The following is a 57,671-nucleotide window of genomic DNA, read 5'->3' as shown; positions in this document are numbered from 1 at the left end:
GAATCCCGAATCACACATCCCCGCTCCAGTTCTTGAACGGATGCGAGGCCAGCGCCAGGTTGTAGTAACGCACGTCGTCGGTGACTTCCGCGCCGACCCACGCAGGCCTGGCGAAGGCCTGGTCGGCATGTTCCAGTTCGATCTCGGCCACCACCAGCCCGGCATTGTCGCCAAGGAATTCGTCCACTTCCCACACCTGCCCCTGGTACTGGACCAGATGCCGGCGCTTGTCGATCAAACCGCCGACGCACAGCGCCAGCAGCGCGCGTGCCTCGACCACCGGAATCGGATACTCGAACTCCTGCCGCGTGTGCCCCACCTCGCGCGATTTCAGATTGAGAAACGCGCTCTCGCCCTGGATACGCACCCGCACCGACGCGTTTTGCGCACCACTGCGCAAGGCGGCCTGGTCGTTGATATAGCCCTGTGCCATCGGGATCACCGCATGCGCGGCAGCGCGCCAGCCATCGCCGGTCACCAGGAATTTGCGTTCGATTTCGATGGGCATGGGAATCGGGAATCGGGAATCGCAACAGCATACGGCGAACCGCACCTACGATTCCCGATTCACTATTCCCGATTCACCGCCGTTCAAACACCGCAATGCTCTCCACATGCGCGGTATGCGGAAACATGTCCATCGCGCCGGCGGCCTTAAGCGTGAAGCCCTGCTCGTTGACCAGGTAGCCGGCGTCGCGCGCCAGCGAGCCGGGGTGACAGCTTACATAGACGATGCGCTCGAACGTTTTCAGCGGCAACTGCTGCAGCACTTCCAGCGCGCCCGAGCGCGGCGGGTCCAGCAGCAGCTTGTCGAAGCCCTGCCGCATCCACGCAGCATTGCGCTGGTCCTGGGTCAGATCGGCCGCATGGAACTGCGCATTGGCCAGCCCATTGCGCTGCGCGTTGTCCCGGGCGCGCGCCACCAGCCCGGCATCGCCCTCCACGCCGACCACTTCGCGCACGCCGCGCGCCAGCGGCAGGGTGAAATTGCCCAGCCCGCAGAACAGGTCCAGCACGCGGTCGTCGGGCCTGGCATCGAGCAGCGCCAGTGCGTGCGCGATCATCTTCTGGTTGAGCGAGGCGTTGACCTGGATGAAATCCAGCGGCCGGAACGCCAGCTCCACATCCCACTGCGGCAAGCGGAACGACAGCGGCACCTGCTGCGGCCACAGCGGATGCACGCTATCCACGCCGCCCGGCTGCAGGAAGATCGCAAAGCCCTGCGCCTGCGCGAACGCCGTCAGCGCCTGCAGATCGCGCTCGCTGAGCGGCTGCATGTGGCGGATGGTCAATGCCACCGCCTCGTCGCCGGCAATGAATTCGATCTGCGGGATGTCGCGCTTGCCGTCCAGGCCTTCGACCAGCGCCGCCAGCTGCGGGATCTTCTCGCCGATCTGCGGGATCACCGTGTAACAGACCGACAGATCGGCCACGAAACGCGGATCCAGCTCGCGAAACCCCACCAGGGTCTTGTCCTTCTTCTCGACGCGACGGACCGAAAAGCGGCCCTTGCGCCGGTAGCCCCAGTTATCGCCGACCAGGGCCGGCAACACCGCCTGCGGCGTGACGTGGCCGATGCGCTCCAGGTTGTCCAGCAACACGCGCTGCTTGGCCACGATCTGCTGCGACTCTTCCAGATGCTGCAGGACGCAGCCGGCGCAGACGCCGAAATGCGGGCAGCGCGGGGTCACCCGCTGCGGCGATGCCTCCAGCACCTCCACCGTCCTGGCCTCGTCGAAATGCCGGCTGCGCGCGGTGGGTTCGGCACGCACCAGCTCACCCGGCAAGGCGCCACTGATGAAGGTGACTTTGCCGCCCTCGCCGTCGCGGCGGGCCACACCGCGCCCGTCGTGGCTGAGGTCGGTGATCGCGGTCTGGAACGGCGTACGGTCGAAGCGGTTTCGGGTTCTGGCCACGTGGCGACGAGCTGCGGGCAAAAAGGGTGCGTATTGTCGCAGATGCGATCGATCGCGGCCGCCTCGCGCCGCAGAACAATTGTCGCGCCCCGCAAACACAGGCACACTTCCGCTGCACGCGGCTGCTAGGACGCGGCATCGCTGACAAGGAGGCAGCATGAACATGGCAACACGCCAGGAACCCCAACCACGACTCTTGCTGGTAGAGGACGACCCGATCAGCCGTGGCTTTCTGCAGGCGGTGCTGGACGGTCTTCCCGCCCATGTGGACTGCGCAGACTCCTTGTCGTCGGCACTGGACCGCGCGCGCGCACGTCGCCACGACCTGTGGCTGATCGACGTCAATCTTCCCGATGGCACCGGCAGCGGCCTGTTGCGGGCACTGCGCCTGCTGCACCCTGACGTGCCCGCACTGGCCCACACCGCGGACACCAATCTGGCGATGCAACGCAGCCTGCAGTCCGATGGGTTCCTGGAAATGCTGGTCAAGCCGCTGACCTCCGAGCGCCTGCTGCAGGCGGTCCGTCGCGGACTGGCGCGCGGCCGCTACAGCATGGCACCGGTGGGTGTGGTCGACATCGCTGCCAGCGATTGGGACGAAGCGGCCGCGCTCAGCGCGCTCAACGGCCAGCAACACCATCTCAACGCGCTGCGCGAGTTGTTCCTGGCCGAGTTGCCAGGCACCCGCGATGCGGTGGATTCGGCCCTGCAGGTCAGCGACGATCAGGCGCTGCGCAGCCATCTGCATCGGCTGCAGGCCAGCTGCGGATTTGTCGGCGCGGCGCGGCTTGCCGGCGCAGTGCGCCTGCTGCGCGGCGACCCGCATTCCAGCACGGCACAGACGCAGTTCCACGCGGCGGTGGCTGCGCTGCTGCACTGAAGGATGACGGCGCCGATGCTCTTGGACGCGGCGCAGCGTCGGCAGTCGGGACGCGCGACACCGAGCATCATGCGTGCGCGGCGGGTCCACCTGGACCCTGCCGCGCGTCCGCGCACTGCTCGCCAGGCCTGGTCGAGCAGCCTTGCGCCCCTCAACGCCGCCGCGCCAGATCCTCGAGCATTTCCCAGGATTTCAGCCCGCGTCCGCTCAGATGATGCAGCAGCACGCCACGCATGCTGCGACGCAGGCCCGGCATGTCGTCGGCCGCGGGCATGACGTCCTGGCCCAAGGCCAGCAGCGCCGCGCCGGTCACGGTGTCGCGCCGATCCTGCGCCATCGCCTCGCTCAATACGCGCAAGGCGCCTTCCTGTGGATCGAGCCGGTAACGCGCCGCCGGGTCGATCGCCTGGCCGTCGCGGTCGTGCTGCAGATCGAACGCAAAGCCCAGGCCATCGAGCACATCGCGCTCGAACTGGCGCAGGCCCCAGGCCAGCGGCAGGCCAGAGGCCAGGTGCGCCCGCGCTTGCGCATAGCAATCGAACAATTCCGGCACCGGATCGTTGCGCGGCGCCAGGCGCAGCAGCAGCTCGCTGATATAGAAACCGGCCAACATGGATTCGCCCGCCAGGCGGGGGGCGGTATCCAGCGCCTCGGCCTGACGCAACTGCGCCAGTTCGCCGCGTTGCACCGCGGTGAACTGGATCAGCTGCAATGGCTGCAGCGCGGCCCGCAGGGCCTGCTTGCGCGGGCCTTGCACCCCGCGCGCCAACAGCCCGACCCGCCCATGCTGCTCGCTCAGCACTTCCACCAGCAGGCTGGTCTCGCGCCAGGCACGCACATGCAGGACGAACCCGCGTTCGTGTTCGATCAGCATGCGCTGCAGAGCCCTGAGCGACGTCCGGAGAACCGGGGCCCGGGAAATGCCAGGGCAGGCATTCGATCCACATGCCGCCGAAGGAGCGCGTCATCGCATTCGCCAGCCTCGCGTGCGGCGTGACCAGCACATGGCTGGCTGCGCAGCACCGGCCCACCCCGCCTTGCGACGGCCGATCCGGCGCTGCTCTCGGGTCCCGGGTCCTTGGTCCCAGGTCCCGGCTTCATTCGTATCCGAACGCCTTCAATGCCGCTTCGTCGTCCGACCAGCCTTCGCGCACGCGCACCCAGGTTTCCAGAAACACTTTTGCACCGAATAGCCGCTCCATCTGCAGCCGCGCCTTGCCGCCGATGTCCTTCAGGCGGGTACCGCCCTTGCCGATCACGATCGCCTTCTGGCCTTCGCGCTCGACCCAGATCACCGCGCCGATGCGCAGCAGCGCGCCATCTTCGGCAAAGCGTTCGATCTCCACGGTGGTGGCATACGGCAGTTCTTCGCCGAGCTGACGCATCAATTGCTCGCGCACCAGCTCCCCGGCCAGGAAGCGCTGACTGCGGTCGGTGATCTCGTCCTCGCCGAACATCGCGTCGGCTTCCGGCACCAGCTTGAGCAGGTCGCCGACCAGCGCCTCCAGGCCCTTGCGCTTGAGCGCCGACACCGGATGCACCGCCGCGAACGTCCGCCCCTCGCTGACCTGGGCCAGGAACGGGAACAGCGCGGTCTTGTCCTTGAGCCGGTCGACCTTGTTGACCACCAGCACCACCGGTACCTCGGCGTCGCTCAGGACCTTGAAGGCCAGGGTGTCCTCGTCGTCCCAGCGACCGGCTTCGATCACCAGCACCGCCGCGTCCACGCCTTCCAGCGAGCCGCGCGCGGCGCGGTTCATCACCCGGTTCATCGCGCGCTTCTGCTCGCGATGCAGCCCGGGCGTGTCGACCAGCACCAGTTGCCCTTCGGGGAAGGTGGCAATGCCCAGCAACCGATGGCGCGTGGTCTGCGGCCGGTTGGACACGATGCTGACCTTCGCGCCGACCAGGGCGTTGGTCAGGGTGGACTTGCCGACGTTGGGCCGGCCGATCACCGCAACGCTGCCGCTACGGTGGGGGGAAGAGGTTGCGCTCACGTGTTCGAATCCAGTTGTGCGATGACGAGGGTGGCCGCCTGTTGCTCGGCGAGGCGACGCGAGGTGCCCTGGCCTTCGGCGCGGGCGACGGGCTGCTCCAGGATGCAGGCGACATGGAACTGCTTGGCATGTTCGTCGCCGCTTTCGCTGATCAGCGCGTAATTGGGCAGCGGCAGCTGCCGCGCCTGCAGCCATTCCTGCAGCCGGGTCTTGGGGTCTTTTTCCGCCTTGCCCACCGGCAGCGCCGCCAGCGAGGGCTCGAACCAGGGCAGCACCACCGCGCGGCAGCGTTCGAAGCCGCAGTCCAGATAGATCGCCGCCACGATCGCCTCGACCGCATCGGCCAGGATCGAATCGCGTCGATGGCCGCCGGACTTCAGCTCGCCCGGGCCCAGCGTCAGCCGCTCGCCCAGGTTGAGGGCGCGGCCGATCACCGCCAGCGCCCCTTCGCGCACGAGTTCAGCGCGCGCGCGGGTCAATGCGCCTTCGTCGGCCTTGGGCCAGCGCTGATACAGCGCCTCGGCGATCAGCAGATTGACGATGCCGTCGCCAAGGAATTCCAGTCGTTCGTTATGCGGAGTACCGGCGCTGCGATGCCGCAGCGCCTGGGCGAGCAGACCCGGATCGGCGAACGCATGCCCGATCGGATCGCAACGCTGGAATGTCCTATTCGCCACCACGTCCCGTCATGTCCTGGGACGTCTCGAACTTGCCGACGACATCAAGATTGCCGATCAATTCGCGGCGGACTTCATAGTTGACCTTCATGCGCCAGCCGCCATCAACGCGCTCGAACTTGACGTCTTCCTTCTTGACGTTTTCCGAGTAGTTGATGTACAGCCGACGAAAGAACAGGTCCTGCAACTTGGACGGGTCCATGTTGGCGCTATCGGGCTCCTTGGCCAGGCTCTTCATGGCCGTGCGCACGGAATAGTATTCCTGGTACATCGGAAACAGCTTCATCCCGATGTACAGGGCAAAGCCCACCACCGCCAGCACCACCACGAACGACGTCAACGTCATACCGCTTTGCTTGCGCTTCATTGTGCTTCCCCGGCACGCCGTGCGTGCATTACTGGATTCCGGTCCCGATCCGCGACGGATCGAAACTCCCCTTGCAGAACCATCCTTCGCAATTGAGCCAGATCAGGAACGCCTTGCCGCGCAGGTTGGCCTCCGGCAGGAAGTGCGTCTGGGTCCAGAACCGGCTGTCTTCGCTGTTGTCGCGATTATCCCCCATCACGAAATAGCTGTCCGCCGGCACGGTCCAGTCGCCCTGCCCGGCCGGCATGTTGCGGTCGACCCACTCCAGCACGGTGTGCGTCCGGCCCGGCAAGTCCTCGACCAGCAAGGTGGTGCCGGTCATCTCGGCGCCCTTGCCCTTGCCGATGTACTCGCCCTTGACCGTGTAACGCATCGGCTTGTCGTTGATGTACAGCGTATCGCCGTGGAAGCCGATCTTGTCGCCCGGCAGACCCACCACGCGCTTGATCCAGTTCTGGTCGGGCGCATGCGGCGGCTTGAACACCACCACGTCGCCGCGCTTGGGCTCGCCGGTCGGAATGAACTTGGTATTGGTGATCGGCAGACGGAAGCCGTAGGCGAACTTGTTGACCAGGATGAAGTCGCCGATCAGCAGGTTGGGCATCATCGAACTGGACGGAATCTTGTACGGCTCGGCCACGAAACTGCGCAGGATCAACACCACCGCCAGCACCGGAAAGAAGGCGCGCGAGTAATCGATGATCGCCGGCTCGCTGTCCAGCAGACCGGCACGTGCAGCGCGGCGCTTGGCCAGGAACAGCTTGTCCAGCAGCCAGATGAAGCCGGTGCCCAGCGTCAGCACAACCAGGGCGATTTCAAACCATTTCATTGATGTTCCTTTCGGAAAGGGAATCGAGAATCGAGAATGGGGAATGGGAACAGCAGGAGCACTCGCGCCCTTACGATTCCCGATTCCCGATTTACCATTCCCAGCTACTTATCCATCTGCAAGACAGCCAGGAAGGCTTCCTGCGGAATCTCCACGCGGCCGACCTGCTTCATGCGCTTCTTGCCTTCCTTCTGCTTTTCGAGCAGCTTTTTCTTGCGCGAAACGTCGCCACCATAGCACTTGGCCAGCACGTTCTTGCGCATCGCCTTGACCGTGGAGCGCGAGATGATTTGCGAGCCCACGGCGGCCTGGATCGCCACGTCGAACATCTGCCGCGGGATCAGGTCCTTCATCTTTTCGCACAGTTCGCGGCCGCGCCGGTCGGCATAGCTGCGGTGCACGATGATCGACAGCGCATCGACCTTGTCGCCATTGATCAGCGTATCCACGCGCACGAACGGGCCGGCATCGAAACGCAGGAAGTGGTAATCCAGCGAGGCGTAGCCGCGCGAGACCGACTTGAGCTTGTCGAAGAAATCCAGCACCACTTCGGCCATCGGCAGCTCGTAGCTGATCTGCACCTGGCTGCCCAGGTAGTTGATGCCGATCTGGGTGCCGCGCTTTTCTTCGCACAAGGTGATGATGTTGCCGACGTAATCGGGCGGGGTGAGGATGTTGGCGCGGATGATCGGCTCGCGGATCTCTTCGACGTTGTTGAGCGGCGGCAGCTTGGATGGATTGTCCATCGGGACGATGCTGCCGTCGGTCTTGAGCACTTCGTAGACCACGGTCGGCGCGGTCGAGATCAGGTTGAGGTTGTACTCGCGCTCCAGCCGCTCCTGCACGATCTCCATATGCAGCATGCCGAGGAAGCCGCAACGGAAGCCGAAGCCCATCGCTTCGGAGCTTTCCGGCTCGAAGCGCAGCGCCGCATCGTTCAGGCGCAGCTTGTCCAGCGCCTCGCGCAGATCCGGGTAGTCCTCGGCATCGACCGGAAACAGGCCGGCGAACACGCGCGGCTGCATTTCCTGGAAACCGGGCAATGCATGCGGCGCCGGGTCGGCCGCCAGGGTCAGGGTGTCGCCGACCGGCGCGCCGTGCACATCCTTGATCGAGGCGTTGATCCAGCCCACTTCGCCGGCGCCCAGCGCGGCAAGCTCCTTGCGCTTGGGCGTGAACACGCCGACCTTGTCGACCAGATGGGTGCGGCCGGTGGACATCACCAGGATCTTGCTGCCCGGCTTGATCTCGCCCTGCATCACGCGCACCAGCGAGACCACGCCCAGGTAGTTGTCGAACCACGAGTCGATGATCAGCGCCTGCAGCTTGTCGGTGTCGCGGGGGGTGGGCGGCGGAATCCGCTGCACGATCGCTTCCAGCACCAGATCGATGTTCAGACCGGTCTTGGCGCTGACCGCCACCGCGTCCTCGGCATCGATGCCGATCACCGCCTCGATCTCGGCCTTGGCACGCTCGATGTCGGCGGTGGGCAGGTCGATCTTGTTGAGCACCGGCACCACTTCCAGGCCCTGCTCCACCGCGGTGTAGCAGTTGGCCACCGACTGCGCTTCCACGCCCTGGGCCGCATCCACCACCAGCAGCGCGCCTTCGCACGCGGCCAGCGAGCGGCTGACCTCGTAGGAGAAGTCCACATGCCCGGGGGTGTCGATGAAGTTCAGGTGGTAGACCTGCCCGTCCTTGGCCGTATACGGCAGGGACACCGACTGCGCCTTGATGGTGATGCCGCGTTCGCGCTCGATCGGGTTGGAGTCGAGCACCTGGGCCTCCATCTCGCGCGCCTGCAGGCCGCCGCACAGCTGGATGATCCGGTCGGCCAGGGTGGATTTGCCGTGGTCGACGTGGGCGATGATGGAGAAGTTGCGGATATTCCGCATTGAATCAGAGGACATTGAGGTGGGCGCCGGCGGTGCCGTCGTCAGGGTAACGCAGCATTATCGCACGCCACGGCCCCGCGGGGCCGAGAATTGGGAATCGGGAGTGGGGAATCGGAAAAGCCAGGCGAGCTCTCACCTCGAAGAGCCGCTCTTGCCATTCCCGATTCCCGATTCTCCACTCCTCCCTCAGCCGCCGGCCTTCAAGGCCACATAACTGGTCGCCTTGCCATCGGTGACCAGCAGCATGACCACGTCGCCCTTCTTGTAGCTGGACAGGGCGCGGTTGAGGTCGGCGACGCTGCCGACCTTGGTGCGGCCGACGCGGGCGATGACCAGACCCGGCGACAACGGCGGCTGGGTGCTGCGTGCTGCCGCGCCGGTCACCGAGGCGATGCGCACGCCCTCGCCTGCTTCCAGGCCCAGGCGGCTGCGCTCGACGGCGGTCAGATCGGCCACCTGCAGGCCGAGCAGCTCCACGCTGGCCGGTGCGCCGGGCTTGGCGTCGTCGGCAGCGGTGCGCGGTGCGGCGTTGCCGGCCGGGTTGTCCAGCGTCGTCAGGGTGACCGCCACCTTGCGCGGCTTGCCATCGCGCAGCACGTCCAGGTTGACCTTGGTACCCGGCGCCATCAACCCGATCATCGGCGGCAGGTCGCTGGCGACATCGATCGGCTTGCCGTTGACCGCGCGGATCACATCGCCCACCTCGATCCCGGCCTTGGCGGCGGGGCTACCGGGCGGGATGTCGTTGACCAGCGCGCCGCGCGTATCCGGCAGGCCCAGGCCCTGCGCCTTGAGCGAGTCGATCGGGCCGACCGCCACGCCCAGCATGCCGCGGCTCACGTGGCCGGTGGCCTTGATCTGCTCGGCAGCGCTGAAGGCCAGGTCGATCGGGATCGCGAAGCTGATCCCCATGTAGCCGCCCGAGGCGGAGAAGATCTGCGAATTGATGCCGACCACCTCGCCTCGCGTGTTGAGCAAGGGGCCACCGGAGTTGCCCTGGTTGATCGCCACGTCGGTCTGGATGAAGGGCACGTAGCGCTGATCCGCATACGGATTGCTGCGCCCGGTCGCACTGACGATGCCGGCAGTGACCGAGTGGTCCAGGCCGAACGGCGAGCCGATCGCCACCACCCACTGGCCCGGCTTGAGCGTGTTGGAATCGCCCAGGCGCACCGTCGGCAGGCCCTTGGCGTCGATCTTGAGCAACGCCACGTCGAACTGCTCGTCGCTGCCGACCACCTTGGCCTTGAACTCGCGGCGGTCGGTCAGCTTGACGGTGACCTCGCTGGCGCCATCGACCACGTGGTGATTGGTCAGCACATAGCCGTCGGCCGAAATGATGAAGCCCGAACCCATCGACTTGCCGGCGATGCCGCCATCGTCATCGCCGCCCTGGCCCGGCCCCTGGCGCGGCCCGCCCGGCATCTGGAAATCCGGCCCGAAGAAGCGACGGAAGAATTCCGGCATCTGCTCGTCGCCGGGCATCGCGCCGCCGTCCTGCCCACCCGGACCACCGCGCCGCTGGCGCGCCATGGCGTCCTTGCGGGTGATGGTGGTTTCGATATTGACCACGCCCGGGCCGACCTGCTCGACCAGATTGGTGAAGTCCGGCAACCCGGCCACCAGCTGCGGCGCCGGCGTGGCGCTGCGGTTGGCGGCAATCGGGGCAACGTCCTTGGCAGCGGGCGCGGACTGCTGCGCGCAGGCGGCCAGCGGCAAGGTCATGGCGATCAGGCCGAACATCTGGGTGCGAATGCGGTGGTTCATCAGGTTGCCTCCGATGGCAGGGCGACAGGGGCCAAAGCCCCTGCCGTTGCAGGGGTCCGGCACGATAACGGAAGGGGAAGCGCCGAACGGATGAAGAGCGGCGGCGGTATCAATCCTGCGGCGGCTGCACCGGCAGCGGCCGGCTTGGCGCAGGGCTGGCAACACCCTGCGGCGCGGGCTCGAACGGATAGAACGCGGTGCCTTGGCCGCCTTGGCGGAAGCTGGCATTGAGCGGACTGTCGCCGGAACCGGACAGCGCCGCACGCGGCCACGGGCGCGCCTGCAGGGTGGTATCCGGATGCGTGAACGGATTCGATGGCGCCGCAACGGCCGTGGCGGCCGCCGGGGCGGGAGCAGCGGATGCCAGCGCGCGGGCTGGCGCCTGCTGCTGCCGCGCCGCGACGCTGCGGGCGACCTGTTGGTTGCGCGTGGCCGCGCCACGGCGAGCCGATGCCAGCGCGGCAGCCGGCACCGCTGCGGCCAGCGCGGCGACCTCGTCGGGGGCGGCCGGGCCAGGCTCGGCCGGCCCCTTCGGCGCCACGGGCGTGGTGGGAGCCTGCGCGGTGGCAGGCAGCTGTGCCACGGTGGCGAACACCGGGACCTGCGTGGCAGGCGCTGCCGTCTCCGGCAAGCGCTCGCGCGCCATGAACAAGGCGATCGCCGCGACCGATGCCGCAATCGCCGCGCCACCACCCCAGCGCCAGCGCGCCGCCGGACGCGTGGATGGCTGCGCCTGCGGCACCGGCTCATCGGCGATGGCACTGCGCACGCGCGCGGCAAAATCCAGCGGTGCCGGCGCGCTCGCCGCACCACGCAGCACATCGCCGCACAGCTGCCAGCGTTCGTGGCAGCCGGCCAGTTCTTCGTCGTGGGCCAGGCGGCGCAGCAAAAAGCGCGACTCGTCGGCGCTCAATTCGCCATCCACCAGCGCAGACAGCTGCTGGCGGTAGTGACGCTCGAACTTGTCGGTAGTGGACATGGCAGGGTTATGGCTCATACACGGTGTCGCTCACGGGTAGCGCTTTCGGTCTCCAGCAGAGGCCGCAGCTCGATGTCGATGGCCTCGCGCGCCCGGAAGATGCGCGAGCGCACCGTTCCGATCGGGCAATCCATCTTTCGCGCGATTTCGTCGTAGCTCAGCCCATCCACCTCGCGCAGGGTGATGGCCGACCGGAGCTCTTCCGGCAGGGCTTGGACCGCGCGCATCACCGTTTGTTCCAGCTCCTGTCGCATCAGTTCACGCTCCGGGGTGTCGGTGTCGCGCAAGCGGGTGGCACCATCGAACTGTTCGGCATCGCTGATCTCGATATCGTCGGTGGGCGGACGGCGGTTGTGCGCAACCAGATGGTTCTTGGCAGTGTTGACGGCAATGCGGTGTAGCCAGGTATAGAACTGCGAGTCGCCGCGGAAACTGTTGATCGCCCGGTAGGCGCGCACAAACGTGTCCTGGGCCACGTCCTGGCATTCGCTCCAATCGGCGATGTAGCGCCCGATCAACGCAACGATGCGGTGCTGGTATTTGCGCACCAGCACATCGAACGCTGCGCTCTCGCCGCGCTGCACACGCCGGACCAGTTCCAGGTCAAGCTCCTGAGGTGTATCGACTTCGGCCATGTCGGGCCGCACTCCTGTCAGCCCACCGAAGTCGGGCAATGAGACAACCATTGAAGGGAAAAGTTCATACCGATCCGTACGATCGTCACGCAACAGGCTAGCTGCACCGATGCGCCACTGGCGACGCCTCGCACCAGGCGCGCGTCGCCCTGCCGACAGGTATGGGTATTTGACGTGAAGGAAACAACCTCTGGATGATAACGACCTTTCCTTATATCTCCGGACGGCCAGACGCATGCTTCCAGGTTTCGACGGGCTCCGATTCAGCCATTGGCAGGCCGAGCTGCGCGAGGACGGCGTGGTCGTGCTCAGCCTTGATCGCCAGGGCGCACCGGTCAACGCATTTTCGCAGGAGGTGCTGCTCGAACTGGGCGCGCTGGTCGAACGCCTGGCGCTGGACCCGCCCAAGGGCGTGGTGCTGCGCTCGGGCAAGCCCAACGGCTTCATCGCCGGCGCCGACCTGAAGGAATTCCAGGAGTTCGACCGCAAGGGCACCGTCAACGATGCGATCCATCGTGGCCAGAACGTCTTTCAGAAGCTGGCCGAGCTGCCCTGCCCCACGGTCGCGGCGATCCACGGATTCTGCATGGGTGGCGGCACCGAGATCGCGCTGGCGTGCCGGTATCGCGTGGCCTCCGACGATGCCGGCACCCGCATCGGCCTGCCGGAAACCAAGCTCGGCATCTTTCCCGGCTGGGGCGGCAGCGCCCGTTTGCCGCGCCTGATCGGTGCGCCGGCAGCGATGGATTTGATGCTGACCGGCCGCACCGTCGCGGCCAAGGCCGCACGCGCCATGGGCCTGGTCGACAAGGTCGCCGCGCCGGCGGTGCTGGTCGATGTCGCCGCCGCGCTGGCGCTCACCGGCAGCAAACGTCCGTTCAAGCAGCGCGCCACCGCATGGGCCACCAATACCCTGCTCGCGCGCAAGTTGCTGGCGCCGCAGATGCGCAAGCAGGTCGCACGCAAGGCGCGCAAGGAGCATTACCCGGCGCCCTACGCCTTGATCAACGTGTGGGAACGTGCCGGCGGCAGCGGCATCCAGGCGCGCCTGGCGGCCGAGCGCAAGGCGGTGGTCAAGCTTGCCAGTACGCCGACCGCACGCAACCTGATCCGCATCTTCTTTCTCACCGAGCGCCTGAAGGCGCTGGGCGGCAAGGACGCCGGCGCTGCGGCCTTGCCCCCGATTCGCCATGTGCATGTGGTCGGTGCCGGCGTGATGGGCGGCGATATCGCGGCCTGGGCGGCCTACAAGGGCTTCGAGGTGACGCTGCAGGATCGCGAGCAGCGCTTCATCGACACCGCACTGGGCCGTGGCGGCGAGTTGTTCGCCAAGCGTGTCAAGGACGAGGCCAAGCGGCCGGCAGTGGCCGCACGCCTGCGCGGCGACCTGGCCGGTGCGGGCGTGGCCCAGGCGGACCTGGTGATCGAAGCGATCATCGAGAACCCGCAGGCCAAGCGCGAGCTGTACCAGTCCGTCGAGCCACAGCTCAAGCCAGATGCATTGCTGACCACCAATACCTCGTCGATTCCGCTGACCGAGTTGCGCGGCCATCTCCAGCGCCCGGCGCAATTTGCCGGCCTGCACTACTTCAATCCGGTGTCCATGATGCCGCTGGTGGAAATCGTGCAGCACGACGGGCTGGATCCGGCCAACGTGGCGCGCCTGGCGGCATTCTGCAAGGCGCTGGACAAGTTCCCGGTACCGGTGGCCGGCACACCGGGCTTCCTGGTCAATCGCGTGCTGTTCCCGTACCTGCTCGAAGCGGCCACCGCGTATGCCGAGGGCGTGCCGGGCCCGGTGCTGGACAAGACGGCGGTCAAGTTCGGCATGCCGATGGGGCCGATCGAACTGATCGATACGGTGGGGCTGGATGTCGCCGCCGGTGTGGGCGCAGAGCTCGCGCCCTTCCTGCACCTGCCGATTCCCGCGGCACTGGCCACCGTGGAGCCGGGCAAGCGCGGCAAGAAGGACGGCCAGGGTTTGTACAAGTGGGAGAACGGGCGCGCGGTCAAGCCCGAGGTCGCCAGCGGCTACGCGGTGCCGGCAGACTTGGAAGATCGCCTGATCCTGCCGTTGCTCAACGAAGCGGTCGCCTGCCTGCACGACGGCGTGGTGGCCGATGCGGACCTGCTCGATGCGGGTGTGATCTTCGGCACCGGCTTTGCGCCGTTCCGAGGCGGCCCGATCCAGCACATCCGCAGTGTCGGCGCCAACGCGTTGCTGGAACGCCTGCTGGCTCTGCAGGCGCGCCATGGCGAGCGTTTCGCACCGCGCCCGGGCTGGCAGTCGCCGTTGTTGCGTGAGCCGGTGGCGTGACTTTTTCGCAGCCCCGATAACAAGAAGGCCGCCATTGGCGGCCTTCTTGTTTGGAGCACCAGACTCACCCATCAGTGATGATGATGCGCGCCATGCGCATGCGGGTGTTCTTGAGGGTTATCGTCCGCAGAGCCTTGCGTGGCCAGGAGCGTGCCACACGGCTCGGTGCCGCAGTCGCCGCTCTCCACCTGCAAGGTGACGTGGGAGATCTCGAAGCGCGCGTGCAGCAGCTCGGCGAGGGCGTCGCGCAGGCGGTCGCGGTCGATGGTTTCGCCGACCACCACGTGTGCGGTGAGCGCAGGCGTGCTGGAGGCCAGTGCCCAGACGTGCAGGTCGTGCACGTCCTCGACGCCGGGGTAGCTGGCCAGCGCCTGCTGCACCTGCGGCAGATCAATGCCTTTGGGAACACCTTCCAGCAGCACATTGATCGCCTCGCGCAGCAGCACCCAGGTGCGCGGCAGCACCCACAGGCCGATCAGCACGGCCAGCACCGGGTCGATCCATTGCCAGCCGGTCCAGCGGATCAGCAGCGCGCCGATGATCACCGCCACCGAGCCGAGCATGTCGCTCCAGACTTCCAGGTAGGCGCCCTTGACGTTCAGGCTCTCGCCGCTGCCGGCGTGCAGCAGCTTCATGGCAATCAGATTGATCACCAGGCCGAAGCCGGCGATCAACAGCATGCCGCTGGAGGAAATATCCTGCGGCGCGCGAAAGCGCTGCGCGGCCTCCCACAGGATGTAAGCGCCGACCGCGAACAGCAGCGCACCGTTCGCCAGCGCGCCGAGCGCTTCCAGCCGCACATAGCCATAGGTGCGGCGCGCATCGGCAGGGCGACGGCTCAGGCGCACGGCAAGCAGGGCGATCATCAGGCCCACGGTGTCGGTGGCCATATGTGCGGCGTCAGACAACAGCGCCAGGCTGTTGGTGATGAACGCACCAATGACTTCCGCCAACAGGAACGTGGCGGTGAGCCCCAGCGCCCACCATAGCGGTGTCTCGTGGCGGATTTCGCTGGGTGCGTGGTTGTGGTCGTGTCCCATGGATGCGGTAGCCTCGTGCGATGCGCGCACCTTAGGCGCACGCGATGGCGGAGACTATTACACCCAGGCGTGATGACATCACATCACGCGAATGTGGGACTGCACGTTATTGCCCAGGACGGGTAGCCACCTGGAGTGTTTAACAAAACCCCTCCAACGCTGCAGCGATGGCGGCAAGGTATCGGCCACCCTCGCTTTCGTTAGCGTGTGAAGTGATGTCGTATTGGCAGTGAGATTGCTCGGATAGAAAGAGGCTGATCAGACCGCACCTCATCGGACAGCTGCGCTGCATGCACTGCCTGCCCCTACTTGCAACCATGCGTACCGACCATCGTGACTGGTCCTTGCCCGCCCACCGTCGCGGGACCCTGAGCGGCATGGATGCCGCGCCGGAGCCTACATGGACGTACTTGCGGCGTGTCCCGCGAGGGGGGCGGGCAAGGGCCGTGCAGCCAGCTCGCAGCGTCGAGTGCGCGGTGCCCTTACCGCTCGCGGGACACGCCGTAAACCCATCCCTGGGGCTCGGTGGCGGCATCCATGCCGCCACACGGTCCCGCAACCGGCAAGGACACCGCACCAGACAGTCGGTCGATGCTCATCTGAAAAGCTGTCTCTCGTGCGGCGTGCATCAGACCTGGAGCCGATGCTTCATGATCGAGCAAAAGGCGCCTCCAGCACGGCTCTTGCCATGCACACCGACCCTCTCCACTGGCCCTTGCCCGCTCATCGTCGCGGGACCCTGAGCGGCATGGATGCCGCGCCGGAGCCTACAGGGACGTACTTGCGGCGTGTCCCGCGATGGTGGGCGGGCAAGGGCCCTGCAGCAAAGCCGCAGAGCACCCACTCTGCACCCGACGCATTCCCCCGATCGATCACCCATCAAGACAGAGGCGCGTTACAACGCCGTCTACGCCCACTCGGCGGTGGGCATAGACGCTTTGTTAGCCGCTCTCAAACCTTGGCCACCAGCTTGATCACGCTGGAAAAATCCAGCGCGCCGTTGCCGGCCTGGCGGTTCATCGCATACAGATTGCGCGCCAGCTCGCCGAGCGGAATCGACACGCCCGCCTGCACTGCGGATTCGGCGACCAGCCCCAGGTCCTTGAGCATCAGATCGTTGCCGAATCCGCCGCTGTAACCGCGCGATGCCGGCGCGTTGGGCAGCACGCCCGGCCACGGATTGCAGACTTCGGTGGCCCAGCTGCGCCCGGTGCTGACCGCCATCATCTGCGACAGCACCGCCGGGTCCAGGCCCTGTGCAACGCCGAGCGCCAGTGCCTCGCCGGTGGCGGCCATGATCACGCCCAGTGCCATGTTGTTGCACAGTTTGGCGACCTGGCCGGCGCCGTTGTCGCCGACGTGGAAGATGTTCTTGCCCATCGCCTGCAACACCGGCCGCGCACGCTCCAGCACCTCTGCAGCGCCACCGACGATAAACGTCAGGCTGCCGGCCGCCGCGCCAGCGGTACCGCCGGACACCGGCGCATCCAGCATCGCCAGGCCACGCGCCTGCGCCTCGGCGGCCAGTTTGCGTGCGCTGGCCGGTGCGATGGTGCTGCACTCGATCACCAGGGCAGCGGCAGGAATCTGCGCCAGGATGCCGGCCTCGCCCAGGTACAGCGCTTCGACATGGCGGCTGGCCGGCAGCATCGAGATCACGATCTCGGCGTCGGCCAGGGTGTCGTGCGCGGAGCTGGCGGCATGCGCGCCGGCGGCGACCGCGGCATCCAGCGCGGCGGGCACCAGATCGAACACCCGCAGCTGGTGCCCGGCCTTGCTCAGGTTGGCGGCCATCGGCCCGCCCATGTTGCCCAGGCCGATAAAAGCGATCTTGCTCATGGTGTGGTTTCCAGGGTTGGGTGGCCATCACCGATTGGCGCGGCCGTTGAATGGTGTGCCCGGCCGCAGCGCAGCGCGGCAAACGGGTGCAATGGCATCCCTTGGTCCTGCAGTGCGGATGCGGCTCATTGTCCGCATCCGCCAAAGACCGTTCGCAGCGGCGTGTCAGCGACTCAACCTGCACCAAGATCGGCAAGCGGATGCCGAGCAGCCGGCCAGGGCGATTGCAGGAATGCAGCCGCCCATTGCGCATCGGCCTGTTCCAGTTCGGCAGGCTGCCACTGTGGCGTGCGGTCCTTGTCGATCAACAGCGCGCGAATGCCTTCGGCAAAATCGCCGTGGGCGGCCGCATGCAGCGCCACCACGTACTCGGTGCGAAAGGTCTCCGCCAACGCGCCGGTTTCCGGATGATGGTGCAGCTCCCAGGCCAGGCGCGCCGAGCCGGGGGCACCGGCTGCCAGCGTTGCGCGCGCGGCCTGCAGCCAGGCGTCCTCGCTTTGCAGTGCCAGGATTGCAGCGACCACCTCCTGTAGCGTCCGGCCTGCCACCAATTGCGCGATCAAGGCCGCATGCACCTGCAGTGGGCCCGGCTCCAGCGGTTGCGCAATCCCGTGCAGGAACGCGCCGAGCTGGGCGCGATCCTCATCTGCATCGCCTGTCCAGGCATGCGCGCTCAAGGCTTCCAGCACTGGCCCGTATTGCGCATGCTCCAGGCGGACATCCGCAAGCCCGGCATAGATCGCATCGCTGGCATCCAGCGGCGCACCGGTCAGTGCCAGAAACAACCCGGCAGCGTGCGGCACCCGGCGCAGCAACCAGCTGCCGCCGACATCGGGAAATAGGCCGACACTGATCTCCGGCATCGCCAGCCGCGAGCGCTCGGTGACCACGCGATGGCTGGCACCGGACATCAAGCCGATGCCGCCGCCCATCACGATGCCGTGGCCCCAGCACAGCAGGGGCTTGGGATAGGTGTGGATGCGATGGTCGAGCCGATATTCCTCTTCGAAGAACGCAGCGGCATGCGTATTGGCTTGCGGCTGCGCGCGACGCTGCTGCGCATCCGGCACCGCCTCGCGATGCGCACGCATGCTCTGGTACAGCCCATGCAGGTCGCCGCCCGCGCAGAACGCTTTCTCGCCTGCGCCGCGCAACACCACGCAGGCAATTTGCGCATCGTCGGCCCAGGCGCGCAGCTGTATATCCAGCAGGCGCGTCATCTGCAACGACAGGCCGTTGAGCGTCCTGGGCGCATTCAAGGTGGCGATGCCGATGCGGTGCCCGTCGGCGCAATGACGTTGCTCGAACAGCACCGGCGCGTCTTCGGTTGGGCGCACATCCAGCATCAGCCATTGCTCCACTGCGGTACGCGCTTTTCCAGAAAGGCTGCCACTCCCTCGGCCTGATCGGGCTGCTCGAACAGGTCGACGAAGGCCTCGCGCTCTGCCACCAGCGCGGCGGCATGGGTGCCATGGCGGGTGGACTGCACCAGGCGCTTGCACGCTGCGACACTGGCCGGGCTCTGCTTGCCGGCGCGCTGTGCCCAGGCGATGGCATGCGCACGTGACTCGCCCTTGCCGACCACCTCTTCCACCAGGCCGATCCGCTGTGCAGTGGCGGCATCCAGACGTTCACCGAGCAGGATCATGCGCTTGGCCCAGCCCTCGCCAACCAGGCGCGGCAGGTTCTGGGTACCGCCGGCGCACGGCAGCAACCCGACGCTGGCTTCCGGCAAGGCCAGTTGCGCGTGTTGCTCGGCAATGCGCAGATCGCAGGCCAGTGCGCACTCCAGGCCACCGCCCATCGCATAGCCGTTGATGGCCGCGATCGACACGCCGCGAAACGCGCTCAGCGCTTCGAAGGCTTCGCCGAACCGCCGCGCCGCGGCGCGCGCATTGGCCTTGTCGCCATCGGCAAACTGCTTGAGATCAGCGCCGGCGCTGAAGAACTTCTCGCCGTCGCCGGTGATCACCAGCGCGTAGATGCTGCGGTCCGCATCCAGCGCGTGCACCAGATCGCGCAAGGCTGCAAGGCTGTGCACGGTCCAGGTATTGGCCGGCGGATTACACAAGGTGACGATGGCGACATGACCATCGCGTTCGACCTGCAAGCCGGTATGCGCGCGTGTTTCCCAATCGCTCATCGCAGTTCCTCCTCGCCGTTGAGCAGGTGGCGCGCAATGATCATGCGCATCACCTCGTTGGTGCCTTCCAGGATACGGTGCACGCGGCTGTCGCGCAGCAGGCGCTCGATCGGATACTCGCGGATATAGCCGTAGCCGCCGTGGATCTGCAGGGCGTCGTCGCAGATCGCGAAACCGGCATCGGTGGCGAAGCGCTTGGCCATCGCGCACCACACGGTGGCATCGTGGCTGCCGGCATCGAGCTTGCGCGCAGCGGTGTGCACCATCTGCCGGGCGGCAACCAACTGCGTGGCCATGTCGGCCAGCTTGAACTGCAGGGCCTGGAAATCGGCCAGCTTCTTGCCGAACTGACGGCGCTCGCCCATGTAGCGACGCGCGGCATCCAGCGCGCCTTGCGCCGCGCCCAACGAACAGGCCGCGATATTGATGCGGCCACCGTCCAGCGCCTTCATCGCCATCTTGAAGCCCTCGCCTTCCTTGCCGAGCAGATTGCCGGCCGGAATGCGCACGTTCTCGAAGCTCACCCCGCGCGTGGGCTGGCTGTTCCAGCCCATCTTCTCTTCCTTGCGGCCGTAGCTGATGCCGGGCGCATCGGCAGGCACCACGAAGGCGCTGATGCCACGGGCGCCGTCGTCGCCGGTGCGGGCCATCACCACCAGCACATCGGTGGCGCCCGCGCCGGAAATGAAGGCTTTGCTGCCGTTGAGCACGTAGCTGTCGCCATCGCGCTGTGCGCGGGTCTTGAGTGAGGCCGCGTCCGAGCCGGCGCCCGGCTCGGTCAGACAGTACGAGCCCAGCTTGACGCCGCTGGTCATCGCCTCGCCCCATTGCGCGCGCACCGCGTCATTACCGTAGCTGGCGATCAACCAGGTGGCCATGTTGTGGATGCTGATGAACGCCGACGTGGACGGATCGACCGTGGCCAGTTCCTCGAACACCACCGCAGCATCGAGACGGCGCATGCCCAGGCCGCCCACGCCTTCATCGGTATACAGCCCGCAAAAGCCCAGCTCGGCCGCCTTGGCGATGGCCTCGCGCGGGAAGTGGCTTTCCGCATCCCAGCGCGCGGCGTGCGGGGCGAGTTCCTTGTCGGCGAAGTCGCGCGCAGCGGCGCGGAACGCTTCCTGCTCGTCATTCAAATCGGCCGTATTGGCGTGTAGCTGGATGGCTGCATTCATGGCGATCAGGTCACTTGAGGGAGATGGTGGTGTTGACGCCGTGGCCCAGCGTCTCGTCGTCGAACCAGCGCGCGGTCACGGTCTTGGTCTGGGTGTAGAACATCACCACCTGCTTGCCGTACGGGCCCAGGTCGCCGAGCTTGGAGGCACGCGAGCCGGTGAAGGAAAACAGCGGCACCGGCACCGGAATCGGCACGTTGATGCCGACCTGGCCCACATCGATGTCCTCCTGGAAACGCCGCGCCGCCGCGCCGGACTGGGTGAACAACGCGGTGCCATTGCCGTTGGGATTGGCATTGACCAGGGCGATGGCGTCATCCAGCGTGGCGGCCTCCAGGATCACCAGCACCGGGCCGAAGATTTCCTCGTCGTAGATGCGCATGCCGGGCTTGACCCCGGAAAAGATCGTCGGGCCGACGAAGTTGCCTTGCTCGAACCCCGGCACGCTGGGCGCGCGACCATCCAGCTCCAGCGTGGCGCCCTGCTCCACGCCGGAGGCGATCAGGCCTTCCACGCGTGCGCGCGCCGCGCAGGAGATCAACGGCCCGACCTCGGTGCCCGGCGCATTGCCCGCGCCCAGCTTCAGGCCCCTGGCCTTGGCCACCAGCGCCGGAATCCATTGCCGCGCCTCGCCCACCAGCACCAGCGTGGACGCCGCCATGCAGCGTTGGCCGGCCGCACCGAAGGCGGCGCCGACCATCGCATTGAGCGTCTGTTCCTGATTGGCGTCCGGCAGCACCACGGCATGATTTTTCGCACCCATCATGCATTGCACGCGCTTGCCGGCCAGCGAGGCGCGCCGATAGACGTGCGTGCCGACCCTGGTCGAGCCCACGAACGACAGCGCCTTGATGTCCGGGTGGTCGCACAGCGCGTTGACCACGTCCTCGCCGCCATGCACGACATTGAGCACGCCCTTGGGAATGCCCGCCTCCAGCGCCAGTTCCACCAGCCGCATCGTCACCATCGGGTCCTGCTCGGATGGCTTGAGGACGAAGGTGTTGCCGGTGGCAATGGCCATCGGAAACATCCACAACGGAATCATCGCCGGGAAGTTGAACGGGGTGATGCCCGCGCACACGCCCAGCGGCTGCAGCAGGCTATAGGTGTCCACGCCGTTGGCGACGTTGTTGGCCAGCTCGCCCAGCTGCAGGTTGCCGATCGCCGCGGCGTGTTCGACCACCTCCAGCCCACGGAACACATCGCCCTCGGCATCGGCCAGGGTCTTGCCCTGCTCGGCACTCAGCAACGCGGCCAGCTCGGGCAGGTGCTCGCGGATCAACTGCTGGTACTTCAGAAAGATGCGCGCGCGCGTGCCGATCGGGGTCTTGCGCCAGCTCACGAACGCCTGGCTGGCCGCAGCCACCGCCGCGTCCACTTCGCCGGTGGTGGCGAACGGCACCTGCGCCAGCACGGATTGATCGGCCGGGTTGACCACCTCCTGCCACTGGGTGCTGGCGGAGGTGACGAACTGGCCGTCGATCAACAGGGACACGCGCGGGACGGAATCACTCATTGCAGGTTCGCTCGCAGAAGATCAATGCAGATACTTCGCATTGTTCGCAGCGCAAGCTGGCTTTCCCAGCCCGAGACTGCTTAATCGCGCTAAGCTGCCGCCACTCTTTTGCGAATCTTGCGAATGCCCCAGTCGCAGCTCCCGCTCCGTCACCAGCTCGGCCTGCGCCTGCAACGGCTGCGCCAGCGCCACGGCCTGACCCAGGCCGAGCTGGCGCGCCGGCTCGGCCTGTCGCCGAGCTACCTCAACCAGATCGAGCGCAACCAGCGCCCCTTGACCCTGGCGATCCAGCAACGGCTCAAGGCCACCCTGGGCGATCTCGACGGCCTGCTCGACCTGGACGACCCGGCCGCGCTGGTCGAGCCGCTGGACGAATCGCTGCGCAGCCTGGGCCACAGCCTGTCGGCCGCCGAGCTGCGTGTGCTCACCGGCAATCTGCCGCAGGTGGCCCAGGCCCTGCTGGACCTGCACCGCGCCCACCAGCACCTGCTCGAGCGCAACGCCGCGCTGGAAATACAGATCGGCGCCGACCACGCCGCGCTGCCCTCGCTGTCGCCGGGCGAGCAGGTGCGCGACTACTTCAATCGCGCGCACAACTATCTGCCGGAACTGGATGAGCGCGCCGAGGCGCTATATGCCGAACTCGGCCTGACCTCCGACAACCTGCCGCTGCGGCTGCGCCAACGCCTGGCCGACCGCCACGGCCTGCTGGTGCAGGACGCGCCCGATCTGCACAGCGACAAGCGCAGCGTGGATACGCAGGCGCGCGTGCTGTGGCTGCCGGCGCATCTGCGCCCCGGCCAGCAGGCCTTCCAGATGGCCGCGCAACTGGCCTTGCTGGAATGCGCACCGCTGCTGGACGCACGCATCGCCGATGCCGGCTTCGAGGATGCCGAGCGCATTGCACTCTCGCGCATTGGCTTGTCGAACTATTTCGCCGGCGCCCTGGTGATGCCGTACGGCGAATTCCTGCGCAGCGCCCAGCGCTCGCGCTACGACATCGAATGGCTGGCCGATCGCTTCGGCGTCGGCTTCGAGGCGGTCTGCCACCGGCTCAGCACCTTGCAGCGGCGCGGCGCGGCCGGGCTGCCGATCTTCTTCATGCGGGTCGATCGTGCCGGCAATGTGTCCAAGCGCCATTCGGCCACCGACTTCCATTTCTCGCATGTCGGCGGCGCCTGCCCGCTGTGGATCGTCTACGAGGCCTTCAACCAGCCCGACCGCATCCTCACCCAGATCGCGCGCATGCCCGATGGCCGGCGCTATTTCTGGCTGGCGCGCCAGGTCAGCAGCGGCGCGCCGGGCTATGGCCGCCCGCGCAAGACCTTTGCGCTGGCGATGGGGTGCGACCTGCGCCATGCCGATCAGCTGGTGTATGCGCGCGGCTGGGACCTGGATGCGGTGGACGATGCGGTACCGATCGGCCCCGGCTGCCTGACCTGCGAACGCAACGACTGCGTGCAGCGCGCATTTCCGGCATTGCCGCGGTTGTCTGCCAGCACGCGCTGACCCGGGACCAGAGCCCGTCGCATCGACCAGGCACGTCACTGCCCGGCGCCTGCAACTCACGCCGCAACGGTGACGAACCAGACGCTACCGCTGCAGTGCAGCATTCCAACGCGAGATAGCTCACGCAAAATGCTTCATTGGAATGGAATGACTTGCGCTTCTACCCTGAAGCGGACACATGCAGGACAGGGGGACGCCAGGGCGATCGACGATCGTCACAGCGTCACGCAAACGACCAATCGGCTTCACACCGCAATACCGCAGCAACCGCCATGCCCGCGCCGGACGCAGCACCCGCGCGCAGCCGCGCCAGAGCGCCGCACCAGCGGCCACTATTTCATTCGGTAACTTTGTCCTGGGAGGGATCAAACGATGCCCGTTCACCACACCGGCCACCCGGCCAGCCGGCGCCTGCGCCGCACACCCGTGCGCGACGTCCTCTGCACCACCATCGCCTGCGTGCTGGCCACCGCCTTCAGTGCACACGCGCAGGACAGCGCGCCTGCCGCAGCGCCGGCCACCGACACCAGCACCGCGGCTGCGCCGCCGGTCACGCTCGACAACGTCACCGTGATCGGCCAGCGCGCCAGCCTGAATCAGGCGGTGCAGGCCAAGCAGATGTCCGATCACGTCATGGAAGTGATCTCCGCAGACAACATGGGGCAGATGCCCAACGTCACCGTGGCCGAAGCGCTGGTGCGCCTGCCCGGCGTCAACGGCACCCGCGACCGCGGCAACGAGAGCCTGGCCACCGTGCGCGGCCTTGGCCCGCGCATGACCATGGGGACCGTCAACGGACGCGAGATCGCCTCCTCCGAGCCCAATCGCGCGGTGCGCTGGGAAGTGTTTCCCACCGAGATCGTCTCCACCGTCAAGGTCTACAAGACCCAGTCGGCGGACCTGGTCGCCGGCGGTCTCGCGGCAACGGTGGACATCTCCACCATCAGCCCGCTGGACTACACCGGCCCGGGCTTTGTCGGCACCGCCGGCCCGGTGTTCTACGACCACGCCAAGGACGTGGATGGCTACACCCCGTGGGGCAGCCGCTTCGGCGCCAGCTGGGTGCACCAGATCAACGACAATCTGGCCGTTGCGCTGGGCGCCACCTACCAGAAGCAGAAGAATTCCAACTCCTCGATCGGCAGCTGGGGCTATACCGATGCCACCACCTCGCGCGATGTGGATGGCGACGGGACCGTGGACCCGACTCCGTTCGGCGCGGCCGACCAGCTGAAGCTGACCGACCAGACCCGCACCGGTGCGATGGGCACCGTGCAATGGCGCTCGGGCAACTTCGAATTGAAGTTCGACGGCCTGTACTCGCGTATCGAGATCGACGAAGACCAGTTGCAGAACTGGTTCAACGGCCTGGCCTACAGCACCTTCTCGACCGGCGCCAATCCGTACACCACGCCGGGCTCGTCCTACACCATCGTCGATGGCGATGTGGTGGCCGGCACGCTGGCCAATTCGAACCTGCAGGTCGACCATGTGGTCAGCCACTACAACGAGGTCAAGACGCTCACCGCCGGCGGCCTGAACGCCAAGTGGAGCGGCGATGTGTGGACGCTGGGCAGCGACCTGTCGTTCTCGCAGGCCAAGCGCGACAACACCTGGCAGGCGGTGCGCTTCGGCAGCAATCCGGACACCGTCTCGTTCGATTTCCGCCGCAGCGTCACCCCCACCATCCGCACCAGCTCGGATACGCCCGAATGGGGCATCGCCGGCCAGACCGAGCCGCAGGGGCTGCGCGACAAGATCGCCGCGCTGGCGCTCAACGCCAGCCGCTCGATCGATGCAGCCGCCTTCACTTCGCTGGAGTTCGGCGCACGTGCCGCGCGCCGTGAGAAGCAGAACCGCCGCTTCATCAGCAACCAGTCCGGCTATGACCAGCCGATCTCGGCCTATCAGGGCCTGATCTACCCGGTCACCATGCCGGACTTGAACGTGCCCACGCTGACCGGCGGCAACATGGATGCCATCGCCGAGATCGGCTTCGGCGGTTTCGACCCGGCCACGCTCAACGAGCAGTTGCTGGACCACTGGAACGTCAAGGAAGACGTGCGCGAAGCCTTCGCCAAGGCGGTCTTCAGCTCGCAACTGTTCGGCACTGATGTCACCGGCAACATCGGCGTGCGCCTGGTCAACACCAAGACCACCAGCGATGGCTTCGATTCGGTCGGCACCACCGTGCAGGCAAGCAGCGACCGCAAGGAATACACCGACGTGTTGCCCAGTGCCACCGTCAACTTCCTGATCGACGATCAACGCATCCTGCGCTTTGCGGTGGCCAAGGTCATCGCGCGTCCGCCGCTGGACGAGTTGCGCACCGGCCGGCGCCTGGACGACCCCAACGTCACCATCGGCCAGCTCACCGGCAGCGGCGGCAATCCGCAGCTGGATCCGTTCAAGGCCACCCAGGTCGACCTGTCCTACGAGTGGTACTTCCACAAGGAAGCGCTCGCCGCACTGGCCGTGTACCGCAAGGAAGTGGATTCCAGCATCGGCTACCGCACCGACCGTGAGGTGATCAACGGCCTGGATTACCTGGTCAGCGCCCCGTTCAACGGCGGTGGCGGGCATATCAACGGCTTAGAACTCACCTTCCAGACGCCGTTCTACTTCATCCCGCACATGGAAAACTTCGGCGTCTATTCCAACTTCTCGCTGGTCGATTCCAACCTCAAGGAATTCTCGCCGGAGAACAACCCGCTGCCGTTGAGCGGGCTGGCACGCAAGACCGGCACCTTCGACCTGTGGTACAGCAACGGCAGCTTCGAAGCGCGCGTGGGTTACAAGTACCACAGCCCCTACACCGTGGTGTATGGCTGGAATGCGGCGCGCCTGGCACGGCTGCAGAGCGAAGGCACGGTGGATCTGAGCCTGAACTGGCAGTACAGCAAGCAGCTTGGCTTCCGCTTCCAGGCCGGCAACCTCACCAACGAACCGCTGCGCGCCTATACCGACAACAAGCCCAACCGCCTGGCCAACCAGGACGACGGCGGCTACCAGGTGTTTGGCCGTCGCTACTCGCTGGAAGCGACCTACAAGTTCTAAGCGTCGCTGACTTCCGCTGCACGACTGCTCCACAGCTGCGGGCGGTGCGCAATCGTCTCCGTCAGCAGCGGTGCGATTGCGCACCGACCGCACGACGGCACCGCCGCCTGCGGCAGGCTGTCACCGCTCCGCGCTCTATCTGTCGAGGAATTGCATGCGCTCCACACGTCGCCTCTGGACACCCGCGCTGCTCGCGCTGGCCATCTCCACCTTCGCACACGCCGCCCCGGCCCCCGCCACGCTGTATCTGGGCGCAGACCTGTCCTACGTCAACGAGATGGAGGAATGCGGCGTGCAATACCGCGAGAACGGCGTGGTCAAGGACCCATTCGAACTGTTCCATGCGCACGGCGCCAACCTGGTGCGCGTGCGGTTGTGGAACGATGCCCGCTGGACCCGCTACAGCGACCTGTCCGACGTCAAGAAGACCATCGCGCGCGCACGTGCGCAGGGTATGCAGGTGCTGCTGGACCTGCACTATTCCGACGACTGGGCCGATGGCGAAAAACAGCTGATTCCCAAGGCCTGGGCCAGCATCACCGATACCGATGAACTGGCGCGCACGCTGTACGGTTTCACCTATGACACGCTCAGCGCGCTCGACCGTGCTGGCCTGATGCCGGAGCTGGTGCAGGTCGGCAACGAAAGCAATTCCGATCTGATGGACAGCCAGCCATGGGACAAAAAGCGCCCCATCGACTGGCAGCGCAACGCCAAGCTGTTCAACGCCGGCATCAAGGCGGTACGCGACATCGGCGCACGCTCCACGATCAAGCCGCGGGTGATGCTGCATATCGCCCAGCCGGAGAATGTGGAGCCGTGGTTTGCCGCAGCCACCAAGGCCGGCGTCACCGACTACGACCTGATCGGCATCAGCTACTACCGCAAATGGTCGACCCAGTCGATGGCCGAGCTGGGCAAGACCATCAAGCGCCTGCGCGGCCGATACGACACCGATGTGGTGGTGGTGGAAACCGCCTATCCGTGGACGCTGGAGCCCGGCGACACCTCGCACAACCTGCTCGGCGAGGATTCGCTGATTGCCGGCTACCCGGCCACCCCGCAGGGCCAGTTCCGCTACATGGTCGACCTCACCCAACTGGTGATCGACACCGGCGGCGCCGGCGTCGTGTACTGGGAGCCGGCATGGACCAGCAGCAGCTGCAAGACGCGCTGGGGCACCGGCTCGTCGTGGGAAAACGCCAGCTTCTTCGACTTCAAGCACGCCAATGACGTGCTGCCGGCGATCGACTTCATGCGTCACCCGTATACCGGCGTGCCGGCGTCCGGTCAGCCTGCAGCAGCCAAGCCTGCGTCGATCACCCCAGGCAAGCCCACCGACGCCCGCAGGAGGACCCAGCCATGACCGGCATCAATCGCCGCGAACTGCTGCGCGGCATGCTCGCCAGCGGCGTGGGCGCCGCACTTCCGGTCGGTACGGCCGGTGCGTTGCTGCCCGCCATCGCCGCTGCAGCGCCAGCTGCAGCCGACAACGCCACGCCGCTTGCCGCACTCGGCGATGCAGCCCTGGCGCCGCGCGAACGGCTGCTGTTCGACTTCGGTTGGCGCTTCCATCTTGGTCACGCCAGCGACCCGTCGCGCGACTTCGAGTTCGGCACCTTCCAGCGCAGCTTCGCCAAGGCCGGCAAGGACACCGCCACCGCCGCGCAGCTCGCCTTCGACGACAGTGGCTGGGAACTGCTGGATCTGCCGCACGACTGGGCGGTCACCCTGCCCTTCCGGCAGGAACCGATCTCGGCCACCATCACCGAAGAGGACCCGGCCGCTGCGCACGGCTACAAGCCGCTGGGCACCAGCTTTCCGGAAACCAGCGTGGGCTGGTATCGGCGCACGCTGCAGATTCCCGCAAGCGATCTGGGCAAGCGCATCAGCCTGGTGTTCGACGGTGTGTTCCGCGACTGCATCGTGTTCTGCAACGGCCACATCGTCGGGCGCAATGCCAGCGGCTATTGCGGTTTCGAGGTCGATCTCAGCGAAGTGCTCGACTACGGCAAGCCCAACCTCATCGCCGTGCGCGTGGATGCCACGCTGGGCGAAGGCTGGTTCTACGAAGGCGCCGGCATCTACCGCCATCTGTGGCTGCACAAGACCGACCCGCTGCATCTGCCGCAGGACGGCGTGTTCGTGCGCAGCACCGTGCACGGCGACAACGCCACCGCGCAGCTGTCCACCGAAGTGCGCAACGATGGCGGCGGCGCGCGCCAATGCACGGTGCAGGTGCGCGTGACCGCGCCGGATGGCCGCGTCGTTGCACAGGCAGCCAGCGCCACGGTCACCGTTGCACCCGGCCAGGTACAGCGCGTCGAGCAGACCCTGCCGCTTGGCCAGGCTGCGTTGTGGTCGATCGACACCCCGCAGCTCTACCACCTGACCACCAGCGTGCACAGCGATGGCAAGGCGGTCGATGCGGTGGTCACGCCGTTCGGCGTGCGCACGGCTGTCTTCGACGCACAACGCGGCTTCCTGTTGAACGGCGCACCACTCAAGCTGCATGGCACCAACAACCACCAGGATCACGCCGGCGTCGGCACCGCCATCCCGGACAGCCTGCACGAATGGCGCCTGCGCCAGCTCAAGTCGATGGGCTGCAACGCCTACCGCAGCTCGCACAATCCGGCCACGCCCGAACTGCTCGCACTCTGCGATCGGCTCGGCATGTTGGTGATCGAAGAGACCCGCCGCATGTCCACCGACCCCGAAGCGATGGGCGAGTTGGAGACGATGGTGCGGCGCGGGCGCAATCATCCCAGCGTGATCCTGTGGTCGCTCGGCAACGAAGAGCCGCAGCAGGTCACCGAGCGTGGCGCGCGCATCGTCAGCCGCATGCAGCAACGCGTGCGTCAGCTCGATCCCACCCGCCCCACCACCTTCGCCATGGACAAGGGCTTTGGCGATGGCGTCGGCCAGGTCGTGGATGTGGTCGGCTTCAACTACCGCACCAGCCAGATGGACGGCTTCCATGCGCAGTACCCCCACATTCCAATCTATGGCAGCGAAACCGGAAGCACCGTGTCGGTGCGCGGCAACTACCAGCGCGACGACACGCGCGGCTACACCCGCGCCTACGACACCGACCACCCCTGGTGGGCCAGTACCGCCGAAGCCTGGTGGAGCTATGTCGCCCAGCGCCCGTTTATCGCAGGTGGCTTCATCTGGACCGGCTTCGATTACCGCGGCGAACCAACGCCCTACAACCGCTGGCCGAATGTCGCCTCGCAGTTCGGCGTGCTCGACAGCTGCGGCTTCCCCAAGGACAACTACTGGTACTACCGCGCGCAATGGACCGGCGAACCGGTGCTGCATCTGTTCCCGCACTGGAACTGGGACGGCCTGCTGCAGCCCGACGACAAGGGCCGCGTCGCGGTCTGGTGCCACAGCAATCTCGAAGCGGTGGAACTGCTGGTCAACGGCGTCAGCCAGGGCCTGCAGCAGGTCCCTGCGTACGGCCATGTCGAATGGCGCGTGGTCTACGCACCCGGCGTGATCGAGGCCCGGGGCTATCGCGGCGGCAAACTGGTGCGCAGCGAACGCCGCGAGACGGCCGGCACGCCGGCAGCGATCCGCCTGAGCTGCGACCGCAATGCAGTGCGCGCCGATGCCGAAGACGTGGCGGTGGTCAAGGTGGAAATCGTCGATGCACAGGGCCGCGTCGTTCCCACCGCCGATACGCTGGTGCAGTTCGCATTGCGCGGCCCGGCGCGGTTGATCGGCGTAGGCAACGGCGACCCTGCCAGCCACGAGGACGACAAGGCGCCGCAACGCAAGGCCTTCAATGGACTCTGTGCGGCCCTGCTGCAGAGCACGCGCAGTGCCGGCAGCATCGTGCTGCAGGCCACCGCGCCCGGCCTCGCCGCTGCCACCCTGCGCCTGGATGCCGACAAGGCCAGGCTGCGCGCATCGGTGGCCTGACGCTAGCCGGAGCAGTGGCTGCGTTGATCACCAAAAATCACGTCAGCACCAACTGACCGCAGGCCCGGGAGCCATGACCGGCTCCCGGCACTGGCGCCCGCCTGCGCAAGCGTCATGCAGTGGCCACGCCCGCCCGGCCCACCGCGGCTACGTCGCGCGAATGGAAAGTTGGCCGACGGGTTTACGCATCCGCGCTCCCCGCATCCGGCGCACGCGGAAAGTAGCGGCTGAGTTTTTCTTCCCACGCCTGGAACTGCTCAAGCGTGTAGGCATCCATCGGCCGTGGATCGGCGGCCACCGCTTTTTTCTGCGCGACATATGCGATGCGCTGGGACGCCAACTCGTCCCATGCCTTGCGCAGCATCACCGGGTCGGGATGCGAGACCATCATCGCTTCCAGCAGCGTGGCCTGGGCCACGCGTGCGGCCAGCAGGTCGCTGAGCGCCTCGGTCACGGCCTGCATCCACTCATGTTGTTTCTGTTCCATACCCGACCGGACCGCCTGCGTGATGTGCCCCACACGGTAGCGCCTCCGCTGGCACGGCCATGTGCAGCCATCATCGACCCGGTGCCGGCGAACACGTCTCCCCGGTGTCGCGGCGCGCGCGGGCCCGCCTCACGCAGGTCTTGCATATCGCGACGCGCAAGCAGGACCCAACGCGACAACGTCACGCTCACTTCCGCCAGCAGCGACGATAAACGCAATCCCTCGGTCTCCAGGCAGCGCCCGACGTCCGCATCACAGGTGCGGCCATTGTCGGAGGCGATGCCGCTCGACATCCCGCGCTCATTGCCCGGACCATGGGGGGCGCTGCGCGCACGCCGTCATTGCCGACCATGATCGAAGATCCGGCGGATAACGGCCTCGGCCATGACATGCAGCAGCGCACCGGTGATGCCCCCGAGAAGAACCTCGGTGCCGCGATAGACACCGACCAGAAGATAGGAGCTTTCCGGGTCTCCAGTCAGAAACACGAATTGTCGGTGCGCGGCTTTTTCGTCGCCGGTCACGCGGCGTGGAGCTCACGGCTGCGGGGCGCAGTCTGCAACTGTCGGCAACCGAAATCTTTGCGCGGCTGGACGCTGCCCTGGCCGACGCGCGGCGTCATGGCGAGGGGCAAGCCGGGCAGTTGCGTGTCGGCTTTGCTGGCGCAACCTATTTCAACCCCGCCATTCCTGCAGCGATCCAGGCCTTTCGCACCCGGCACCCCGATGTCGTGCTGTCGCCCGAACAGAGCAATACGCCCGCGCTGCTGGCGGGCTTGCGTGACAACAGACTGGATGTGGCATTCATCCGCCCGCCGGTTGACCAGGATGATCGCGTGACGGTGCGCCCCTTTGTGGACGAGGAGATGGTCATCGCCGTTCCAAGCGGCCATCCGCTCGACGGTGAAACGCCGCTCCCCCTGTCTGCCACAGCGGGCGAAACCTTGATCCTGTTTCCTCGCACCATCGGCACGGGGCTTTACGACACCGTGATGGCCGCCTGCCGCGATGCGGGGTTTACCCCTCGCCTGGGACAGGCGGCGTCCCAGATCGCGTCCATCATTCCCATGGTGGCGGCGGGGTTCGGCGTGTCGGTCATTCCGCAATCGGTCAGCCGCATTCAAAACGAAGGCGTCACCTACCGAAGGATCGCTGGCCAGACCCTACACGCGCCTATCGCACTGGCCACCCGTGCAGACGACCTTTCTCCGCTGGTGTCCGGTTTTGTGGCCGCAGTGCAATTGATCCAGCAGGCCGGAAGCCGGACGACAGCGTGAGGCCAGCCTGGACGCTGCGCTGGTTTGTCAGATCGCATGGCACGATTTGCGATTGCATCGCACACGTGTGCCCATCACTCATCGCTGCAGGGCAGCGCGTAGGAAACGAATGACAGCCGCGCCGCTTTCCCGGTCGGCTCTTGCATACCCCTGAGGGCTGCCTCCGACCTGAAGATGAGGACCCAACTCATGCCGGTAGGTTGTTGGCTGCCACAGCGGCGAGATCAGATGCCCCGCATCGCTGAAATAGAGGATCTGATCGGGCTGCTTGCGCGCGTGCTGGGCCAGGTAACGCTTTGCCACCGCCGCCATCTGGCCGGAAAGACCCAGTTGGTCGTCCCCTGCCGCGACAAGCATCAGCGGGCCGTTGATCCTTTCAAGGGGCAACATTGCGGCCTTCAATGCCGCCTGGGCCTGCAAATCCGTGTCGTCCAGCCAGGAGGCGCCCGCACGGTAGGGCAGGAATGGCAGGTCCTTCCCTGCAAGGGTCAAGCCGGGCTTGTCGACGGCATGGAAGTCAGCCGGCTCGACGTCTCGCTGGATGCCCCGAAAGGGCGCCGGGCTTCCCACCAGCGAAACCACGGCGTGGAGTCGCTGATCATGCGATGCCGCCGCCATCGCAATGGTGCCGCCCCATGAGCCGCCCAGCACTCCAATCCCGGATGGGTCGACGTAGCGTTGCTTCTGTAGCCAATCCACGGCCACCGAGACAGGATCGATCGGCACCCGCACGAGGTCCTTGGGCAATCCAGGCAAGCGATAGTAGCCGACGGACATCGCCACAAACCCATGCGATGCCAGCCAGGCGGCATACATGTCTGCACTGTCGATACCCCCCTCGGAACCACCCAGGGTAATGACGGCGGGATGGCGGCGTCCGTCCACCAACGCACTTCTGGGCGCGTAAACGTGGGCAACGAGTCCGGGGGAATGCACCGCGAATGCCGAGACGCCTTCACCATCGATCCATCGTCGCATCTCGACGGTATCAACTACCCGCCCGGCCAGCACCATCTCCACCGTGAACTGAGCCGGTGCAAACCTGAGATCCGCGTCCCTCCTCCTGATGGGAAAGGGCGAAGGCCTGGCGGGCCCCTCCGGCCGCATCGACCAAAACAATCCCGCCTCATCGACTCCGACGTAGGTTCCCGCTTCCGACGCCGTGCTCGATGGATCCACCCTGCCGTCCAGATCCGCACGGTACAGCGCGCTCGAGCGCCAGAGGTTGCCCTTGGCATCCCTCATGGAGAGCCTGAGTTCCACAAGCTCGGTGGGCTGCATGCCTGAGACGTGCACACCCAGGGGCGCATCTGCGCCGCTGTCCAATGACCAGACGCGAAGATCTGCCGCAGAGGCGGTGTTGCAGCCCAGCAGTGCAACAAGGGCGATGGCGAGTCGGCGCATGACGGAAAAATCGGGAAAGGACACCGGGACGATGCGCCCCCCGCACTCGGCTTTGGCTGCGTGTGGCGCGACTCGTGCGTCCGACGACCTCAGTCGTGCAACAGCGGCTGAGACAAGGTGGGCAGGCGCGCCTGGAGTTGTCCTCGAAACTGTCGGCTCACCCGCAGTGTTGCGCCGCCTAGAAGCTCCAGTTGAGCATCCTGGTTCCGCGCCGGACGGAGCGCCACGACACGCGTCACATTCACCAGGGACGATCGATGGATACGGACAAATCCATGTGGCTCAAGGCAATCGGCCAGGTTTGCCAGGCTATCGCGGCGCAGATACGTGTCCTTTCCGGCGTGGATACAGACGTAATGGCCCGCCACCTCGACATAGTCAATCTGCGCCGGTGCCAGGTAGACGGTGCGATCCCCCACGTCAACGGCCAGGCGGGCTGTCTGCGCACCCTTGCCGTCGATGCGCTGCCGCACGCGGCGTATCGCAAGCTGCAGGCGTTTGGGATCCACCGGCTTGAGAAGGTAATCCAGTGCCCCGGCGTCGAACGCGCGCACCGCGTGCACGCTGTAGGCGGTGACGAAGACGACATGTGGCACAAGCGTTTCCAGGTGACGCACCAGGTCCAGGCCACTGCCATCGGGCAGACCGATGTCCAGCAGGACCAGGTCGACATCTCCAAGCCTGGCCCGCGCAAGCGCGGCTTCGAGGATGGCCGCTTCACCGACCACGAGGACATCGGGCTCGGACGCAAGAAAACGCACAAGCCGGTCGCGCGCAAGCGCCACGTCATCGACGACCAGGGTACGAATCACGCTGCCTCCGTCCCTACCGGGAGACGGAGCGTTGCGACAAAGCAGGTCGCCTGCCGCTCGGTGGACAACGATGCCGCTGCGCCATGGGTGAGGGCCAATCGCCTCCTCAGGTGATCCAACCCTATGCCCAGCCCCCTGGGCTGATCGCCACCGATCGGGTTCACCACAGTGATCATGAGCTCGGCGTCTTCGACAATGGCTTTGACTTCGATACGAACAAAGCCACCCACCCGTGCTCCATGCTGGATGGCGTTTTCGAGCAACGGCTGCAATGCCATCGAGGACACCGGGGCATTCCATGCCCGCGGCTCTATGTCGATATTGAACGTGATGTCACCAGACAGCACCTGGTGCAACTCGATGAACTCCGCGCTTGCGCCTATCTCTTCCCTTAGCGATAGCACGGGCGCGCTTTCCAGCATCGCGCGAAGAAGATTCGCTACATGGCCAAGCGCAAGGTCCGCCCGAGCAGCGTCACGATAGCCAAGCTCTCCGATCGCATTGAGCGCATTGAAGATGAAGTGCTGATGCAACCTGGATCGCAGCGCCTGTTCGTTCACTCGGGCCAGCAGCAGCTCTCGCTCACTTCTCAAGACCAGGTGGCCCCAGAGCTGCCCTGCCCCCATGACGACCAAATAAAGGGGAATAGCGAACAGGGTCGTCGCAGTGAGGGCGCCCTGGCCGCCTTGGAGATCACGCCACCCCATGCCCTCGAACCCTGCCAGGTGCAAGAGACCATGGCCAAGCAGCCAACCCAGCACCGTCAACACCGGTATGGCCACCAGGCCGGTCAAGGCGATCAATGCCAGATGACGCGCGCTTCGCCCTGTTCCAATGATCCATCGTCTGGACAGCCAGAGAAGCGTCGGCGTGAGCGCTGCCCAAGGCACGTAGCTTCCCACCAGAAACAGGAAGGCACCGAGCAGGCCCAGAGCACCGCGCGGCTTGTCGGCCAGCGATGTCAGGGCCACAGCGGGAGCGTAGGCCAGGGCGAGCACGAGCCATGGCACGGCGATGCCCGCCCAGTGGAGGCCTACCGGAACCAAGGGACGCTTGGGAATCGAAGAAGTGTGTGTCCGCATGGACGGTCATGCTCGGGACAGCGCAGATTACCCCACATCACCGATATCCACGACATGGCGCACCTGGCGCCTCCGCCTGGCCGGCGCCTCTACCGTCGGCGTCGATGTTCCCTGCCACGCCTCGCTTGCGCTCTTGCGGCAGCGGCCTGGCTCGCCCGCTCGCCTCCGCAGTTCACCATCTCGTGGTGGGCAGCGGTCCTGCCGAATGTCGACTTCAGGCCGACCTACGCCAGCCCTGTGGCGGCCTTCCGCCGTTCAGAAAATGGCGCGAGGCCTCGCTATAGCTGGATCCTTTACTGCCGATATCAGATGCATCCCAAACGCTGCCGCTCCATGTCGACCGAACTCAGAACCCAAGTCCCCTTCTCCGGCATGGCAGACACCGCGAGCGAGCTGCTTGAGCGGCTTGCCGAGCTGACGCCGCTGAAAACCTGGGTGCTTGCCGAGGTCAAAAACGATCATTGGATCATCCGTGGCTGCACCGACGCCTCCTTCGGGTTGAAGGTCGACCAGTCCTTGAGCTGGCCCGAGTCGGTGTGCCGCAGCATGATCGTCATGGGCGGCCCCCAGTTCGCCCCAGACCTGCAGAAAGTCGAACACCTGGCCCAATCCGCCGTGGCGACACGGCTGGGTATCGCAAGCTACCTGGGCGTGCCGATTCGAATCCCTGGCAAGGTCGAGGGGATGCTCTGCGGGCTGGACAACCGGGTCGTCGACGACAAACTCGAGCACCTCCTGCCGCTGGTTGAAACCTTTGGACGGGTCCTGGCCGGATCGTGGGCCCAGCACCTGGCCGAGGTGCAACGGCTGCCGGCTGATCCGCAGGCCATGGAAAATGCACAAGCGTTGGCCGGCCTCTACGATCTCCGGACGTTCCGTGATGTCCTGCAGGCAGCGGCGGATCACCGCCATCGCAACGAGCAAGGCGGCGTATTGCGGTTTGACGTGGACGCCAACAGCTCGGTAGGCGGCGTCGGGCCAGAGCAGAACGTAGCAAAGGCCATTGCCCTGCTGAAGCAGGCCACCCGTCCCCAGGACAGCCTGGCGCACCTGGCGCGCGGAGAGTTCGCCCTGTTCCTGCCTGGCAGCAGCGAAGCCGGGTTGGTGTCGGTCGCCCGGCGTATCCAGTCGTCCTTGAACGCAGAGGGGCTCAGCGCGCGTTGGGGAGCCAGCTGGTTCAAGGAAATGCAGCAGCTCGACAATATCGATCAGCTCATCAAGGTGGGTCCCCTGCCACGCGCAAATCCGGCCGAAAGCAATGCGCATCCGATCCCGTCGGCCGCCCTGTAGGACCGGGCCAAGCCTTACAGGCCGAGGGCACGGAGCAATGGCAGCGGCACCACCATCGGCGGGTCAGGAAAATACTTACAGTCACGTTCGTCTATTGCCGATAGTGGATTGCGCTGTTTTCTTCAATGATGGCGTGTCACCCGGCGAGCATCGACAGCCAATCGTCTGACACTGATGTTGGACGAAGGTAGGTGCCTGCCCATCAAGGAGGATTGCTATTGGGCGTCACCGCAATTCGGCACGTGGGCAATTATCTGCTCACTGCCCACAGCGTTCCGTGCGATGGAAAGTTCCTGCCGGAGCTTCTGATTTCCAGGCCCGGCGGCATCACCTTGCACCGCTGCCAACCTGGAAGCATCGCCTTTGCCGATCAACGCGCCGCGTATGACTACGCCAAACGCTGGATGGCGACTTGCCAGGTGTCGAGCACGGGCTCGGTCAGCGCAGCCTAGCAACGGGCAGGCCTGCGACTGCGTCCTCGCCTGCGGGACGCAGCGCTCGATGCGATCGTTCCATGCCGCCAACTGTTCGAGCGTGTAAACCTCGACCGGCTTCGCCGCTGCCGACAAGGCTTTGCGTTGCGCAACCGTCGCCATCAGGGATGACGACAGGCGGTCCCGGCAGCCGGTCAGCGATGCGGGGTCCGGGTGCGAGGCGCGCACCGCCTCAAGCACCGCGCCTCGAGCCACTCTTGCCGCCTGCAGGTCACTACAGTGCATCCACCACTGCTGCCATCCATTGCGCGTTCAACTGCTCCATCTCTTCCCCAGTGCCTAGTCGGAAGTGGATAGCCCTGCCATCGGTGTTATCGCGCATCAGCCATCGACAACCGCCGAACCCTCAACTGCATTGCCTTCCCACGCGCGCAACCGCTCTGCCTGACATCCGTCAGGCGTACCCCGACAGCCCGGACGTTTTCTGAAGGGTTAGATTATCGTTTAGTGACGGATATTCCAGTTTTTGAGGAGGGCGCCGTTATTGGGAAACCGATGCCAGGCTCGCTAACCGCGTGAGCATCGATGCCTCTACTGATCTCTTCTGGGACGTCCATGATCGCTTTTCTCCAACGCTTCAACGTCGGCCACCGCCTGGCCGTTGCATTTGGAATCTTGATTCTCCTCTCAGGCCTGCTCGTGGCCACCGGCCTGGGCACCATGGCGAACGCGCGAGCGCAGCTGGACTTCATCGTCCTCGACCGCACCGCCAAGATCCAGGTCGGCAACGGCATGCTGGATGCCAACTCCTCGTTGCTGATCGCATTGGGCACGTATGCCATGGCGACAAGCGAAGAGCTCAACACCGAAGCACTCAACACGATCAACGCGCAGCGCCAGCGCTACCAGGAGCTGCGCACCAAGCTGGACGCGCTGTCCAGCTCGGAGGAAGGGCGGAAGATTCGTGCCGAGATGGACGAGCGTCGGGCAGCGTCCATGAAGTTCAACGACGAAGTCATCGCGCTGGCAGCCAGGAACGAGAACGCGCAGGCCCAGGACATCCTCAGCGAGCAAGGGCGGCCCGCCACCCTCGCCTGGCAGGACAAGATCCGCGAACTGGTCACCCGCCAGGAAGGACAGAGCAGGCAGGCCTACGCAGAAGCAGTCAAGTCGATGGACCGGGGCAAGCTCCTGCTCATCCTTGGCGGTGCCGCGGTCGTGCTGGTCAGCAGCCTGCTGGCGTGGCTCATCACCCGAAGCCTGACTCAGCCGCTGGCACGCGCCACGAAAGCGGCTGAAGCCATTGCCAATGGTCAGCTCGGCAACGACGTGCACACGCAGGCCAAGGACGAAACCGGCCGGCTGTTACGCGCCATGCAAGGCATGCAAACGCAGCTCCAGGCCCTGTTGACCGCGCAGGGCGACATGGCAAAGCGCCACGATGAAGGCCAGACCAGCTTTCGCATGGATGCCCAAACCTTCCCGGGTGACTACGGCCGCATGGCCGAGGACACCAATGCCCTGGTGGCCTCGCACCTGGCCGTGCAGTCGAACCTCGCACGGATCATGGGGCGTTACGCCATCGGCGACCTGAGCGAGAGCATGGAGCGCTTGCCCGGTGAGAAAGCCGTGCTGACGCAGACCATGGACGAGGTCAAGGCGAACCTGTCTGCCATGAACATCGAGATCAAGCAGCTGGCGCAGTCCGCGGCCAACGGTGACTTCACCGCACGCGGCGATGCCGATCGCTTCCAATATGATTTCCGCGTCATGGTGGAGAGCTTGAACCTGCTCATGGCCACCGCGGACGGCAACCTGCAATCGCTGTCGTCGCTGCTGCAATCCATCGCCGCAGGCGACCTCACCGCGCGCATGACGGGCGAGTTCAAGGGGGTCTTCGCGCAGATGCGCGACGACGCCAACGCCACCGCCGCGCAGCTTGCAGAGATCGTCGGACGCATCCAGCAATCGGCGGTGTCGATCAACTCGGCGGCCAGCGAGATTGCCGCCGGCAACCAGGACCTGTCGCAGCGCACCGAACAACAGGCCGCCAACCTGGAGGAGACGGCTGCCTCGATGGAGGAGCTGACCTCCACGGTTCGCCAGAATGCGGAGCACGCACGCCAGGCCAACCAGTTGGCCATCGGTGCCGCAGGCGTCGCCTCCCAGGGCGGGGAAATCGTCAGCAAGGTGGTGGGGACCATGGCCGGCATCGAGGCCTCGTCCAAGAAAATTGCCGACATCATCTCCGTGATTGACGGCATCTCGTTCCAGACCAATATCCTGGCCTTGAATGCTGCCGTGGAGGCGGCGCGGGCTGGTGAGCAAGGCCGCGGGTTTGCGGTGGTCGCATCGGAAGTGCGGACGCTGGCACAGCGTTCCACCGCTGCGGCCAAGGAAATCAAGACCCTGATCGACGACTCTGTCGAGCGCGTCACCGAAGGCTCCACGCTGGTGCATACGGCGGGCACCACGATGGCCGAGATCGTCTCCAGCGTGCAGCGCGTCACCGACATCATGGGTGAAATCTCTGCGGCCTCGCAGGAACAGTCGGCCGGCATCGAGCAGGTCAACATCACGGTAACGCAGATGGATGAAACCACGCAGCAGAACGCGGCCCTGGTGGAGGAAGCCACTGCCGCTGCACGCTCCATGGAAGAACAGGCCGTCCAGCTCACCGAGGCCGTTGCGGTGTTCAAGATTGACACCACCGCGATGTCGCCATTTGTTCAAACCGCTGCACTCGTCTCCAGCAGGAAGCCGGCGGGCCCCAGGTCGCTGCCTTCGGTTGCACGTGCGAAGGCGAACATCATTGCCCCGCAACAGGCTATTTCCTCGACAGCTGTCGCCACGGATTGGCAGGAATTCTAGCCACCGTCTCAGGAGGCCCGGCACTGCCGGGCCTCTGCCGCCCAGAAACATGCTCGTTTGCGATTCCTTTTTTCTACCGAAAATGCAGCGCAAGCGTCACCGGCGCCAGCCTTCAATGATGGATGCCTTACGCCGAATCGCGCATTCGCATCATTTGGCCTTATCGAGTTTCCGGCGCGCTTGCGGGCAAAAGCATCCCGTTGACTCCATTGGTTAATAGCGTTGGCCGATCGCAGGCAGGCCAGGGTCGATTCCGGTCATGGCGACAGAGATGTCCCACAGCCGCCTGGCGAGCGCCGGGTCTTCAGCCTGCGGGGCGCGTCCGGCCTCTCCGGCCACACCCCTGATCCCGCGGAAGCCGGTGGGGCCGTAATAGCCGCCGGGCTTCACGGGCCCGGTCGCTGCCAGCAGGGCCGGCCACGCGCCCTTCGCAGCACTGTTGAGCAGCAGGCCGACAAGTGGGCCCATCACCTGGATGGGGCCCATGTGCCGTCCCAGGCTGGTGCTGGCCACGCCGGGGTGGGCACCGACAGCCATGGTGGGCGACCGGGTCGCGCGTAGGCGCCGGTCCAGTTCGAAAAAGAACAACGCATTCGCCAGTTTGCTCGCTCCATAGCGATCGCCCCTGGAGTAGCTCCGCTCGGCGTTGAGATCATCCCAATCGAGGGTTGCCTTCAAATGCGCGATGCTGGACGTGACCACGACGCGCGAGCCGGGTGTCTCGGCCAGCTTGGGCAGCAGCAATGAGGTCAGCGCAAACACCCCGAGATGGTTGACGCCGAACTGCGATTCGAAGCCCTGCTTGGTACGCATCAGCGGCGGATTCATGATGCCGGCGTTGTTGATGAGCACATCGATGCGTGGCTCCTTCAAAACGTGTGCGGCGGCTGCACGGACGCTATCGAGATCGCCCAGATCCAGTGGCAACCATGCAAGATCGGCACCGGGTGTCAGCCGCTTGATGCGCGCAATCGCCGCATCGGCCCTGCCCTGCTCGCGACAGCCCAGCAACACCCGCGCGCCCCGCGCGGCGAGCACCCGGGAGATCTCAAAGCCCACGCCTGCGTTGGCGCCGGTGACGACGAAGCATTTTCCCGCCTGGTTCGGCACATCTGTTTCGGTAAAGCCGCTTTGATCAAGCAACATGGGTCGCTCCTGTTTGAGTGAGTGCTTACGCATTTAACTGGCAAAAAATTAGGCGGCAGACCCCTTCCAGAAAAGGTCGAATCCGGCCCGTTGAATCGCCTCGCGCTCGGCGGGGTTTGCCACGATGGCATTCATGGTGATGTCGGCAAGCTCGAACAACACGGTGTCGATGTAGAACGTGAGCCTGTCAGGCGCCGAATGCTCCTCAAGACACCGCTCCACGAGTGAGCGCGCGTCCAGAAAAATCGAGTGGCAGCGCAGGCGGCTCTCGGTCGTTACACGGTCCGAGACCTTCAACTGCCGTAAGGCGTTACGTGCCGCCGCATGCTTCAGTCCCCAATCGATCAGCCGACTCCACACCACGAAAAGCCGGTCGTGGGCGGATGCGTCCGCCGGGTACGGCCCCGCCATCGATTCGGCAAGTTCGCCTTCCAATGCCAGAAACAGCGCATTGAGGAGGTCATCCTTCGTGGGAAAGTAGGTAAACAGGGTTCCTTCGGACACACCTGCGGCCTTGGCAATCTTCGAGGTGGGCGCCCCAATGCCCAACTGCGCGATGAGCGCACATGCGGCTCGAAGAAGCGCATCGCGCTTTTCTTCGCTCAGGGGACGCGCCATGATCTGCCACCGTGTAATGAGTGATCACTCAATCATCTTAGAAGGAGACATTTCTGTCAAGGCTTACCTCGACCGGTGCCTGTTCACGATCACGTCTGCGCTCACCGAAGTGATACTCCTCGTACAAAATTCAGGAGGTTCTTTCGCCGCCGTCATCCAGAGGCGATACGTCATTCTCAACATGCACCTGAGCCTCGGACACCCATCGCTGATGGGATCCCATGTCGGCAGATGGGCGGTTCTCTCCCGTGCCTCGCAACACCGCCAACTCATCCCTGGCGACAGCACAGGCGCTCCTCAAGGCCGCTGTCAGTAACGTTACCCGGCGCGAAGCGACGCGCGCCCTACGGGCCACGCCGAACCACTTCAGAGGTTATGGTCCGCTTTCCTGCATAGAAGCCGAACCCGGCTGGCGCCCACTGGAACCGATGGGCGGCCCCTCTCGATCGACAGCTCAAGGATTTGTCGATGGCTGAGCTTAAACTTGAGCCCATGCCGACTTGAGGCGGCCCCTGGTTCCGTCGCAACATCTACGCCACTCCAAGGCCTCGTCCGTTTCGTCGCATATCGATCCGATCTCGTTCGGAGGCTCGCCGCAACGGCGTCGCGACAAAACTCACCGTCACTCGCCGCTACCGACCCTGATTGACCGCCACATCCCGGAAGAACATTTCTTGCAAAGCACTGACACAAAAGAAAAAACCAAGAACACCGGCGGGGCTGCAGAGCACACCCCGCTCATGAAGCAATTCTTCGCCGCCAAGTCGGACTACCCCGACCTGCTGCTGTTCTTCCGCATGGGCGATTTCTACGAGCTGTTCTACGACGATGCGCGCAAGGCGGCGCGGCTGCTCGACATCACCCTGACCCAGCGCGGCAGTTCCGGTGGCGCGCCGATCCCGATGGCCGGCGTGCCGGTGCATGCCTACGAGGGTTATCTGGCGCGGTTGGTGGCGTTGGGCGAGTCGGTGGCGATCTGCGAGCAGATCGGCGACCCGGCGCTGGCCAAGGGCCTGGTCGAGCGCAAGGTGGTGCGCATCGTCACCCCGGGCACGGTCACCGACGAGGCGCTGCTGGACGAGCGCCGCGACACGCTGCTGATGGCGATCGCGCGCAGCAAGCAAGGCTATGGCCTGGCCTGGGCCGATCTGGCCGGCGGGCGTTTTCTGGTCAATGAAGTGGACAGCGTGGATGCGCTGGAAGCGGAGATCGCGCGCCTGGAACCGGCCGAGCTGTTGGTACCCGACGAGGACAACTGGCCGGAGTTCCTGCGTGGCCGCGTCGGTGTACGGCGGCGGCCACCGTGGTTGTTCGACGCCGACAGCGGCCGGCGCCAGTTGCTGGCCTTCTTCAAGTTGCACGACCTGTCCGGCTTCGGCATCGACGACAAGCCCTGCGCCACCGCGGCCGCCGGCGCGCTGCTGGGTTATGTCGAGGAGACCCAGAAACAGCGCCTGCCGCATCTGACCTCCATCGCGATGGAAGTGGCCAGCGAGGCGATCTCGATGAACGCGGCCACGCGCCGGCATCTGGAACTGGATACGCGCGTGGATGGCGACACCCGCAACACCTTGCTCGGGGTGCTCGACAGCACGGTTACGCCGATGGGCGGGCGCCTGCTGCGGCGCTGGCTGCACCGTCCGCTGCGCCTGCGCGAGGTCCTGGTACAGCGCCACCACGCAGTCGGCACGCTGATCGACAGCGGCGCCGACGCCGACGTGCGCGAGGCCTTCCGCGCGCTTGGCGATCTGGAACGCATCCTGACCCGCGTGGCGCTGCGCTCGGCACGCCCGCGCGATTTTTCCACCTTGCGCGATGGTCTGGCGCTGCTGCCGAAGGTCCGCACGATCCTGGCGCCGCTGGATTCGCCGCGCCTGCAGGCGCTGCATGCCGAACTCGGCGAACACGATGCCACCGCGCATCTGCTGCTCAGCGCGGTGGCCGAACAACCGCCGCTCAAGCTCAGCGACGGTGGCGTGATCGCCACCGGGTATGACGCCGATCTGGATGAGTTGCGCCGCCTGTCCACCAACGCCGATCAATTCCTGATCGACCTGGAACAACGCGAACGCGCCAGCAGCGGCATCGCCACGCTCAAGGTCGGCTACAACCGCGTGCACGGCTACTACATCGAGATCAGCAAGGGCCAGGCCGACAAAGCTCCGCTGCACTACAGCCGCCGGCAGACGCTGACCAATGCCGAGCGCTACATCACCGAAGAACTCAAGAGTTTCGAGGACAAGGTGCTGTCGGCGCGCGAGCGCGCGTTGTCGCGTGAAAAACTGCTGTATGAAGGCCTGCTCGATGCACTCGGCGGCGAGCTGGAAGGCCTCAAGCGCTGCGCGAGCGCATTGAGCGAACTTGATGTGCTGGCCGGCTTCGCAGAACGCGCGCAGGCACTGGATTGGTCGCGGCCGGAACTGGACAGCGCACCGTGCCTGCGCATCGAACGCGGCCGCCACCCGGTGGTGGAAGCGGTGCGCGATCAGCCGTTCGAACCCAACGATCTGGAGCTGCATACCGACCGCCGCATGCTGGTCATCACCGGCCCGAACATGGGCGGTAAATCGACCTACATGCGCCAGAACGCGCTGATCGTGTTGCTGGCGCATATCGGCAGCTATGTGCCGGCCAGCCGCGCGGTGATCGGGCCGATCGACCGCATCCTCACCCGCATCGGCGCCGGCGATGACCTTGCGCGCGGGCAATCCACCTTCATGGTGGAAATGGCCGAGACCAGCTACATCCTGCACCACGCCACGCCGCAATCGCTGGTACTGATGGACGAGATCGGCCGCGGCACCTCCACCTACGATGGCCTGGCATTGGCCGATGCGGTTGCACGCCATCTGGCGCATAGCAATCGCTGCTACACGCTGTTCGCCACGCATTATTTCGAGCTCACCGCACTGGCCGACGAATCGCATGCCGGCGGGACCAGCGGCATCGCCAACGTGCATCTGGACGCGGTCGAACACGGCGAGCGCCTGGTGTTCATGCATGCGGTCAAGGACGGCCCGGCCAATCGCAGCTTCGGCCTGCAGGTGGCCGCGCTCGCCGGCTTGCCCAAGGCCGCCGTGACCCAGGCGCGTCATCGCCTGGCCGAACTGGAGCAACGCGGCGGCGAAAGCCATGTCGCACAGATGGCACCGGCGGCACTGGATGCGCCGCAACAGTTCGGTTTGTTCACTGCGCCCTCTTCCGCTGCGCAGGAAGCACTGCAGGCGCTGGACCCGGACGAACTCACGCCCAAGCAGGCACTGGAAGCCTTGTATCGGTTGAAGGCGTTGCTTTGAGGGCGGGGATTGGGGAGTCGGGAATCGGGAATCGGGAATCGGGAATCGTAAGAGCGTAGTTGCCTGGCTCTACGCTTTGCGGGGTTGGTCAACCTTGCCGTGTTGTTGTCGGATGAAGTGGCTTGGCTGCCACTGTGCGGATCGCTGCCCTCGCCCTGCATTGCGACGCGTGCCGTGTTGCCCTGATGGCGCGACGGGCGCACGCTGCCGCAACGTTTTGTCCAACCGGAGACACCGATGACCACGTCCGCCTCGTTGACCGATCAACTCGCCGCGCAGTTGCAGGGCCCGCAGTTGCAGCAGCTCGCCAGCCGGCTCGGCATCGCGCCCGAGCAGGCGCAATCGGCGGTGCAGACCGCGCTGCCGCTATTGATGGGCGCGCTGGGCCGTAACAGCCAGCAGGCCGGTGGCACCGATGCGCTGCTGGGTGCCTTGCAGCGCGATCATGCCGGCAGCCCGGACATCGGCAGCCTGCTCGGTGCGTTGCTGGGCGGCTCGGCCAGCGGTGCGCAAGGCAATGGCGCCGGCATCGTGGCGCATCTGTTCGGCGACAAGGCACCGCAGGCTGCCGCAGGCCTGGGCCAGGCCACCGGGCTGGAAACCGGCAAGGCCAATCAGCTGCTGCAATTGCTGGCACCCATCGTGATGGCGTATCTGGCCAAGCGCTTCCTCGGCGGCAATGCCGCGGCCAGCAGCCAGCTCGGCCCGGCCCTGGCGCAGGAACAGCAACGCGCCGGCAGCAACACCGGGGTCAACGGCCTGCTGGGCAGCGTGCTGGATCAGGACGGCGACGGGAAGCTTGGGCTGGGCGATGTCATGAAGCTGGGTGGCAGCCTGTTCGGCAAGCGCTGACATCGCGCGCGTAGGTTGGGGGCATCGGCGCGCCATCCATAGCGCCTCGCTATCGATATGGTTGAATAATTCGAATTCCCCAACCGATCGATGCTGCTTATCGTGTGCACACCCCGCCACGATGAGCCCGCCTGACGCGCATGTCTGCCAGTCACATTCTGGATATCGCCCCATACCGGCCCCTGCAGGCAGGCGCTAGCATCGCCATACGCGGCGACGCTTCTCGATGCCCCCACGGCCGCATGTGCGCCGTCGATGGATGACCACCGCTGACGCATTGCCCGCCCTTTCGATTCCACCAGCACGTGTCCGCAGTTTCGGCACACAGCTCCCCAGGTGCTCACGCACACAGGTATTGCCATGACAACCGAAGCAAAGTGCCCGTTCAACCACGCCGTCGTCGGTACCGGAACCACCAACCGCGATTGGTGGCCCAAGCAGTTGCGCGTGGACCTGCTCAGCCAGCATTCGAGCAAGTCCAACCCGCTGGGCCAGACCTTCAACTACGCCGAGGCGTTCAAGCGCATCGATCTGGCCGCGCTCAAGCAGGAACTGCGTGCGCTGATGACCGACTCGCAGGACTGGTGGCCGGCCGACTTCGGCCATTACGGCCCGCTGTTCGTGCGCATGGCCTGGCATAGCGCCGGCACCTATCGCATCGGCGACGGGCGTGGCGGCGGCGGTCGCGGCCAGCAGCGATTCGCACCGCTCAACAGCTGGCCGGACAACGTCAGCCTGGACAAGGCGCGCCGGCTGCTGTGGCCGATCAAGCAGAAGTACGGCCAGGCCATCTCCTGGGCCGACCTGATGATCCTCACCGGCAACGTCGCGCTGGAAAGCATGGGCTTTACGACCTTCGGCTTTGCCGGTGGCCGCGAGGACACCTGGGAGCCGGATCAGGATCTGTACTGGGGCCGGGAAACCAAGTGGCTGGGTGGCGACGAGCGCTACTCGCGCGGCTCGCCCGGCGTGGACGAAGCGCACGGCGTGTTGGTGAAGGACGACGACAGCGAAGTGCCGCACACACGCGACCTGGAAAACCCGCTGGCCGCCGTGCAGATGGGCCTGATCTACGTCAACCCGGAAGGCCCGGACGGCAAGCCCGACCCGGTTGCCGCCGCGCGCGACATCCGCGACACCTTCGCGCGCATGGCCATGAACGACGAAGAGACCGTGGCGCTGATCGCCGGCGGCCACACCTTCGGCAAGACCCACGGCGCCGGCCCGGCCGACAACGTCGGTGCCGAGCCGGAAGCCGGCGAGCTGGAAAGCCAGGGCCTGGGCTGGCACAACCGCTACGGCAGCGGCAAGGGTGCCGACACCATCACCAGCGGCCTGGAAGTCACCTGGACCACCACCCCGGCGCAGTGGAGCAACGACTTCTTCGACCACCTGTTCAAGTTCGAGTGGGAGCTGAGCAAGAGCCCGGCCGGTGCGCACCAGTGGGTGGCCAAGAATGCCGACGCCATCATCCCCGATGCGCACGATGCAGCGAAGAAGCATCGGCCGACCATGCTCACCACCGATCTGGCGCTGCGTTTCGACCCCGCTTACGAGGCCATCTCGCGTCGCTTCCACGAACACCCCGACCAGTTCGCCGATGCCTTCGCCCGCGCCTGGTTCAAGCTCACCCACCGCGACATGGGGCCGCGCTCGCGTTACCTGGGGGCGGAGGTGCCGAGCGAAGAACTGCTGTGGCAGGACCCGGTGCCGGCCGTCGACCACCCGCTGGTCGATGCGCAGGACGCCGCCGCCCTGAAGCAGGCCATCCTCGACTCCGGCCTGAGCGTGGCGCAGCTGGTGTCCACGGCGTGGGCATCGGCGTCGACCTTCCGCGGCTCGGACAAGCGTGGCGGCGCCAACGGCGCACGCATCCGGCTGGCACCGCAGAAGGATTGGCAGGCCAACCAGCCCGCGCAGCTGGCGCAGGTGCTGGGCACGCTGGAGCGCATCCGGGCCGACTTCAACGGCGCGCAGTCGGGCGGCAAGCAGATCTCGCTGGCCGACCTGATCGTGCTGGCCGGTAATGCCGCGGTCGAACATGCCGCACAGGCCGCAGGTCACAGCGTCACCGTGTCGTTCGCACCCGGCCGCACCGATGCCTCGCAGGAGCAGACCGATGTCGAATCGTTCGCGGTGCTGGAACCGGTGGCCGATGGCTTCCGCAACTACGCCAAGCAACGCTACGCAGTGCCTGCGGAGGCATTGCTGATCGACAAGGCACAGCTGCTGACGCTGACCGCGCCCGAGTTGACCGTGCTGGTCGGCGGCCTGCGCGTGCTCGGCGCCAATGTCGGCGACTCCAGCCATGGCGTATTCACCACCCGCCCCGGCGTGCTGAGCAACGACTTCTTCGCCAACCTGCTCGACATGCGCACCGAGTGGAAAGCCACCTCCGAATCGAAGGAGATCTACGAAGGCCGCGACCGCAGCACCGGTGAAGCCAAATGGACCGGCACGCGCGTGGACCTGGTGTTCGGCTCCAACTCGATCCTGCGTGCGGTGGCCGAGGTCTATGCCAGTGCCGATGCACAGGAGAAGTTCGTCCAGGACTTCGTCGCCGCCTGGACCAAGGTGATGCAGCTGGATCGTTTCGATCTGGCGTGAGTTGCAAGGCGCACGCCATCGTGCGTGCGCCTGCAGCGGTGTTGAAATACACGCAAGAGCTCGACTCGGCACGGAAGACGTCAGTCGAGCGGCGGGTCTGCGGCTTGGCTGCAAGGCCCTTGCCCGCCCACCCATCGCGGGACACGCCGCAAGTACCTCCTTGTAGGCTCTTACGCGGCCTCCATGCCGCGTAAGGCCCCGCGACGGTGGGCGGGCAAGGACCAGGCGGGATGGTCGGTGTGCTTGGTAAGAGCAGGCACGGTGCCCTGGTGTTCTGACAAAGAAACGCCAGCTGATTTCCTAACGCAAGCCGATCAACGACAAGCGTTTAAGCAAACAACCGATCAGCTATCTGGTGCGGTGTCCTCGCCAATTGCGGGACCGTGTGGCGGCATGGATGCCGCCACCGAGCCTACAGGGACGGATTCACCGCGTGTCCCGCAATTGGTGAGGGCGCCGCACACTCGACTCAGCTGGGAAGCGCCCTCTCCTCTTGCGTGAACAGCAACGCTCTGGGTGTTTTATGTCCATCACCCAATTCGCAGCGGACAACCACGCACTGCTACAACGCGTCGATATCGCCCAGTGCGTTGATCAGCCGGCGTGCACGCTTGTCCGGCTTGCCCTCGGGTGCGCGGTAGCCGGTGCGTTCGGCGGCACGCTGCAGCCGCCATTGTGCACGCGCCTCGCGTGAGGCATCGCTTTCCAGGTAGAGCGTCTGTGCGACCGGTGCCGGGCCACGCACATCGCTCAGCGCGGCAACGGTGATCTCGAAGATTTCGCCACCGCGGTCGATGCGCAGTTGCTCGCCAGTGCGCAGCGTGCGCGAGGGCTTGGGCCGCTGGCCGGCCACATCCACCTTGCCGTTGTCCACCGCCGTCTTGGCCAGGCTGCGCGTCTTGAAGAAGCGCGCCGCCCACAGCCAGACATCCAGCCTGACCGTCGTCGCTTGTTCCACCAGTTGAGTCATCGCGTTGTGCTTGCCGTCGGGTCCAATGGGGCCACAGGCCGCTGTCGTGATCGCCGCTGCTGCGGCGCCTCGCAACGGGCTGCGTTGAACAAAAAACATTTGGGCACCTTCGCCGGAACTCAAGCATGGCGAGCTGCAGGACCTGGCACGCCGACCACGCCCTGGCTGACCGATACAGGCAGAACCGCAGAACGGGTGCCTGCCCCGCGTCCTCGAAACGCCGGGCAACCGCATGCCTCACACAAGCCAATGCTAGTGTTCGCAGCTTCCGTCCCACGGCGCGTCTGCGATGCCCAAATCAGCTGTCCTGACCGAAGGCCCGATCGGCAAGAATCTGCTGCTGTTTGCGATGCCGATCCTTGCGGGGAACATCGCGCAATCGCTCAATGGTTCGATCAACGCGATCTGGGTAGGTCGCTACCTCGGCGAGGCGGCGCTGACTGCGGCAGCCAATGCCAACAGCATCATGTTCTTCCTGATCGGCTCGGTGTTCGGCATCGGCATGGCTTCGACCATCCTGATCGGCCAGGCGATGGGCGCGCGCGACATTGCGCAGGCGCGCAAGGTCATGGGCACCAGCGCCAGTTTCTTCGGCGGGCTGTCGGCGCTGATCGCGGTGCTGGGCTGGTTTCTAGCGCCGCATCTGTTGACCGCAATGGGCACGCCGCCGGCATCGCAGACGCTGGCCGAGCAGTACCTGCGGGTGATCTTCCTGGCCATGCCGCTGATCTACGTGTTCGCGTTCCTGTCGGCGGCACTGCGCGGCACCGGCGATGCCCGCACGCCGTTCCGCTTTCTGCTGGTGTCGGTGGTGCTGGACATCGTGTTCAACCCGTTGCTGATCTTCGGTCTGGGGCCGTTTCCGGCATTGGGCATCGCCGGCGCGGCCTGGGCCACGTTGCTGGCGCAGGCAGTGGCGCTGGGCGGTCTGCTGCTGTATCTGCGCAGTCAGCGTCATGTGTTGTGGCTGGGACGCGGCGACCTGCACCTGTTCCGCATCGCGCCCACGATCCTGCGCGCGCTCATCGTCAAGGGCGTGCCGATGGGCCTGCAGATGGTGCTGATTTCGCTGGCCATGATCGCGATGATGACGTTGGTCAACGGCTTCGGCACCGACACCGCCGCCGCCTACGGAGCTGCGTTGCAGCTATGGACCTATGTCCAGATGCCGGCGATGGCGCTGGGCGCGGCATGTTCGACGATGGCGGCGCAGAACGTGGGCGCCGGATTGTGGACGCGTGTGGATGCAACCGCACGCACCGGCATCGTCGCCAACTTCCTGATGACCGGCGTGTTGATCGGGCTGCTGATCGTGTTCGACCGCTGGACGCTGGCGCTGTTCCTGCCGAGCGACAGCCCGACACTGGAGGTTGCGCGGCATCTCAATCACATCGGTATCTGGTCGTTCCTGCTGTTTGGCGTGAGCTTTGTGATTTCCGGCGTGGTGCGGGCCACTGGCGCGGTGATCCCGCCGCTGCTGATCCTGGCCTTCGGTCTGTGGGGCGTGCGCGTGCCCCTGGCGAACGCCTTGATTCCGCACCTGGGAGCCGATGGCATCTGGTGGAGCCTTCCGATCAGCTCGCTGTGTTCGATGCTGCTGTCGCTGGCGTATTACCGCTGGGGCGGCTGGCGCAAGGCACGCATGCTGACCACGCCAGCGCATCCGGCGAATCCTGCGGAGCTGGCCGCCGCCGCCGAAGTGCCGGTGCATCCGGCCTCGCCGGTCGCCGATACCGCGCCGATCGCAGCATTGCCGCAGCACCGCCAGCGCTGATGTCGGCCGGCATCACCGGGCGGCGGGCGGCAACAGCGACTGAAATCAAGCCAGGTCGAACCCAGCAGCCGGATGCCCTGTTGAGATGATCGATCCAGCGCATGGACGCCTGATGAATGATCCACTCGACCAAGTCCACGGAACACCTAGCGGGCAGCTGCCAGGACGTCTTTCCCTCGACCAACGCAGCACGCGCGCCTACCCCGCGAACCTCACGCACGCACCACCACCACCAAATCCCCAATCCGATTCCCTAATCTCGATTCCCGATTCCCTAATCCCGATTCCCACAACGCAAACGGCCGCCCGAAGGCGGCCGTCTGGCATTCAGCAGGACAAGCCTGCCGGTGACTTACTCAGCCTTGGCAGCAGCCTGGCGAGCAGCCTTGGCCTGTGCAGCGGCGGCCAGATCTTCCTTGATGCGGGCGGCCTTGCCTTCCAAACCACGCAGGTAGTACAGCTTGCCGGCGCGAACCTTACCGCGACGCTTCACTTCGACCGAGTCGATGATGGCGCTGTGGGTCTGGAACACGCGCTCGACGCCGAAACCGTGCGAGATCTTGCGCACGGTGAAGGCGGAATTCAGGCCGGCGTTCTTGGTACCGATCACGACGCCCTCATAGGCCTGCACGCGCTCGCGGTTGCCTTCCTTCACCTTGACGTTCACCACGACGGTGTCGCCCTGGTTGAACTCGGGCAGCTTGCGCTGAATCTGGGCGGCTTCGAAGTCAGCCAGGATGGTCTTGTTGAGTTTGCTCATGATGGGCACCGCGTGTCTGGTGATATTGGACCGGCAGTCGCCGCACGGCGATTGCTCGAGGTTCGTAGGAGGGCCAGACGCAAGGCTGGCCAGCAAGCCGCATATTGTACCCCAATCGATATTGCAAGAGCTAGGGGTGAGCCCTTATTTCTCGTCGCCCGGGGCGAGTTCGCGGCGAAACTCGTCCAGCAGACGGCGATCGTTCTTGTCCAACCGGGCCTCGTCAAGCAGGTCCGGGCGCCGCAACCAGGTCCGGCCCAGCGACTGCTGCCGACGCCAGCGTGCGATCGCAGCGTGATTGCCCGAGCGCAGCACATCCGGCACATCGCCCCAGTCATGGGTCGACGGATGGCTGTAGTGCGGGCAGTCGAGCAGGCCTTGCGGGCCTTCGAAACTGTCCTGGGCTGCGGATTCGGCGTCGTTCAACACCCCTTCCTGCAACCGCGTCACCACATCCACCAGCACCGCCGCGCCAAGCTCGCCACCGGACAACACGTAATCGCCGATGGAGATTTCCATATCCACCGCCTGCGCCAGAAAACGCTCGTCCACGCCTTCGTAGCGCCCGCACAACAACACCATGCGTGGCAACTGCGCCAGCTCGCGGGCAAGCAGCTGGGTGAGCGGCCGCCCCTGCGGGCTGAGATAGATCACCGGCGCCGGACGCGGGTCCGCCGCTTGCACCGCGTCCAGACAGGCCCGCAACGGCTCGATCAACATCACCATGCCGGGCCCACCACCGAACGGACGGTCGTCCACGCGGCGGTAATTGCCCTGCGCATGCTCGCGCGGATTCCAGCCCTGCAATTCCAGCAGGCCACGCTCCTGCGCCCGCCCGACCACGCCGAACGCTGCGCATTGCGCAATGAACTCGGGGAACAGGCTGATGACGTCGATGCGCACTAGCGGGAGTCGGAAGTCGGGATTGGGAATGGGTAGAGCAAGCACGGAGCCGGGGCACCGCCTTGATCAGAAATCCGGATCCCAGTCCACCACGATCAGGTTGGCGTCGAAGTCGACCGACTTGACGAAATCCGGCAGCACGAACGGCACCAGCCGCTCGCGATCGCCGCGCACCACCATCACGTCGTTGGAGCCGGTGGAGAACAGGTGCGACACCGTGCCGAGCTTGACGCCCTCGACGGTTTCCACCTGCAGCTCTTCCAGATCCACCCAATAGTATTCATCGGGCTTGGGTGGCGGCAGCACGCTGCGCGAGACATAGATCTCGGTCCCGTGCATGGCTTCGACGGTGTCACGGTCGCTGACGTCCGGGAACACTGCGATCAGATTCTTGCCCTGATCGCGTCCACGGACGCCACTCACGACCGACTCCTGCCCCGAGGGCGTCCGCACGATCCACGGTTGATACCGGAAGATCGCACTGCGCGGCTCGGTCCAGGATTCGAGCTTGAGCTCGCCCTTGACACCAAAAGCGCCGACAATCCTGCCTAACAGGATGCGGCGCTCGGTCGGCTTCATCTGCGTCGACTCTGGGCCGGGCGGTGACGCCCGGCCCTCAAGATCAGGCCGCAGCGGCCTGGGACTTGGAGGCTTCGCGATACAGGTTACGCACCTTATCGGTCAGCTGTGCGCCCTGGCCGACCCAATGGTCGACGCGTGCGACATCCAGCACGACGCGCGGTTCTGCGCCCTGTGCAACCGGGTTGTAGTAACCCAGACGCTCGATATTGCGGCCATCGCGCGCGCTGCGCACGTCGGTCACGATGATGTGGTAGAACGGACGCTTCTTGGCGCCGCCGCGGGTCAGTCGAATCTTGACCATGGTGTCGTTTTCCTAAAGTTGCCCAGTCGCCAGAATGGCGCGGTAAGCCGGCGATTATAGCGGGCTCCGGCGGCGAAGCCAAGCCACCCCCAATTCGCTCAGATCCCTTGCCAGGCCTGGGTCTGCAGGGCCTGCTCCAGCAATGGCAGCTGCGCGGCCTGCGCCGGCCAAGACGCCGCTCCGGCTTGCACGATCGCCTGCTGACCACGCGCATTGCAGCTGAACACCCCATCGAACCCGTCCAGTTCGCCCAGCGTGACCGAGCGCGACTCCTGCTGGATCCCGAGCAGTTGCAGGCCTGCCTGCAGCAGACGCTGCTGGGTGCCTAGCAGCGCCGGTCCTTGCGGCCACACCACCCTGCCCTGCTGCCACAGGCCCAGATTCCAGAAGGCACCTTCCAGCAGATGCTCCTGGGCGTCGACCAGCAGGGCATCGTCGTAGCCGGCCACCAGGGCCTGGCGACGCAGGTGCAGCAGCGCGAAGGTGCCGACATGCTTGTGCCGGGGTTGCTCGCGCACGTGGCAGACCGGCTGCACGCGTAGTGCGGTGGCTGGCATCCGGGCGGCGGGCGCGATGGAGATCAGCACATCGAGCGCAAGCTGCCGCGATGGATCGCGCAGGTCGAAATCCTGCGCAAACACAGTGATGCGCACGCTGGCATCGGCGCAGTCCGCAGCCGACAACGCAGCGCGCAACTGGGCGCGCAGGGATGCCTCATCGATCGCTGCACCGAACAAGGCAGCGCCGTCGTGTTGCAGCCGCTGCAGATGCAGGTCCAGCCCGCGTACCGCACCGGCGCGCACCTGCAACGTGGTGAAGTGGCCGTAGTTGATCAGTGCGGCGGCGCCCAGTTGCTGCGCTGTCGCCACTGCACCGTTGCAGAAGATCAGCGGCACACCAGCGCCTGCGCCTGCTCCCACCACTGGGTCACCAGTTGCGCGGCAGGCTGGGCCGGTGCCATCCAGGCCGATTGGCCGGCCCAGGCCTGCATGGTGTCCAGGCGATTGTCGCGCGCCGCGGCCTGGCGCATCGGCGCGGTCAGCGCGCGCTGCACCGGATACGGCGCCGGCACCGGTGCCTCTGCGGCGGCGGACGCATGCACATACGGCGTGGCGAGCGCACGCCCCAGCCGGCCGGAAAATGCGCGGGTCGGCTGGGTCTGTTCCGGTTCGGCCTGGGCCAGGGCATCGGCCCAGGCGCTTGGCAGCGCCGCCTCGGGGGTGCGCAGCAGGCCGGTGCCGATCTGCACGGCACTTGCGCCCAGTGTCAGCGCCGCGGCAATGCCGCGCGCGTCGGCGATGCCGCCTGCGGCGATCACCGGGAGATCGAGGTGATCGACCAGTCGCGGCAACAAGGCGAACAGCCCGGTCATCTGCCGCTCGGCACGGCCGGCGTCGAACGCACCGCGATGCCCACCGGCTTCCCCCCCCTGCGCAACCACCGCATCGGCACCGGCCGCCTGGGCCGCACGCGCTTCGTCCAGCGTGGTGGCGCAGGCGAACCAGGCGATGCCGGCGTGCTTCAGGCGTGCAACCTGGTCAGGCCGAAACACGCCCATGATCGACGAGGCCACCGCAGGCCGCGCGGCGAGCAAGGCCTCGAACTGGGCATCGAAGTCGGCCGGAGTTGCATCGCCCGCGTCCTCGGGAACTGGCGGCCCCCATTGCGACAGAAACGCGCGCACGCGCGCCTCCGCAGCGGTGTCGCGCACCGGTGCCGGATCGGGAATCCATAGATTGACCTGTGCAGGCCCGGTGCTCGCGTCACGGAAGGCCGCCATCCACGCCACGATGTCCTGCGGCTGCGACAACACCGCGCCCATCGCACCCATGCCGCCGGCCGCAGCAACCGCCGCCGACAACGGCACCGGGCAGGCGCCGGCCATGGGGCTGAGCAGGATCGGGAGTCCTAAACCAAAACGCTGCTGGAAGGCGTTGACATGCGAAAACGAACCCATCGTGCGTGGCCTGAAATCATGAGACTTCATGGTAACCGCCCGTGCATCCGGACGTCCGCGCGCCGCCTGCAGGTGGCGCGCGTGCGCAGTGGGGCGATCAACGTCGGCCCGACATTTTCGACCCAACGCATGCGTGTTGCGGCACGCACTGCGCGTGTTGCTGCTTGAAACTCAGCGGAACGGCATGCCGCCGCGGCCGCCCATGGCGCCCATCATGCCCTTCATGTTGCGCATCAGGCCCTTCATGCCGCCGCCGGCCAGCTTGCCCATCATCTTTTCCATCTGCTGGTACTGCTTCATCAGCTTGTTGACGTCGGCCGGCTGCATGCCGGATCCGCGGGCGATGCGGGCGCGGCGCGAGCCGTTGAGCAGGGCCGGGTTGCGGCGCTCCTTCTTGGTCATCGAATTGATGATCGCGATCATGCGCGGCACTTCCTTGCCGGTGACCTGCTGCTTGACGTTGTCCGGGATCTGGCCCATGCCCGGCAGCTTGTCCATCAGCCCATGGATGCCGCCCATGTTCTGCATCTGCTCGAGCTGTTCCTTCATGTCGTTGAGGTCGAACTTCTTGCCCTTGGCGACCTTGGCGGCGAGCTTGGCGGCCTTTTCCTGGTCGACGCTGTGCTCGACCTGCTCCACCAGCGAGAGCACGTCGCCCATGTCCAGGATGCGGCTGGCGACGCGGTCGGGGTGGAACACGTCCAGGCCGTCGGTCTTTTCGCCGGTACCGACGAACTTGATCGGCTTGCCGGTGATGTAGCGCACGCTCAGTGCGGCACCACCACGGGCGTCGCCGTCGGTCTTGGTCAGCACCACGCCGGTCAGCGGCAGCGCCTCGCCGAAGGCCTTGGCGGTGTTGGCCGCGTCCTGGCCGGTCATCGCATCGACCACGAACAGGGTTTCGGTGGGGTTGACCGCGGCGTGCAGCGCCTTGATCTCGTCCATCATCGCCGCATCGATCGCCAGCCGGCCGGCGGTATCGACCAGCAGTACGTCGGCGAACGACTTGCGCGCATCGCTGATGGCGGCGCGCACGATGTCGACCGGCTTCTGCGAGGCGTCGGACGGGAAGAACAGCACGCCGACCTGCTCGGCCAGGGTCTTGAGCTGCTCGATCGCGGCCGGGCGATAGACGTCGGCCGAGACCACCATGACCTTCTTCTTGCGCTTTTCCTTCAGGTGCTTGGCGAGCTTGCCGACCGTGGTGGTCTTGCCCGCGCCCTGCAGGCCCGCCATCAGGATGATCGCCGGCGCCGGCACGTTGAGGTTGAGGTCGGTGGCGGCTGAGCCCATCACCGCGGTCAGCTCGTCGCGGACGATCTTGATCAGCGCCTGGCCCGGGGTCAGCGACTTGAGCACTTCCTGGCCGACCGCGCGCACCTTGATGCGCTCGATCAGCGCCTGCACCACCGGCAGCGCCACGTCGGCTTCGAGCAAGGCGATGCGCACTTCACGGGTGGCTTCGCGGATGTTCTCCTCGGTCAGGCGGCCGCGGCCGCGCAGGCGCTCCATGGTGCCGGAGAGACGTTGGGTAAGGGACTCGAACATGCGCAAGGGACCGCGTGAGGGGAAACGGGTGTCGATTATAGCGGCACCGGCCAATGCGCCGCCCCGGCGGCCCCGCTGCCCGGCCGGTCAAGCCAGCCCGGGACGCCGCCGCACCACCGCCCGTCCATGCGCGCGGCCAGTCAGCGCCGGCGCCGCAATGGACAGAAACCGCGGCCGCCGGACCAGCGGCCGCCCCATCCCGGGCCCGCCCCACCCACTCGCGGCCGGCC

At 65.9% G+C, this 57,671-nt stretch carries 46 protein-coding genes; 14 read left to right on the top strand and 32 right to left on the bottom strand.

The window, feature by feature from the left end; genetic code table 11:
- Positions 1–10: 10 nt before the first annotated feature.
- Both EO141_RS01950 and rlmD read right to left on the bottom strand, forming a co-directional pair.
- The gene (locus tag EO141_RS01950) at positions 11–508 is read right to left on the bottom strand and encodes a CYTH domain-containing protein (RefSeq protein WP_127168407.1); all 498 of its coding nucleotides are present in this window, start codon (positions 506–508) and stop codon (positions 11–13) included.
- Positions 509–581: 73 nt separating this feature from the next.
- Entirely contained in the window at positions 582–1,916 is a 1,335-nt protein-coding gene (rlmD, locus tag EO141_RS01945) for a 23S rRNA (uracil(1939)-C(5))-methyltransferase RlmD (protein WP_127168406.1), read from the bottom strand.
- Positions 1,917–2,073: 157 nt separating this feature from the next.
- On the opposite strand from rlmD, the gene EO141_RS01940 reads away from it, so the two are divergent.
- Positions 2,074–2,796, top strand: coding sequence for a response regulator (locus tag EO141_RS01940; protein WP_104585847.1), 723 nt, complete (start codon positions 2,074–2,076; stop codon positions 2,794–2,796).
- Between the two features lie 151 nt (positions 2,797–2,947).
- On the opposite strand, the gene recO is transcribed toward EO141_RS01940, so the two are convergent.
- The 9 genes from recO to rpoE all read right to left on the bottom strand — a co-directional run bounded on the left by recO (position 2,948) and on the right by rpoE (position 11,942).
- The gene (gene recO / locus EO141_RS01935) at positions 2,948–3,670 is read right to left on the bottom strand and encodes a DNA repair protein RecO (protein WP_104585849.1); all 723 of its coding nucleotides are present in this window, start codon (positions 3,668–3,670) and stop codon (positions 2,948–2,950) included.
- A gap of 223 nt (positions 3,671–3,893) precedes the next feature.
- Positions 3,894–4,793 (bottom strand): GTPase Era, encoded by a 900-nt coding sequence (gene era / locus EO141_RS01930; protein ID WP_104585851.1) that lies wholly within the window; start codon positions 4,791–4,793, stop codon positions 3,894–3,896.
- Positions 4,790–5,470 (bottom strand): ribonuclease III, encoded by a 681-nt coding sequence (gene rnc, locus EO141_RS01925; RefSeq protein ID WP_127168405.1) that lies wholly within the window; start codon positions 5,468–5,470, stop codon positions 4,790–4,792. The genes era and rnc overlap by 4 nt, the downstream gene beginning before the upstream one ends.
- Positions 5,460–5,837: a DUF4845 domain-containing protein gene (locus tag EO141_RS01920; RefSeq protein ID WP_104585853.1), complete on the bottom strand. Its 378-nt coding sequence runs from the start codon at positions 5,835–5,837 to the stop codon at positions 5,460–5,462. The genes rnc and EO141_RS01920 overlap by 11 nt, the downstream gene beginning before the upstream one ends.
- Before the next feature lie 28 nt (positions 5,838–5,865).
- On the bottom strand, positions 5,866–6,666 hold the full coding sequence (gene lepB, locus EO141_RS01915) for a signal peptidase I (RefSeq protein WP_011036465.1): 801 nt from the start codon (positions 6,664–6,666) through the stop codon (positions 5,866–5,868).
- A gap of 104 nt (positions 6,667–6,770) precedes the next feature.
- Positions 6,771–8,561: a translation elongation factor 4 gene (gene lepA, locus EO141_RS01910; protein ID WP_161960003.1), complete on the bottom strand. Its 1,791-nt coding sequence runs from the start codon at positions 8,559–8,561 to the stop codon at positions 6,771–6,773.
- A 186-nt stretch (positions 8,562–8,747) separates the two neighbouring features.
- The gene (locus EO141_RS01905; protein ID WP_115676414.1) at positions 8,748–10,328 is read right to left on the bottom strand and encodes a DegQ family serine endoprotease; all 1,581 of its coding nucleotides are present in this window, start codon (positions 10,326–10,328) and stop codon (positions 8,748–8,750) included.
- Positions 10,329–10,437: 109 nt separating this feature from the next.
- Positions 10,438–11,325 carry a sigma-E factor negative regulatory protein gene (locus EO141_RS01900; RefSeq protein ID WP_127168404.1) on the bottom strand — a complete coding sequence of 296 codons (888 nt, stop codon included), beginning with the start codon at positions 11,323–11,325 and terminating at the stop codon, positions 10,438–10,440.
- A complete protein-coding gene (gene rpoE, locus EO141_RS01895; protein WP_043908138.1) occupies positions 11,322–11,942 on the bottom strand; it encodes an RNA polymerase sigma factor RpoE in 621 nt (206 codons plus the stop codon). Before rpoE ends, EO141_RS01900 begins: the two co-directional genes overlap by 4 nt.
- A gap of 235 nt (positions 11,943–12,177) precedes the next feature.
- On the opposite strand from rpoE, the gene EO141_RS01890 reads away from it, so the two are divergent.
- Positions 12,178–14,259: a 3-hydroxyacyl-CoA dehydrogenase NAD-binding domain-containing protein gene (locus tag EO141_RS01890; RefSeq protein ID WP_127168403.1), complete on the top strand. Its 2,082-nt coding sequence runs from the start codon at positions 12,178–12,180 to the stop codon at positions 14,257–14,259.
- Positions 14,260–14,330: 71 nt separating this feature from the next.
- On the opposite strand, the gene EO141_RS01885 is transcribed toward EO141_RS01890, so the two are convergent.
- The 6 genes from EO141_RS01885 to EO141_RS01855 all read right to left on the bottom strand — a co-directional run bounded on the left by EO141_RS01885 (position 14,331) and on the right by EO141_RS01855 (position 21,975).
- Positions 14,331–15,299: a cation diffusion facilitator family transporter gene (locus EO141_RS01885; RefSeq protein WP_127168402.1), complete on the bottom strand. Its 969-nt coding sequence runs from the start codon at positions 15,297–15,299 to the stop codon at positions 14,331–14,333.
- Between the two features lie 951 nt (positions 15,300–16,250).
- The gene (gene mmsB / locus EO141_RS01875) at positions 16,251–17,138 is read right to left on the bottom strand and encodes a 3-hydroxyisobutyrate dehydrogenase (RefSeq protein WP_127168401.1); all 888 of its coding nucleotides are present in this window, start codon (positions 17,136–17,138) and stop codon (positions 16,251–16,253) included.
- A 173-nt stretch (positions 17,139–17,311) separates the two neighbouring features.
- Positions 17,312–18,484 carry an enoyl-CoA hydratase/isomerase family protein gene (locus EO141_RS01870; protein ID WP_164739020.1) on the bottom strand — a complete coding sequence of 391 codons (1,173 nt, stop codon included), beginning with the start codon at positions 18,482–18,484 and terminating at the stop codon, positions 17,312–17,314.
- Positions 18,484–19,281 carry an enoyl-CoA hydratase gene (locus tag EO141_RS01865; RefSeq protein ID WP_127168400.1) on the bottom strand — a complete coding sequence of 266 codons (798 nt, stop codon included), beginning with the start codon at positions 19,279–19,281 and terminating at the stop codon, positions 18,484–18,486. Before EO141_RS01865 ends, EO141_RS01870 begins: the two co-directional genes overlap by 1 nt.
- Entirely contained in the window at positions 19,278–20,459 is a 1,182-nt protein-coding gene (locus EO141_RS01860) for an acyl-CoA dehydrogenase family protein (protein WP_127168399.1), read from the bottom strand. The genes EO141_RS01865 and EO141_RS01860 overlap by 4 nt, the downstream gene beginning before the upstream one ends.
- A 10-nt stretch (positions 20,460–20,469) precedes the next feature.
- On the bottom strand, positions 20,470–21,975 hold the full coding sequence (locus EO141_RS01855; RefSeq protein ID WP_127168398.1) for a CoA-acylating methylmalonate-semialdehyde dehydrogenase: 1,506 nt from the start codon (positions 21,973–21,975) through the stop codon (positions 20,470–20,472).
- Positions 21,976–22,098: 123 nt separating this feature from the next.
- Between EO141_RS01855 and EO141_RS01850 the strand changes: the two genes are divergently transcribed.
- The 4 genes from EO141_RS01850 to galA all read left to right on the top strand — a co-directional run bounded on the left by EO141_RS01850 (position 22,099) and on the right by galA (position 30,471).
- Positions 22,099–23,484, top strand: a complete 1,386-nt coding sequence (locus EO141_RS01850) for a short-chain fatty acyl-CoA regulator family protein (protein ID WP_127168397.1) — start codon at positions 22,099–22,101, stop codon at positions 23,482–23,484.
- Between the two features lie 372 nt (positions 23,485–23,856).
- Entirely contained in the window at positions 23,857–26,541 is a 2,685-nt protein-coding gene (locus EO141_RS01845; protein ID WP_126971851.1) for a TonB-dependent receptor, read from the top strand.
- Positions 26,542–26,695: 154 nt separating this feature from the next.
- Positions 26,696–27,907 carry an arabinogalactan endo-1,4-beta-galactosidase gene (locus EO141_RS01840; RefSeq protein WP_119128958.1) on the top strand — a complete coding sequence of 404 codons (1,212 nt, stop codon included), beginning with the start codon at positions 26,696–26,698 and terminating at the stop codon, positions 27,905–27,907.
- Positions 27,904–30,471 (top strand): beta-galactosidase GalA, encoded by a 2,568-nt coding sequence (gene galA, locus EO141_RS01835; RefSeq protein ID WP_119128957.1) that lies wholly within the window; start codon positions 27,904–27,906, stop codon positions 30,469–30,471. Before EO141_RS01840 ends, galA begins: the two co-directional genes overlap by 4 nt.
- Positions 30,472–30,652: 181 nt before the next feature.
- Here the strand turns inward: galA and EO141_RS01830 are convergent, their stop codons facing one another.
- Entirely contained in the window at positions 30,653–30,958 is a 306-nt protein-coding gene (locus tag EO141_RS01830; protein WP_164739019.1) for a hypothetical protein, read from the bottom strand.
- A 338-nt stretch (positions 30,959–31,296) separates the two neighbouring features.
- Positions 31,297–31,482 (bottom strand): hypothetical protein, encoded by a 186-nt coding sequence (locus EO141_RS01825; protein ID WP_127168396.1) that lies wholly within the window; start codon positions 31,480–31,482, stop codon positions 31,297–31,299.
- Between the two features lie 5 nt (positions 31,483–31,487).
- Here EO141_RS01825 and EO141_RS01820 point away from each other — a divergent pair, with 5 nt between their 5' ends.
- On the top strand, positions 31,488–32,234 hold the full coding sequence (locus EO141_RS01820; RefSeq protein ID WP_164739018.1) for a LysR substrate-binding domain-containing protein: 747 nt from the start codon (positions 31,488–31,490) through the stop codon (positions 32,232–32,234).
- A 78-nt stretch (positions 32,235–32,312) separates the two neighbouring features.
- Here the strand turns inward: EO141_RS01820 and EO141_RS01815 are convergent, their stop codons facing one another.
- From EO141_RS01815 to EO141_RS01805, 3 genes are all read right to left on the bottom strand, one after another.
- On the bottom strand, positions 32,313–33,638 hold the full coding sequence (locus EO141_RS01815) for an acyl-CoA thioesterase/BAAT N-terminal domain-containing protein (protein WP_164739017.1): 1,326 nt from the start codon (positions 33,636–33,638) through the stop codon (positions 32,313–32,315).
- 89 nt (positions 33,639–33,727) lie between these two features.
- Positions 33,728–34,450 (bottom strand): LytTR family DNA-binding domain-containing protein, encoded by a 723-nt coding sequence (locus tag EO141_RS01810; RefSeq protein WP_164739016.1) that lies wholly within the window; start codon positions 34,448–34,450, stop codon positions 33,728–33,730.
- Complete coding sequence (locus EO141_RS01805) at positions 34,447–35,532, bottom strand: histidine kinase (protein WP_127168392.1); 1,086 nt, start codon at positions 35,530–35,532, stop codon at positions 34,447–34,449. The genes EO141_RS01810 and EO141_RS01805 overlap by 4 nt, the downstream gene beginning before the upstream one ends.
- 333 nt (positions 35,533–35,865) lie before the next feature.
- Here EO141_RS01805 and EO141_RS01800 point away from each other — a divergent pair, with 333 nt between their 5' ends.
- The 3 genes from EO141_RS01800 to EO141_RS01790 all read left to right on the top strand — a co-directional run bounded on the left by EO141_RS01800 (position 35,866) and on the right by EO141_RS01790 (position 40,127).
- The gene (locus EO141_RS01800) at positions 35,866–36,822 is read left to right on the top strand and encodes a GAF domain-containing protein (RefSeq protein ID WP_127168391.1); all 957 of its coding nucleotides are present in this window, start codon (positions 35,866–35,868) and stop codon (positions 36,820–36,822) included.
- 218 nt (positions 36,823–37,040) lie between these two features.
- Positions 37,041–37,274, top strand: a complete 234-nt coding sequence (locus EO141_RS21305) for a hypothetical protein (protein WP_164739015.1) — start codon at positions 37,041–37,043, stop codon at positions 37,272–37,274.
- Positions 37,275–37,871: 597 nt separating this feature from the next.
- Positions 37,872–40,127, top strand: a complete 2,256-nt coding sequence (locus EO141_RS01790; RefSeq protein WP_127168390.1) for a methyl-accepting chemotaxis protein — start codon at positions 37,872–37,874, stop codon at positions 40,125–40,127.
- A 213-nt stretch (positions 40,128–40,340) separates the two neighbouring features.
- On the opposite strand, the gene EO141_RS01785 is transcribed toward EO141_RS01790, so the two are convergent.
- Positions 40,341–41,273: an oxidoreductase gene (locus tag EO141_RS01785; RefSeq protein WP_127168389.1), complete on the bottom strand. Its 933-nt coding sequence runs from the start codon at positions 41,271–41,273 to the stop codon at positions 40,341–40,343.
- Positions 41,274–41,321: 48 nt separating this feature from the next.
- A complete protein-coding gene (locus EO141_RS01780) occupies positions 41,322–41,891 on the bottom strand; it encodes a TetR/AcrR family transcriptional regulator (protein ID WP_127168388.1) in 570 nt (189 codons plus the stop codon).
- A gap of 740 nt (positions 41,892–42,631) precedes the next feature.
- Between EO141_RS01780 and mutS the strand changes: the two genes are divergently transcribed.
- From mutS to katG, 3 genes are all read left to right on the top strand, one after another.
- Positions 42,632–45,187: a DNA mismatch repair protein MutS gene (gene mutS, locus EO141_RS01775; protein ID WP_343135007.1), complete on the top strand. Its 2,556-nt coding sequence runs from the start codon at positions 42,632–42,634 to the stop codon at positions 45,185–45,187.
- 237 nt (positions 45,188–45,424) lie between these two features.
- Entirely contained in the window at positions 45,425–46,039 is a 615-nt protein-coding gene (locus tag EO141_RS01770) for a DUF937 domain-containing protein (protein WP_104585478.1), read from the top strand.
- A gap of 360 nt (positions 46,040–46,399) precedes the next feature.
- Entirely contained in the window at positions 46,400–48,646 is a 2,247-nt protein-coding gene (gene katG / locus EO141_RS01765; protein WP_127168386.1) for a catalase/peroxidase HPI, read from the top strand.
- 562 nt (positions 48,647–49,208) lie between these two features.
- On the opposite strand, the gene EO141_RS01755 is transcribed toward katG, so the two are convergent.
- A complete protein-coding gene (locus EO141_RS01755) occupies positions 49,209–49,616 on the bottom strand; it encodes an RNA-binding S4 domain-containing protein (RefSeq protein ID WP_104650531.1) in 408 nt (135 codons plus the stop codon).
- 289 nt (positions 49,617–49,905) lie between these two features.
- On the opposite strand from EO141_RS01755, the gene EO141_RS01750 reads away from it, so the two are divergent.
- Entirely contained in the window at positions 49,906–51,390 is a 1,485-nt protein-coding gene (locus tag EO141_RS01750; RefSeq protein WP_127168385.1) for an MATE family efflux transporter, read from the top strand.
- Between the two features lie 352 nt (positions 51,391–51,742).
- Here the strand turns inward: EO141_RS01750 and rplS are convergent, their stop codons facing one another.
- From rplS to ffh, 7 genes are all read right to left on the bottom strand, one after another.
- On the bottom strand, positions 51,743–52,150 hold the full coding sequence (gene rplS / locus EO141_RS01745) for a 50S ribosomal protein L19 (RefSeq protein ID WP_005989873.1): 408 nt from the start codon (positions 52,148–52,150) through the stop codon (positions 51,743–51,745).
- Positions 52,151–52,294: 144 nt separating this feature from the next.
- Positions 52,295–53,053, bottom strand: coding sequence for a tRNA (guanosine(37)-N1)-methyltransferase TrmD (gene trmD / locus EO141_RS01740; RefSeq protein ID WP_127168419.1), 759 nt, complete (start codon positions 53,051–53,053; stop codon positions 52,295–52,297).
- 66 nt (positions 53,054–53,119) lie between these two features.
- The gene (rimM, locus tag EO141_RS01735) at positions 53,120–53,632 is read right to left on the bottom strand and encodes a ribosome maturation factor RimM (RefSeq protein WP_104541368.1); all 513 of its coding nucleotides are present in this window, start codon (positions 53,630–53,632) and stop codon (positions 53,120–53,122) included.
- 43 nt (positions 53,633–53,675) lie between these two features.
- Positions 53,676–53,936, bottom strand: a complete 261-nt coding sequence (gene rpsP / locus EO141_RS01730) for a 30S ribosomal protein S16 (RefSeq protein ID WP_011036396.1) — start codon at positions 53,934–53,936, stop codon at positions 53,676–53,678.
- Between the two features lie 98 nt (positions 53,937–54,034).
- Positions 54,035–54,832 carry an aminotransferase class IV family protein gene (locus tag EO141_RS01725; protein ID WP_127168384.1) on the bottom strand — a complete coding sequence of 266 codons (798 nt, stop codon included), beginning with the start codon at positions 54,830–54,832 and terminating at the stop codon, positions 54,035–54,037.
- Positions 54,823–55,893 (bottom strand): nitronate monooxygenase, encoded by a 1,071-nt coding sequence (locus EO141_RS01720; protein ID WP_127168383.1) that lies wholly within the window; start codon positions 55,891–55,893, stop codon positions 54,823–54,825. Before EO141_RS01720 ends, EO141_RS01725 begins: the two co-directional genes overlap by 10 nt.
- A 171-nt stretch (positions 55,894–56,064) precedes the next feature.
- Positions 56,065–57,441 carry a signal recognition particle protein gene (ffh, locus tag EO141_RS01715; protein WP_127168382.1) on the bottom strand — a complete coding sequence of 459 codons (1,377 nt, stop codon included), beginning with the start codon at positions 57,439–57,441 and terminating at the stop codon, positions 56,065–56,067.
- Positions 57,442–57,671: the final 230 nt, after the last annotated feature.

This window comes from Xanthomonas sp. BRIP62415, assembly GCF_003993515.1.
GTDB lineage: Bacteria > Pseudomonadota > Gammaproteobacteria > Xanthomonadales > Xanthomonadaceae > Xanthomonas > Xanthomonas euroxanthea.
This window is presented reverse-complemented; position numbering and strand designations above follow the sequence as displayed.

Coding starts and splice junctions, on each gene's coding strand:
- EO141_RS01850 (WP_127168397.1), top strand. CDS start 22,099: ATGCCCCAGTCGCAGCTCCCGCTCCGTCACCAGCTCGGCCTGCGCCTG.
- EO141_RS01720 (WP_127168383.1), bottom strand. CDS start 55,893: ATGGGTTCGTTTTCGCATGTCAACGCCTTCCAGCAGCGTTTTGGTTTA.
- EO141_RS01950 (WP_127168407.1), bottom strand. CDS start 508: ATGCCCATCGAAATCGAACGCAAATTCCTGGTGACCGGCGATGGCTGG.
- ffh (WP_127168382.1), bottom strand. CDS start 57,441: ATGTTCGAGTCCCTTACCCAACGTCTCTCCGGCACCATGGAGCGCCTG.
- EO141_RS01885 (WP_127168402.1), bottom strand. CDS start 15,299: ATGGGACACGACCACAACCACGCACCCAGCGAAATCCGCCACGAGACA.
- EO141_RS01855 (WP_127168398.1), bottom strand. CDS start 21,975: ATGAGTGATTCCGTCCCGCGCGTGTCCCTGTTGATCGACGGCCAGTTC.
- EO141_RS01905 (WP_115676414.1), bottom strand. CDS start 10,328: ATGAACCACCGCATTCGCACCCAGATGTTCGGCCTGATCGCCATGACC.
- rpoE (WP_043908138.1), bottom strand. CDS start 11,942: ATGGCCGAAGTCGATACACCTCAGGAGCTTGACCTGGAACTGGTCCGG.
- EO141_RS01890 (WP_127168403.1), top strand. CDS start 12,178: ATGCTTCCAGGTTTCGACGGGCTCCGATTCAGCCATTGGCAGGCCGAG.
- EO141_RS01840 (WP_119128958.1), top strand. CDS start 26,696: ATGCGCTCCACACGTCGCCTCTGGACACCCGCGCTGCTCGCGCTGGCC.
- EO141_RS01770 (WP_104585478.1), top strand. CDS start 45,425: ATGACCACGTCCGCCTCGTTGACCGATCAACTCGCCGCGCAGTTGCAG.
- EO141_RS01940 (WP_104585847.1), top strand. CDS start 2,074: ATGAACATGGCAACACGCCAGGAACCCCAACCACGACTCTTGCTGGTA.
- lepA (WP_161960003.1), bottom strand. CDS start 8,561: ATGCGGAATATCCGCAACTTCTCCATCATCGCCCACGTCGACCACGGC.
- katG (WP_127168386.1), top strand. CDS start 46,400: ATGACAACCGAAGCAAAGTGCCCGTTCAACCACGCCGTCGTCGGTACC.
- mmsB (WP_127168401.1), bottom strand. CDS start 17,138: ATGAGCAAGATCGCTTTTATCGGCCTGGGCAACATGGGCGGGCCGATG.
- EO141_RS01860 (WP_127168399.1), bottom strand. CDS start 20,459: ATGAATGCAGCCATCCAGCTACACGCCAATACGGCCGATTTGAATGAC.
- EO141_RS01865 (WP_127168400.1), bottom strand. CDS start 19,281: ATGAGCGATTGGGAAACACGCGCGCATACCGGCTTGCAGGTCGAACGC.
- EO141_RS01900 (WP_127168404.1), bottom strand. CDS start 11,325: ATGAGCCATAACCCTGCCATGTCCACTACCGACAAGTTCGAGCGTCAC.
- EO141_RS01790 (WP_127168390.1), top strand. CDS start 37,872: ATGATCGCTTTTCTCCAACGCTTCAACGTCGGCCACCGCCTGGCCGTT.
- lepB (WP_011036465.1), bottom strand. CDS start 6,666: ATGAAATGGTTTGAAATCGCCCTGGTTGTGCTGACGCTGGGCACCGGC.
- rplS (WP_005989873.1), bottom strand. CDS start 52,150: ATGAGCAAACTCAACAAGACCATCCTGGCTGACTTCGAAGCCGCCCAG.
- EO141_RS01780 (WP_127168388.1), bottom strand. CDS start 41,891: ATGGCGCGTCCCCTGAGCGAAGAAAAGCGCGATGCGCTTCTTCGAGCC.
- EO141_RS01805 (WP_127168392.1), bottom strand. CDS start 35,532: ATGCGGACACACACTTCTTCGATTCCCAAGCGTCCCTTGGTTCCGGTA.
- EO141_RS01815 (WP_164739017.1), bottom strand. CDS start 33,638: ATGCGCCGACTCGCCATCGCCCTTGTTGCACTGCTGGGCTGCAACACC.
- EO141_RS01785 (WP_127168389.1), bottom strand. CDS start 41,273: ATGTTGCTTGATCAAAGCGGCTTTACCGAAACAGATGTGCCGAACCAG.
- EO141_RS01750 (WP_127168385.1), top strand. CDS start 49,906: ATGCCCAAATCAGCTGTCCTGACCGAAGGCCCGATCGGCAAGAATCTG.
- rimM (WP_104541368.1), bottom strand. CDS start 53,632: ATGAAGCCGACCGAGCGCCGCATCCTGTTAGGCAGGATTGTCGGCGCT.
- EO141_RS01800 (WP_127168391.1), top strand. CDS start 35,866: ATGTCGACCGAACTCAGAACCCAAGTCCCCTTCTCCGGCATGGCAGAC.
- EO141_RS01920 (WP_104585853.1), bottom strand. CDS start 5,837: ATGAAGCGCAAGCAAAGCGGTATGACGTTGACGTCGTTCGTGGTGGTG.
- mutS (WP_343135007.1), top strand. CDS start 42,632: ATGAAGCAATTCTTCGCCGCCAAGTCGGACTACCCCGACCTGCTGCTG.
- EO141_RS01755 (WP_104650531.1), bottom strand. CDS start 49,616: ATGACTCAACTGGTGGAACAAGCGACGACGGTCAGGCTGGATGTCTGG.
- recO (WP_104585849.1), bottom strand. CDS start 3,670: ATGCTGATCGAACACGAACGCGGGTTCGTCCTGCATGTGCGTGCCTGG.
- EO141_RS01845 (WP_126971851.1), top strand. CDS start 23,857: ATGCCCGTTCACCACACCGGCCACCCGGCCAGCCGGCGCCTGCGCCGC.
- EO141_RS01830 (WP_164739019.1), bottom strand. CDS start 30,958: ATGGAACAGAAACAACATGAGTGGATGCAGGCCGTGACCGAGGCGCTC.
- rpsP (WP_011036396.1), bottom strand. CDS start 53,936: ATGGTCAAGATTCGACTGACCCGCGGCGGCGCCAAGAAGCGTCCGTTC.
- galA (WP_119128957.1), top strand. CDS start 27,904: ATGACCGGCATCAATCGCCGCGAACTGCTGCGCGGCATGCTCGCCAGC.
- EO141_RS01870 (WP_164739020.1), bottom strand. CDS start 18,484: ATGCTGGATGTGCGCCCAACCGAAGACGCGCCGGTGCTGTTCGAGCAA.